General features: G+C 43.8%; 47 protein-coding genes and 2 tRNA genes (2 of these 49 running past the window's edge). 9 read left to right on the forward strand and 40 right to left on the reverse strand.

The window, feature by feature from the left end; translation table 11 throughout:
- The 5 genes from K9E37_RS01855 to K9E37_RS01880 all read right to left on the reverse strand — a co-directional run.
- Positions 1 to 149: the 5' end (the start) of a DUF2815 family protein gene (locus tag K9E37_RS01855; RefSeq protein WP_169770302.1), read on the reverse strand. 424 nt of this gene lie to the left of the window's left edge; only the first 149 of its 573 coding nucleotides appear in the window; the start codon lies at positions 147 to 149; its stop codon lies off the left edge, out of view.
- Positions 121 to 1,314 carry a DUF2800 domain-containing protein gene (locus K9E37_RS01865; protein ID WP_476729703.1) on the reverse strand — a complete coding sequence of 398 codons (1,194 nt, stop codon included), beginning with the start codon at positions 1,312 to 1,314 and terminating at the stop codon, positions 121 to 123. Before K9E37_RS01865 ends, K9E37_RS01855 begins: the two co-directional genes overlap by 29 nt.
- Entirely contained in the window at positions 1,311 to 1,700 is a 390-nt protein-coding gene (locus K9E37_RS01870) for a hypothetical protein (protein WP_169770301.1), read from the reverse strand. Before K9E37_RS01870 ends, K9E37_RS01865 begins: the two co-directional genes overlap by 4 nt.
- Entirely contained in the window at positions 1,700 to 1,981 is a 282-nt protein-coding gene (locus K9E37_RS01875; protein WP_169770300.1) for a hypothetical protein, read from the reverse strand. The genes K9E37_RS01870 and K9E37_RS01875 overlap by 1 nt, the downstream gene beginning before the upstream one ends.
- A 96-nt stretch (positions 1,982 to 2,077) precedes the next feature.
- Positions 2,078 to 2,614, reverse strand: a complete 537-nt coding sequence (locus tag K9E37_RS01880; protein ID WP_057002011.1) for a sigma factor-like helix-turn-helix DNA-binding protein — start codon at positions 2,612 to 2,614, stop codon at positions 2,078 to 2,080.
- Between the two features lie 792 nt (positions 2,615 to 3,406).
- Here K9E37_RS01880 and K9E37_RS01885 point away from each other — a divergent pair.
- From K9E37_RS01885 to K9E37_RS01905, 5 genes are all read left to right on the forward strand, one after another.
- Positions 3,407 to 4,219 (forward strand): ABC-three component system protein, encoded by an 813-nt coding sequence (locus K9E37_RS01885; RefSeq protein WP_248893475.1) that lies wholly within the window; start codon positions 3,407 to 3,409, stop codon positions 4,217 to 4,219.
- The gene (locus K9E37_RS01890) at positions 4,206 to 4,430 is read left to right on the forward strand and encodes an ABC-three component system middle component 7 (RefSeq protein ID WP_169770298.1); all 225 of its coding nucleotides are present in this window, start codon (positions 4,206 to 4,208) and stop codon (positions 4,428 to 4,430) included. The genes K9E37_RS01885 and K9E37_RS01890 overlap by 14 nt, the downstream gene beginning before the upstream one ends.
- Positions 4,420 to 6,135, forward strand: coding sequence for a DUF2326 domain-containing protein (locus K9E37_RS01895; RefSeq protein WP_169770297.1), 1,716 nt, complete (start codon positions 4,420 to 4,422; stop codon positions 6,133 to 6,135). Before K9E37_RS01890 ends, K9E37_RS01895 begins: the two co-directional genes overlap by 11 nt.
- A complete protein-coding gene (locus K9E37_RS01900; RefSeq protein WP_057002007.1) occupies positions 6,135 to 6,341 on the forward strand; it encodes a helix-turn-helix domain-containing protein in 207 nt (68 codons plus the stop codon). Before K9E37_RS01895 ends, K9E37_RS01900 begins: the two co-directional genes overlap by 1 nt.
- Positions 6,342 to 6,774: 433 nt before the next feature.
- Positions 6,775 to 6,924 carry a hypothetical protein gene (locus K9E37_RS01905; protein ID WP_169770296.1) on the forward strand — a complete coding sequence of 50 codons (150 nt, stop codon included), beginning with the start codon at positions 6,775 to 6,777 and terminating at the stop codon, positions 6,922 to 6,924.
- Positions 6,925 to 7,243: 319 nt separating this feature from the next.
- On the opposite strand, the gene miaA is transcribed toward K9E37_RS01905, so the two are convergent.
- Complete coding sequence (miaA, locus tag K9E37_RS01910; protein ID WP_076003019.1) at positions 7,244 to 8,257, reverse strand: tRNA (adenosine(37)-N6)-dimethylallyltransferase MiaA; 1,014 nt, start codon at positions 8,255 to 8,257, stop codon at positions 7,244 to 7,246.
- A gap of 142 nt (positions 8,258 to 8,399) precedes the next feature.
- Here miaA and K9E37_RS01915 point away from each other — a divergent pair, with 142 nt between their 5' ends.
- Both K9E37_RS01915 and K9E37_RS01920 read left to right on the forward strand, forming a co-directional pair.
- On the forward strand, positions 8,400 to 9,209 hold the full coding sequence (locus K9E37_RS01915; RefSeq protein WP_004108491.1) for a GTP pyrophosphokinase: 810 nt from the start codon (positions 8,400 to 8,402) through the stop codon (positions 9,207 to 9,209).
- Positions 9,210 to 9,393: 184 nt separating this feature from the next.
- Positions 9,394 to 10,140 carry a Bax inhibitor-1/YccA family protein gene (locus K9E37_RS01920; RefSeq protein WP_004108493.1) on the forward strand — a complete coding sequence of 249 codons (747 nt, stop codon included), beginning with the start codon at positions 9,394 to 9,396 and terminating at the stop codon, positions 10,138 to 10,140.
- Between the two features lie 671 nt (positions 10,141 to 10,811).
- Here the strand turns inward: K9E37_RS01920 and tuf are convergent.
- The 23 genes from tuf to K9E37_RS02035 all read right to left on the reverse strand — a co-directional run bounded on the left by tuf (position 10,812) and on the right by K9E37_RS02035 (position 40,939).
- Positions 10,812 to 12,011, reverse strand: a complete 1,200-nt coding sequence (tuf, locus tag K9E37_RS01925; protein ID WP_004118785.1) for an elongation factor Tu — start codon at positions 12,009 to 12,011, stop codon at positions 10,812 to 10,814.
- A 168-nt stretch (positions 12,012 to 12,179) separates the two neighbouring features.
- On the reverse strand, positions 12,180 to 14,309 hold the full coding sequence (fusA, locus tag K9E37_RS01930; protein WP_004107409.1) for an elongation factor G: 2,130 nt from the start codon (positions 14,307 to 14,309) through the stop codon (positions 12,180 to 12,182).
- A 42-nt stretch (positions 14,310 to 14,351) separates the two neighbouring features.
- On the reverse strand, positions 14,352 to 14,822 hold the full coding sequence (rpsG, locus tag K9E37_RS01935) for a 30S ribosomal protein S7 (RefSeq protein ID WP_012914396.1): 471 nt from the start codon (positions 14,820 to 14,822) through the stop codon (positions 14,352 to 14,354).
- Between the two features lie 3 nt (positions 14,823 to 14,825).
- Positions 14,826 to 15,197 (reverse strand): 30S ribosomal protein S12, encoded by a 372-nt coding sequence (gene rpsL / locus K9E37_RS01940; protein WP_003813881.1) that lies wholly within the window; start codon positions 15,195 to 15,197, stop codon positions 14,826 to 14,828.
- Positions 15,198 to 15,464: 267 nt separating this feature from the next.
- Complete coding sequence (locus tag K9E37_RS01945) at positions 15,465 to 16,703, reverse strand: cell division protein FtsQ/DivIB (RefSeq protein ID WP_064621565.1); 1,239 nt, start codon at positions 16,701 to 16,703, stop codon at positions 15,465 to 15,467.
- Positions 16,704 to 16,755: 52 nt separating this feature from the next.
- A complete protein-coding gene (gene murC / locus K9E37_RS01950; protein ID WP_102155663.1) occupies positions 16,756 to 18,318 on the reverse strand; it encodes a UDP-N-acetylmuramate--L-alanine ligase in 1,563 nt (520 codons plus the stop codon).
- Complete coding sequence (locus K9E37_RS01955) at positions 18,318 to 19,517, reverse strand: UDP-N-acetylglucosamine--N-acetylmuramyl-(pentapeptide) pyrophosphoryl-undecaprenol N-acetylglucosamine transferase (protein WP_076003024.1); 1,200 nt, start codon at positions 19,515 to 19,517, stop codon at positions 18,318 to 18,320. Before K9E37_RS01955 ends, murC begins: the two co-directional genes overlap by 1 nt.
- 50 nt (positions 19,518 to 19,567) lie before the next feature.
- The gene (locus K9E37_RS01960) at positions 19,568 to 20,779 is read right to left on the reverse strand and encodes a peptidoglycan glycosyltransferase FtsW (protein WP_233186349.1); all 1,212 of its coding nucleotides are present in this window, start codon (positions 20,777 to 20,779) and stop codon (positions 19,568 to 19,570) included.
- A 433-nt stretch (positions 20,780 to 21,212) separates the two neighbouring features.
- Positions 21,213 to 22,814, reverse strand: coding sequence for a UDP-N-acetylmuramoyl-L-alanine--D-glutamate ligase (gene murD, locus K9E37_RS01965; protein WP_076003025.1), 1,602 nt, complete (start codon positions 22,812 to 22,814; stop codon positions 21,213 to 21,215).
- A 24-nt stretch (positions 22,815 to 22,838) separates the two neighbouring features.
- Positions 22,839 to 23,942 carry a phospho-N-acetylmuramoyl-pentapeptide-transferase gene (gene mraY / locus K9E37_RS01970; RefSeq protein WP_004108513.1) on the reverse strand — a complete coding sequence of 368 codons (1,104 nt, stop codon included), beginning with the start codon at positions 23,940 to 23,942 and terminating at the stop codon, positions 22,839 to 22,841.
- 78 nt (positions 23,943 to 24,020) lie between these two features.
- Entirely contained in the window at positions 24,021 to 25,610 is a 1,590-nt protein-coding gene (locus K9E37_RS01975) for a UDP-N-acetylmuramoyl-tripeptide--D-alanyl-D-alanine ligase (protein ID WP_033888465.1), read from the reverse strand.
- 91 nt (positions 25,611 to 25,701) lie between these two features.
- Entirely contained in the window at positions 25,702 to 26,727 is a 1,026-nt protein-coding gene (locus K9E37_RS01980) for a hypothetical protein (protein ID WP_004108517.1), read from the reverse strand.
- A 42-nt stretch (positions 26,728 to 26,769) separates the two neighbouring features.
- Positions 26,770 to 28,611 carry a peptidoglycan D,D-transpeptidase FtsI family protein gene (locus K9E37_RS01985; RefSeq protein WP_248893477.1) on the reverse strand — a complete coding sequence of 614 codons (1,842 nt, stop codon included), beginning with the start codon at positions 28,609 to 28,611 and terminating at the stop codon, positions 26,770 to 26,772.
- Positions 28,611 to 29,306: a cell division protein FtsL gene (gene ftsL / locus K9E37_RS01990; RefSeq protein ID WP_248893479.1), complete on the reverse strand. Its 696-nt coding sequence runs from the start codon at positions 29,304 to 29,306 to the stop codon at positions 28,611 to 28,613. The genes K9E37_RS01985 and ftsL overlap by 1 nt, the downstream gene beginning before the upstream one ends.
- 1 nt (position 29,307) lies before the next feature.
- Positions 29,308 to 30,333 (reverse strand): 16S rRNA (cytosine(1402)-N(4))-methyltransferase RsmH, encoded by a 1,026-nt coding sequence (gene rsmH / locus K9E37_RS01995; protein WP_033888517.1) that lies wholly within the window; start codon positions 30,331 to 30,333, stop codon positions 29,308 to 29,310.
- Positions 30,334 to 30,344: 11 nt separating this feature from the next.
- Positions 30,345 to 31,157, reverse strand: coding sequence for a division/cell wall cluster transcriptional repressor MraZ (mraZ, locus tag K9E37_RS02000; protein WP_004108525.1), 813 nt, complete (start codon positions 31,155 to 31,157; stop codon positions 30,345 to 30,347).
- Between the two features lie 547 nt (positions 31,158 to 31,704).
- On the reverse strand, positions 31,705 to 33,042 hold the full coding sequence (gene glnA / locus K9E37_RS02005; RefSeq protein WP_004107357.1) for a type I glutamate--ammonia ligase: 1,338 nt from the start codon (positions 33,040 to 33,042) through the stop codon (positions 31,705 to 31,707).
- A 198-nt stretch (positions 33,043 to 33,240) separates the two neighbouring features.
- Positions 33,241 to 33,963: a hypothetical protein gene (locus K9E37_RS02010; protein ID WP_004108527.1), complete on the reverse strand. Its 723-nt coding sequence runs from the start codon at positions 33,961 to 33,963 to the stop codon at positions 33,241 to 33,243.
- 81 nt (positions 33,964 to 34,044) lie between these two features.
- Positions 34,045 to 37,611 carry a DNA polymerase III subunit alpha gene (gene dnaE / locus K9E37_RS02015; RefSeq protein WP_064621728.1) on the reverse strand — a complete coding sequence of 1,189 codons (3,567 nt, stop codon included), beginning with the start codon at positions 37,609 to 37,611 and terminating at the stop codon, positions 34,045 to 34,047.
- A 46-nt stretch (positions 37,612 to 37,657) separates the two neighbouring features.
- Positions 37,658 to 38,596, reverse strand: a complete 939-nt coding sequence (locus K9E37_RS02020; RefSeq protein ID WP_033888466.1) for an RluA family pseudouridine synthase — start codon at positions 38,594 to 38,596, stop codon at positions 37,658 to 37,660.
- Positions 38,589 to 39,083, reverse strand: coding sequence for a signal peptidase II (locus K9E37_RS02025; protein ID WP_033888518.1), 495 nt, complete (start codon positions 39,081 to 39,083; stop codon positions 38,589 to 38,591). Before K9E37_RS02025 ends, K9E37_RS02020 begins: the two co-directional genes overlap by 8 nt.
- A gap of 96 nt (positions 39,084 to 39,179) precedes the next feature.
- Positions 39,180 to 40,508: a DivIVA domain-containing protein gene (locus K9E37_RS02030; RefSeq protein WP_012914407.1), complete on the reverse strand. Its 1,329-nt coding sequence runs from the start codon at positions 40,506 to 40,508 to the stop codon at positions 39,180 to 39,182.
- 152 nt (positions 40,509 to 40,660) lie between these two features.
- The gene (locus K9E37_RS02035) at positions 40,661 to 40,939 is read right to left on the reverse strand and encodes a YggT family protein (RefSeq protein WP_012914408.1); all 279 of its coding nucleotides are present in this window, start codon (positions 40,937 to 40,939) and stop codon (positions 40,661 to 40,663) included.
- Between the two features lie 173 nt (positions 40,940 to 41,112).
- On the opposite strand from K9E37_RS02035, the gene galE reads away from it, so the two are divergent.
- On the forward strand, positions 41,113 to 42,123 hold the full coding sequence (gene galE, locus K9E37_RS02040) for a UDP-glucose 4-epimerase GalE (RefSeq protein WP_004108540.1): 1,011 nt from the start codon (positions 41,113 to 41,115) through the stop codon (positions 42,121 to 42,123).
- A 48-nt stretch (positions 42,124 to 42,171) separates the two neighbouring features.
- Here the strand turns inward: galE and K9E37_RS02045 are convergent.
- From K9E37_RS02045 to nrdD, 6 genes are all read right to left on the reverse strand, one after another.
- Positions 42,172 to 42,244, reverse strand: a tRNA-Phe gene (locus K9E37_RS02045).
- Positions 42,245 to 42,287: 43 nt separating this feature from the next.
- Positions 42,288 to 42,361: transfer RNA gene (locus K9E37_RS02050), tRNA-Asp, on the reverse strand.
- 102 nt (positions 42,362 to 42,463) lie between these two features.
- Positions 42,464 to 44,515, reverse strand: a complete 2,052-nt coding sequence (locus tag K9E37_RS02055) for an ABC transporter ATP-binding protein (protein ID WP_004108541.1) — start codon at positions 44,513 to 44,515, stop codon at positions 42,464 to 42,466.
- Positions 44,516 to 44,517: 2 nt separating this feature from the next.
- On the reverse strand, positions 44,518 to 46,368 hold the full coding sequence (locus K9E37_RS02060) for an ABC transporter ATP-binding protein (protein ID WP_004108543.1): 1,851 nt from the start codon (positions 46,366 to 46,368) through the stop codon (positions 44,518 to 44,520).
- A gap of 857 nt (positions 46,369 to 47,225) precedes the next feature.
- Positions 47,226 to 47,933: an anaerobic ribonucleoside-triphosphate reductase activating protein gene (gene nrdG, locus K9E37_RS02065; RefSeq protein ID WP_004108545.1), complete on the reverse strand. Its 708-nt coding sequence runs from the start codon at positions 47,931 to 47,933 to the stop codon at positions 47,226 to 47,228.
- 220 nt (positions 47,934 to 48,153) lie between these two features.
- The gene (nrdD, locus tag K9E37_RS02070; protein WP_102703217.1) at positions 48,154 to 50,571 is read right to left on the reverse strand and encodes an anaerobic ribonucleoside-triphosphate reductase; all 2,418 of its coding nucleotides are present in this window, start codon (positions 50,569 to 50,571) and stop codon (positions 48,154 to 48,156) included.
- Between the two features lie 269 nt (positions 50,572 to 50,840).
- Here nrdD and K9E37_RS02075 point away from each other — a divergent pair, with 269 nt between their 5' ends.
- Positions 50,841 to 51,263, forward strand: a complete 423-nt coding sequence (locus K9E37_RS02075; protein WP_004108549.1) for a DUF3052 domain-containing protein — start codon at positions 50,841 to 50,843, stop codon at positions 51,261 to 51,263.
- 380 nt (positions 51,264 to 51,643) lie between these two features.
- On the opposite strand, the gene K9E37_RS02080 is transcribed toward K9E37_RS02075, so the two are convergent.
- From K9E37_RS02080 to ftsH, 5 genes are all read right to left on the reverse strand, one after another.
- Entirely contained in the window at positions 51,644 to 53,494 is a 1,851-nt protein-coding gene (locus K9E37_RS02080) for a DEAD/DEAH box helicase (RefSeq protein WP_076003031.1), read from the reverse strand.
- A 295-nt stretch (positions 53,495 to 53,789) separates the two neighbouring features.
- Positions 53,790 to 55,466, reverse strand: coding sequence for an energy-dependent translational throttle protein EttA (ettA, locus tag K9E37_RS02085; protein WP_012914413.1), 1,677 nt, complete (start codon positions 55,464 to 55,466; stop codon positions 53,790 to 53,792).
- A gap of 138 nt (positions 55,467 to 55,604) precedes the next feature.
- Positions 55,605 to 56,105 carry a DUF3180 domain-containing protein gene (locus K9E37_RS02090; RefSeq protein WP_102703219.1) on the reverse strand — a complete coding sequence of 167 codons (501 nt, stop codon included), beginning with the start codon at positions 56,103 to 56,105 and terminating at the stop codon, positions 55,605 to 55,607.
- Positions 56,105 to 57,340: a dihydroneopterin aldolase gene (locus tag K9E37_RS02095; protein WP_102703220.1), complete on the reverse strand. Its 1,236-nt coding sequence runs from the start codon at positions 57,338 to 57,340 to the stop codon at positions 56,105 to 56,107. The genes K9E37_RS02090 and K9E37_RS02095 overlap by 1 nt, the downstream gene beginning before the upstream one ends.
- 271 nt (positions 57,341 to 57,611) lie before the next feature.
- Positions 57,612 to 57,671: the 3' portion of an ATP-dependent zinc metalloprotease FtsH gene (ftsH, locus tag K9E37_RS02100; RefSeq protein ID WP_004108568.1), read on the reverse strand. The gene runs 2,250 nt beyond the window's last position; 60 of the gene's 2,310 nt are visible here — the last part of the coding sequence; its start codon lies off the right edge, out of view — the gene reads right to left on this strand; its stop codon occupies positions 57,612 to 57,614.

Consider the following 57,671-nt stretch of genomic DNA (forward strand, 5'->3'; position numbering starts at 1 on the left):
TTAGGAATAAGAAGCGATACCGAGTACTTCGGTTTGCCGCCGTTAATAGATTTTGCTTCCCACACGTTCGCGTAGCTCAAACGTGTTTCGCCGGTTATGACCTTGGTCGGATTATTCTTCTTATTCTTGGTGTTCACGCGGTTCGACATTTTCGTTACCTTCTTTCTTTTCGTTATTTGTCGATGTTTGTGAAATCGTCAGCCGCAGTACTGACCTGCAGCTCGGGGCGTTTGTCAGTGACGGGAACCAGGGTGGGTTTACCCTCGGGCTTGACCACCAGATCCCCGAGAATCTCAGAGAACTGTTTCTTTCCCATGAGTTTTTTTCCATCGCGGTAATAGTGAGCAGTGATCGTTTATAGATATCGCGGTAGCCTGCAGCTTTCGCAGCCTCAGCCACCGCAGTCTCATCGGTGTATTTGCGGATCGAGCGGCCAGCAACCAACTTGAAACCCTCGTACCGCTCACCGCTTAGGGCTTGACTGAGGGCATAGTCCTGCACATCTGACGCCCACCGCGTGAGTCCTGGTATTTGCGCCAACACATCAGCCACCTCATCAGCCGATAGTTCGGCTGGCGGGGCGAACTCGAATTTAGCCAGCTCAAGGTTCGCTTCAGCCCTTGCCCGGCAGGTGGAGGCGATGCGGCAGAACTGACACCAGGCACCTGCATAAAATTCGCCTTCGCCTTTCGCTGCTAGTTCGGCTGCAGGCTTGAGCGTCTGCTCGGCCCACTTGTTCAGCTCAGTGACGCTAATCGTCCAGGTGGATACGTTTTCGCGCCGTGGCTGAAAAACCGTTAATGCCACCTGCTCAATGTCATAAAGAGCGTCGAACAAGGCAAGTGCACCGATCGCGTAGAGCATCATTTGCGGGTTCCACTCAGCTTCTACCAGCACGCCCAAGCCATATTTCAAATCGATCACGTGCAGCGTGCCATCAGCCACGATGAGGCAGTCGCCAGTGCCGAAGCCACCAGGCACAACGTTGGAGAAATCCAAGTGTTGTTCGATGTAGATCACCGCGCCAGGCGTCGTCTGTTTTGCTTGCTCGTATTGTTCGAGCACGTAAGCCACGTAATCGTCGGTGTGGGTATTCATCTCGTCATCTTCGTATTTGGAGACGGGGCGTTTAGATTGCTGCTTGAGTGCTCGGCGCAGCTTATGTTCTGCCAACGCGTGAGCCGCAGTACCTTGAAGTGCAGCTTCACTTGGAGCCTCTGTCACTCCAGCGGTGAGTTTCGCGGATGGGGGACAGTGCAACCAACGATGCGCCGACGAGGCGCTCAAGAGTGCGTGTTTTTGCGGTGGCATCATGCACCACCAGCCTCAGCTTTGGCGGCAGCGAGCACCGCGTTGGCTTGCTCCACCGTCAGCTGTGAAAGCTTCGTATGCTCAAACGAGCGAATCTTGGCTTTGATGAAGTCATTCAAGCCCGAGCGTGCATAATCCGCCAACACGCCTCGCACTTCCTCCAGTGGCAGTAGCTTGACCTGCGGATGAGATTCGCTGACAGGTTCTGGTTGCGGAGGTTCCGTTGAATCGGGCTCGTCCGTGAGCATATAGTCCGCTTCGATACCCGATTCCATCCAATGCAGCAGGTCGTTCTCGGTTGCTTCTATTTCGGCTTGCAGGCTTTTCAAATCTTGGCGAAGATTGACGAAAATTTGACGAATATTGGCTACATGGTTCACTGGAGTCATCACGCCACCTCATCTGCATGATCAGGGCCAAATATGGCCTTCATGAACGACTCGAAATCCTCATCCGCAAACGATCCACGCCGCTTACCTGATATCTTCGACTGGTCGTTGTCAATGATTTCGATGGATTGCACATCCCGCCCCGGCAGTAACACTGCACACCGCCTACTCTGACCCGTGAGCTTGCGCAAAACCCTTCCTGACAGGCGGCGCATACCCACCGATGCCACAGCATCCGGGTCAGAATGCTTACTGACCTTCACACGTAGTTTCCGGCTCATCACCGGCTCCTTCCTGAAAGAACCCTCCCAGTGAGACCCACTGCCTTCACGCTGTGTTCCTTCACTAGGAGGGCTTCCAGGGGGCCGAAATATAAATCAAAGTTTGAGACCAATTTCGGCGGCAATCTTCGCCCGCGCAGATTTCAACAACTGCGAGGCACGAGGCTGAGTAATCCCAAGCTCAGCCGCCACCGCAGTCAAAGGCACCTGATTCAAACGATTCTGGATAACGATGAAGCGCTCACGCTCATCCAAGCCAGCCAAAGCACTCTCAACCGTCAACCGCGTGTCCACGTCATCAAACGGATCATCGAACGCTTTCATGTGACCATACTGGTCGACCAACTCATCAAAAATATTGCCGCCACCAGCCAAAGGAGCACGCCAACACGAATCCGTATTGCGCACCCACTGCTTCGCCTGGTTATACTCCGGCTTATTAATCTCCTCCCGGACAATCTCCTCAATAGAACGCCGCTGCACCAATTCAAGGCTTTGTACCATATCGCGGCGTTGACGATAATCAGCCTCAATCATCGAGACCACCTCGCCATCACTCACCTCAACTTCCACATACTCTGCAGGTTTCTTCACATCGAACTTTTGCTTTTCGTAACGGATTTGTACTTTCATTTGTGGATTTCCCTTCCGGGAGATCCACGGAGCGATATTCAGTTATGAGGTCGACCTGCAAGAACAAACCAAGCAACAAGCCATCGCCTATGAAGGTAATGGCCAGTGCTGGCTGCTCCGCAGATCTCCCGACTCATTGCTTGTCGCTATTTGTCGGTCGTGAGGTTGCCACGCACCGATTGCGCGCTGGTTCGTGGTGACCTCACTAATAGATGTGTGCGGGATGCTTGAGAACGTCGCCTTCTAACCGCCGATTCATGCGTTTGTGAAGTTTCTCTTCACACATCGCAGGTTGATTCGATATAATGAAAGGTGACTATCTCGTCATTCCGCCACAACGAATCCCATCGCTGGGCTTCACGAAAAGGTTAAATAATGGGCTTTCGCAAGCTTTGAGAAACGTTGAGGCAAAACTTTGAGAGTTTTTGAGAAAACTTCGTTAGGAGGTGAACAGTGCAGTTCCACCAGTGGGCTAAATCAGTACGCCCTGTTGTTCCTGGCAACCTCCATGGGCCTAGTTATGCGCGTGAACTGATCTCCATGTTTACTACTGTCAATGAGGGGGAATGGAATACGCGAAACGACCCCACAAGCACGGCCTCAATATCCGATGATGTACTTACCTCGCTTATGTAACGCGACGCGGGATTTAGCAAAGGGCTAGCAAACGCAATTTATTCTCGCTTGAATATAGATAATCTCATTTGTCTGATTGAGGATTTAGATGAGCCAGCGCAGAATCTCATCCGTCTCAATTTTGAGAGTTTTGGAGTAAGGATTCGCTTAACGCACGTGGCTGAAGATGCCTGTCTAATTCTGCTGGACATTCTCGAGCGGCTCGCAAAAATAAAAAATCCTGATTTGCAAGCACGGATTCGTATTCGCCAACTAGCTGCGAAGGCTAGGTATCGCGAAGAACTTCTCGTCTTATCGGATGGTTGTCTGCAGTGCGGAAAAACCCTCAATATCGAATCGCACGATAAATCCAAGGCCTCCTACGTGATTGTGCTTCTCGACGAGGACATTGAAGAACCTTTACGTGATGATTTCGCAGTGTTATGTACCGAGCATGGCGAAAAATACCAGCTGGCTCACACGAAAAAAGAAGAACAACAGCTACGAGCTAACCTTGCACGTCTTCTTGCTAAACATCGCCTTGCCGACAATGTCGTGCCTTTGGGGCTTGAAAAAGAAATCAGCCTGCTGTTGGACGCGGTTTCCAACATTCCTTACGAGCAACGCATACCAGATCCCAAATTCAAGGCAGTCGACCTTGAGCAGAAGATTCACGATGCTGATCTGCTTTTCCAAGCAACTGATGCTGTATCCGTCTACAAGCCTTTTATCGTCACTCAGCTGAAATCTAAAGAAGCGAGAGAACAGCTCAAGTTCACTCGACTGTGCAATCAAGTTCAAGGGGCGTGGCTGACCTTCGAAAGCTCGGGGTTGGATCAGCCCGGGCAGTTCAGGCAACTATGCGATTGGATGAACAATCACACGGGAAGTGGCATTTACGTGTGTGGCATTCTCATCAGCTACTTCATCCATATTTGTGAGGTATTCCGTCCAGATGTAGACGTGGAGGCAGACTATGCGATTGCCTAACAAGCTCTACACTTTCGACGAATCAACCCTCGCCAACTTTCCGCGAATCCTGAATCACTTAGATAATCCGATGCGCCTCATTGATTTACATTTTGATTTAGTGAAACAGGTAGGCGGGACGGCTGAACTTATAGAAGCACTCACTCTACTGCTCGTATTGAGAAAAATAACGGTTGATGTTGAAAACGGGGTGATTGCGCTTGCTGATTAACGTATGGTCTGACAGATTCAACGACGCGGGCGAGCCTCGCCCGCCCATAGTTTTTCACCCTGGTCTGAACGTTGTCGAGGGAGGAGCTGAAGCCGAGAACTCTATCGGCAAATCTACCTTGCTCTCCATAGTGGATTACGCTTTCGGTGGTGCAGATTTCGCAAAATCTGACGTCATTACCGATCCTGATGCTGTCGGCCACCACACTATTTGCTTCACCTTCCGTTTTGGAGAACAAGACCGGTATTTTTCCCGCGATACCTCACGCCCAGGTTTCGTACAAGAATACTTTGATCCTGAATGGAAAGAACGAAAAGAAGAATGGCAGATAGACGATTATCGAGTATTTCTCGCTGAACAATACGGTCTAGACATTCCCGATTCGACTCTTCGAGAATTAATAGGCCGCTTCGTTCGAATCGATACTGAGCAACTTGCCATGTTGAAAAAGCCGCTTAAAGCCGCTCCTGCACAACCCGATGAACAGGGTGTGTTTGCGCTGGAGAAACTCTTCGGCGTGTACGGAAAGCTCAAACAACTCGAGGAAGACCTCAAAGCAGCCAACCTCAGCTACTCTTCGCTTGAAGGGATGGCTAAAACAGGGCTTAGTCAATACGTGAAAATACGAAATAAGAAAGAACGCGATCAAGCCGAGCGAGAACTAACGCAAGCACGGATCGCGTTTCAACAACTGCGAGTGACAGCAGACCTCGATCTTTTCCAGGCAGCAGAGCAAGCGAAAAACGAAGAGCAACACATGAAGACTCAGTTGCGCTCGCTGCAGAGCAAACGTTCTGTTCTTAAAGGAAAATTATCGATAGTTGAAGCAACGCTATCGGGAGAATCAAGGCTCGCAACCGATGACCTTGAAGAGTTCTATAACTTCTTCCCGAACGTAAACAAAGAGAAACTCGAAACTATCGAGTACTATCACCGAGCTCTCGTCGGCGTCTATGAAGACCAGCTTAACGAGCAGGCAGAAAAATATCGTCGCGTAATTGCTGTGTTGGACAACGAGATTAACCAACGGCTACGAGAAATTCACCAGCTCAAACAATCAGTTGAGCTCGATGATAAAACCTACGAAGAAAACGGTGAGCTAGCAGCCACCATTAAACGTCTTGAAGCTCAAATCGACGCCTATGACAAAATGCGCGAATTCGACAAGCTGCGCAAAGAAACAAACAAAGCTCTCAAAGAACAACGACCGCGCATTCTCGGCGATATCGAGCACAACATCAACCGGCTCACCAAAGAATTCGTTCAAGCCCTCTATCCGAATAAAAAGCGTAAACCGCCACTATTTAGCTTCAAAGAATCACGCGGTAAAGCGGGGTATACCTTTTCATCTCAAGGAGACAACGGGGCCGGTTCGCAATCCAAGAACCTGATTTCATTTGATTTAGCTATCCTAGAATTAACCAAGTTGCCCATCCTGATCCACGACTCCGTGCTCATCAAACAACTCGCATATTTCCCTGTTGGTAACCTGCTCACACTCTATGAACGAGTAGCGGAACTTACCTCCGAGGATGGCCAGCCCAAACAAATATTCTTCTCATTCGATGCCACCCCGAAATATCGGGCGGAAGCAGAAGAAATCGTTAACAGGACAAGAGTCATCAAATTAGGTGAAAACGAGCACGCACTCTATGGATTTACCTGGAACGAAGAGAAAGACGAAACCGATGAGGAGAACAAATAATGCGACTGTCCTATAACAAACTATGGAAACTCCTCATCGACAAAGGATGGACGAAAGAACAACTGCGCACAGCAGCAGGCTTCAGCCCAGCCACCCTTGCCAAACTAGGTAGAGGAGACAACATCCAAACCAACATTATCGTGCGCATCTGTGAAACTCTTGCCTGCCAGCCGGCAGACATTATGGAAATCAAAGGAGACAACTAATGAGCGACAACTTCTCCTTCCTAGAAAAAGATTTTCCTTCCCTAGCAAACTTTGGGCATTTGGCTGAGGCATACCGCGAGAGCGACCCGAGCACGGCTATCGTGAAGCTCGGCAAATAGGTGAAGCTATCATTTCAATGATATTCAAATTTGATCGAGTACCTGAGCCTGCTGAGAATAAAGCTATCGTCCGGATCGACACTCTGTAAAGAGAGGGACTCCTGCCACAAGATGTGGTGAATGTGCTCCATATTCTGCGAAAAGCACGAAACAAAGCTGTTCATGAAGGGTGGGGCGATATTGACACTGCTACTAGATTCTTGCCTGTCGTCCATTCGCTCACTGCATGCTTCGCCCGCACCTACGGTCCATTAGACCTCACTATTCAGCCCTATAGACTTACCTCGCAAGAGTCCGCCCCTCCTGTTGCTCAAATGGAACAAGCCGAGTCGGCGCTGCAACAGCAAGACGAAACAAAAGCACAAACAGCCACTACTGTGGCAAAAGCAGAGCGTAAGAACCGTAGCGAGTTAAAAGAGCAGCTCGTATCCGCCGCACTCGCAGGACGCATTTTCCAATCCTAAATAGCAGCTCAAACCAACTATTTCGCAAAAGCCTAGCCATTTCGCAAAAGCGAGGTTTGAGCGCATTAGCACGCGCAAAGTTTTCGGCTTTTTCGGGTAAGTGTTTTCAGGCGTTAAATTCGGCGCTGACACAAGGTGTAGCCGGTCAAGCTCTAAGTCCCCACTTTGGCTTGATAACAAGGGAAAACAGGCGCATTTCCTAAGATCTCTGAGTGCTCACATTTGTATCAATACCAGCAATCCCGTAACAGACGCAATAACGCCACTGCCCACACAGTGGCGTTTTTTGTAGCAAAACCCAATGTTTCCAAGATTTAAGTTAAGCTTCGAAAGCATCTCCGAGATGGTGCTGAGTAGCGTGCTCAGTAGCATCAGAACTATTGCAATCAAACTCCCCCGCATCCGCAGCATCAACAATCGCGAGCGCAGCTTCCGCAAGATCCAGTCGCAACGCGTCCAACCAGTGGATGCGAGCATCCCTACCAAACCAACCCATTTGTTTGCGTGCAAGTCGTCGAGTTTTTTGTGCAATATCCGCAAAAGCCTCATCCTCTCTCCACACGCCATCCAAATAATCCATAATCTGCTGGTAGCCAAGAGCACGAGATGCAGTCACACCCAATCGCCCTCGAATCGCGCGCACCTCATCCACAAAACCCTGCTCACGCATAATTTGCGTACGTAAATCCACGCGCTTATCTAAATCTTCACGACGCAAATCTAAGCCAATTTGCACGCAATCAATCACATACTTATACTTCGGAAGCGTTGCGGAATAAGGCTTTCCCGTAAGCTCAATCACTTCAAGCGCGCGAATTGTACGTCGCGGATTGCGCGCATCCATATGAGCCGCAGCAACCGGATCCTTTTGTTGCAACTCATCAAACAGCGCACTCGCTCCCTCTTTGTGCTCGCGCTCCTCCAAAGCTGCACGAATAGACTCATCCGTGCCTGGAAATGTAATATCATCCACAGCAGCACGAGCATACAATCCCGATCCTCCAACTAAAATCGGCCTCACACCACGCGATTGCAACTCACTAATACACTGTCTGGCCAAAACTTGAAATCGCGCAACCGTCATCGTTTCTTCAGGATCAATTATGTCAAGCAAATAGTGTGGTACTTCCGCCTGCTCCTGCGCACTCGCCTTAGCCGTGCCAATATCCATGTAACGATACATTTGATACGCGTCTGCGTTGATGATTTCCGCACGAATCCCGCGCTCAGCTAATTTTTTCGCAAGCGCAATACCAAGACTAGTTTTGCCTGAAGCCGTAGGACCAACTATTGAAATTACTTTAGGAATATTATCCTGCTTATTTTCAGACAAAATACACTCCTCGTCAAAATACTTTGCTAGATTTTGCTTGCGCTCAATTACCTAAGATATTTATATCACGCTTTGCAAAGAATATTACATTTGCATATGCACTCCCAGACGTTTAGCAGTTTTTATAGTATTATTAAAAGACGTGATACTTGATCGTCATAACCGCGTAAACGCAGCAGAACTCTATGCGCGTCTTCATAGCAACGAAGCAGCTAATGAAAGCAGCAACGTTAGCAGCAATGTTGACAATACAAAAAACCAACAAAATTGCTCCCAATGCGGCAAAACTAATTCGCTTATGCTTCCTGAAGACCAAATCGACGAATTTGTAAACATGATGCAAATTTACGAAGGAGCAATGTACGAAATAAGTACGAAGCTCGAGATTCTAGATAGCGAATTTCAGGTGCGGTTCTCTCACGACCCAATTCATCACATGGAGCGTCGTCTTAAATCAGTACACTCAATTTTTGAGAAACTGCAAAGGCGTCATCTAGATATTTCCACACGCTCTATACGCGATAATCTTTTCGACGTAGCTGGAATTCGCGTAATTTGCAACTACTGCGACGATGTGTATTCTGTAGCGCAATATCTTTCTAAACAAACAGACATTCAAGTATTGCAAGTTAAGGATTATATTAAGAATCCAAAACCTAATGGATACCGCAGTTTGCACGTAATTTATGCAGTTCCTGTGTTCTTGTCTTCTGGAGCACACTACACGCCAGTTGAAGTGCAATTCCGAACTATTGCTATGGATTATTGGGCTAGCTTGGAGCACGCTTTAAGATACAAAGCCGGTTTGCCGGATGCAAAGTTGGCTGAGCACTCTCAAACTTTGCTCGATTGCGCGCATAGCTTGCAAAATATTGAAACACAAATGCAAGGTATTCACCGCGATATTAATGGTGCTCCTCAAGTTGAAGAAGCACCTAATAGTAAGGCATAATATAAATACGAAGCGCAAGCTTATGCCATATTAGGCGTAATCTTATGCAAGATTAAAACCAGCTTATTGTACGAACGTATAAATTATGCTGTATTTTTTTAGCATTTTCCCAGATGCTTTAATTATAATTATGTGAGAACGTTGTCTTGACAGCGTTTTATTTCATAGCTGTTAAGGAGAAATAATGACAAACTTTACTCAAGATTATTACAGAAGCGGTGCTCCTGAAGTTATTGACACTCAGGCAACATATGCTTTTGAAGAAGCAAAAAGAGTTTCAGTAGGACGCACTTATGGCGAAATGACGCTTGGATTGATTGTTACAACTCTTGTGGCACTGTTCACTCAGAGCGGTAATTTCTGGCTTAGATTTATGTTTGCAACCCGCGGATGGGGTTGGATAATGTTGGCAATTGCTCAGGTTGTGATAGCAGTTGTTCTTGGAACACGCTTAATGAAAATGAGTGAGACAACAGTACGAGTTTTGTTCTATGCTTATGCTGCTTTAACAGGATTTACTTTAAGCTCAGTCTTTCAAGTATTTAGCCTTGGATCTGTGGCATTAGTATTTGCTTTAACTGCAGGATTCTTCCTGTGCTTGACAATGCTTGCACTTACTACAAAAAAGGATTTGCTTAAAGCTGGTCCAATTTTAATGGTTGCATTACTTGTATTCGTTGTTGCGCAAATTATTATTTCGTTTATTGGGCAAGATACTGGAACAATGCGTCTTATGGCTGGAATTGGCATCGTTATTTTTGCAGGTTTAACAGCTTACGATGCTCAGCAAACTCGCGCATTACTTGCACAATATGAAAATCAGCCTGAAATGGTTAAGAAAGTATCTATTTTCTGCGCATTCCAGCTGTTCTTGGACTTCATTAACATGTTCATCTACTTGCTAGAGTTGCTTGGAGATAATAGAGATTAGCAATACTAAAACTATAACATACGTGTGTTAGTTGCTTAGCTATTTAACCCTGCCAGATTAGTATTTGGCAGGGTTTTATTATGCTCTCTGTACTCCAAACGCGAATGCGTTAACAGTGCCGAGCGTTACTAACACCCATCTCTCACACACTTCTCAAATCACCTACCAGAGACACTAACGCAGAACACAAACTGCACCAGTGTCCCAAAACAAGCAAAATGAGACACTAACGCAGAACACAAACTGCACCAGTAACGAAAAAACAGTGGCGCTCACGTGGGTAACGCGCTCGCTTACGAAACTCGCGTCGGAAGTCCCCCGGACTTCCAACCTAAGCGAGTTTCCGCTCCGAGTTGCTTTCGCGCGCTAAATCGCAGCGCTCAAGCAGGTCGTCAGCGCATACCAGTCACAGCAGAATTCCTAATGAACTACCACACAAACCTGCCCTGCCTTCGTCTTTATTGACGAAGGCAGACCTCGCTTGCGTTGAAAGCACACCGTGCTTTCAACTCTAAGCAAGCTCGGCGCTCCGAATTGCTTTCGCGCGCTAAATCGCGCGCTCAAGCAGGTCGTCGCGCTGATAAAACAAGCGCATACAACAAAAGACCCCACGAGTTTCCTCGCGGGGTCTTTATTAAGCCTTAGCTAATATTTTTCAGTTAGAAAAAATACTAGGCAAGAATCTTGGTCACACGACCGGAACCAACGGTACGGCCACCTTCACGAACTGCGAAGGTCAAGCCCTCTTCCATTGCGATTGCCTGAATCAACTCAACAGTGAAGGTTGCGTGATCGCCTGGCTGAACCATCTCAACGCCGTCTGGCAAGGTGATAACGCCGGTGACGTCGGTGGTGCGGAAGTAGAACTGTGGACGGTAGTTGGAGAAGAACGGCGAGTGACGGCCACCTTCGTCCTTGGTCAAGACGTAAACTTCGCCTTCGAACTTGGTGTGTGGGGTCACAGAACCTGGAGCAGCCACAACCTGACCACGCTCAACATCGGTACGGTTGATACCACGGAGAAGAAGACCAGTGTTATCGCCAGCCTCGGCCTCATCCATCTGCTTGTGGAAGGTCTCGATGGAGGTAACGGTGGTGGTCTGAGTTGGACGCAAACCAACGATCTCAACTGGGGTGTTGATTGGGAGCTTACCACGCTCAACACGACCGGTGACAACGGTACCACGACCGGAGATGGTGAACACATCTTCGATTGGCATCAAGAATGGCTTGTCAAGATCGTGAGTTGGGGTTGGGATGTACTCGTCAACAGCCTTCATGAGCTCCTTGACGGTCTCTACCCACTTCTCGTGATCTGGAGCGTCATCATGCAAAGCACCGTAAGCAGAGGTGCGGATGACTGGGCAGTCGCGATCGAAGCCGTTTTCTTCGAGGAGGTCACGAACCTCTTCTTCGACGAGGTCGATAAGTTCTGGATCATCAACCATATCGCACTTGTTCAAAGCAACGAGGATCTTCGGGACACCGACCTGCTTAGCGAGCAAAACGTGCTCACGGGTCTGAGCCATAGGACCATCGGTAGCAGCAACCACGAGGATTGCGCCATCCATCTGAGCAGCACCGGTGATCATGTTCTTCACGTAATCAGCGTGGCCTGGAGCGTCCACGTGAGCGTAGTGACGCTCAGCGGTCTGATACTCGATGTGTGCGATGTTAATGGTAATGCCGCGTTCCTTCTCTTCTGGAGCGGCATCAATCTGATCGAAGTCATACTGAGGGTTCAGATCTGGATACTCGCCATGCAGCACCTTAGAAATAGCCGCGGTCAAGGTAGTCTTACCGTGATCAACGTGACCAATGGTACCAATGTTAACATGCGGCTTAGTACGCTCGTACTTTTCCTTTGCCATGTGTTTGTCCTCCTGGACGTCTCGTAGTTTGCCTCACACATTTGTGAGAGGTCTTTCGCTACATATTACTGGGTTTCTGGGTTAGGTGCCACTTCGGTGCCAGAACCCAGTCAACGTAGGAAATTCTAGCGTTGACCGGGGACAGAAAACACCGAAGTAGCGTGCGCTTTATTCGCCGCGCTGAGCCTTAATAATCTCGTCCGAAACGGCCTTCGGGACCTCCGCGTAAGAGTCCATCTGCATGGTGAACATTGCGCGGCCCTGAGTCTTGGAACGAAGATCGCCAATGTAGCCGAACATTTCGCTCAGCGGCACCTTGGCGTCGATAACTTTCACGCCAGTGGCATCAGTCATAGACTGGATGTTACCGCGACGAGAGTTCAAATCGCCCATGACGTCGCCCATGTACTCTTCTGGAGTACGGACTTCGACAGCCATAATTGGTTCGAGAATTACCGGATTAGCCTTAGGAGCAGCTTCCTTGAAGCACATGGAACCTGCGATCTTGAAGGCCATTTCCGAAGAATCGACATCGTGAGTCTGACCGTCGGTGACGGTTGCCTTTACACCCACAACTGGGAAGCCAGCCAAAACGCCGGATTCCATAGCTTCCTGCACGCCTGCATCGATTGAAGGAATGAATTCCTTGGTGATGTGACCGCCGGTAACTTCGTTGACAAACTGGTAGGTTTCGCCAGATTCTGTGTCGAGAGGTTCGAAGTTCATCAAAACCTTTGCAAACTGACCAGAACCACCGGTCTGCTTCTTGTGAGTGTATTCCTGGTTCATAACAGCCTTACGAATCGTCTCACGGTAAGCAACCTGTGGCTTACCAACATTCGCTTCGACCTTGAACTCACGACGCATACGATCAACGATAATGTCAAGCTGAAGCTCGCCCATACCGGAAATCAAAGTCTGACCAGATTCCTCATCGGTCTTAACCTGGAATGTAGGATCCTCGTCAGAAAGCTTAGCCAAAGCCAAGCTCATCTTTTCCTGATCAGCCTTCGTCTTTGGCTCCACAGCAACCTCAATAACAGGATCTGGGAATGTCATGGATTCCAAAGAAATTGGGTTCTTTTCGTCGCACAAAGTATCACCAGTGCTGACGTTCTTCAAACCAACGAAGGTGTAGATGTTACCAGCTTCAGCTGAATCTACAGGATTTTCCTTATCAGCATGCATCTGGAAAATCTTACCAACGCGTTCCTTCTTGGACTTCGTGGAATCGTACACGGAATCGCCTGGCTTTACTTCGCCAGAGTAAACGCGCACGAACACGAGCTTGCCATAGAATGGATGGGTTGAAATCTTGAATACCAATGCTGCGAATGGATCTGTATTAACTGGCTTACGGTCAATTTCAACAGATTCGTCGCCTGGCTTGAAGCCCTTAATAGATGGAACATCTTCTGGGCTTGGGAGGAAGTCGACAACAGCATCCAGCATTGGCTGAACACCCTTATCCTTGAATGCAGAACCGCAAGTTACTGGGAATGCCTTACGCTCAATGGTAAGCTTACGGATACCAGCGCGCATTTCTTCTTCAGTAAGTTCGCCAGTTTCGAGGTACTTCTCAACCAGCTCATCGTCAGCTTCAGCAACCTGATCCATAAGTTCAGCACGATACTGTTCTGCACGTTCCTGCAAATCTTCAGGAATGTCAACGGTGTCATAGTGAGCACCCATATCGTCCTTAACGTCATTCCAGACGTAAGCCTTCATACGAATCAAGTCAACAACGCCAACGAAGTCGTTTTCAGCACCGATTGGAAGCTGAATAACGAGTGGAGTTGCACCGAGCTTCTCCTTGATGGTCTTGACGGAATAGTAGAAATCAGCGCCAAGCTTATCCATCTTATTGATGAAGCAGATACGTGGGACGCTATACTTATCAGCCTGACGCCACACGGTTTCAGACTGAGGTTCCACACCTTCCTTACCATCGAAAACTGCTACAGCACCATCGAGCACGCGAAGGGAACGTTCCACCTCAGCGGTGAAGTCCACGTGACCTGGGGTATCGATGATGTTGATCTGATAGCGGTCATCAACGTCATGAGTTTGACGCTTCCAGAAGCAGGTAGTTGCAGCAGACTGAATAGTAATACCGCGCTCCTGCTCCTGAGCCATGAAGTCCATGGTAGAAGCACCATCATGAGTTTCACCGATTTTGTAGTTCTTACCAGTGTAGTAAAGAATACGTTCGGTGGTAGTAGTCTTACCAGCATCAATGTGCGCCATGATGCCGATATTACGAACCATATTCAGGTCGTTAAGCACATCTTGTGCCATATTCTTATCCTTAGCTCTTTAAGATACCGATTATCTTGTGGATTACCAGCGATAGTGAGCAAAAGCCTTGTTTGCTTCTGCCATCTTGTGGGTATCCTCGCGGCGCTTCACGGAAGCACCCAAGCCATTGGAGGCATCGAGAATTTCGTTGGCCAAGCGCTCAGCCATAGTCTTTTCACGACGAGCGCGTGAGAAGTCAGTAAGCCAGCGGAGGGAAAGAGTGTTTGCGCGAGCAGGCTTAACTTCGACTGGAACCTGATAAGTTGCACCACCAACGCGGCGAGAACGAACCTCAAGATTTGGACGAATGTTATCAAGAGCGCGCTTCAATACAGAAACTGGCTCCTGCTCGGTCTTTGCCTTCACCTGCTCAAGAGCGGTGTAGACGATGTTTTCTGCGATGGACTTCTTACCATCGAGAAGGATTTTGTTAATCAACTGAGCCACGACGGTCGAGCCGTAGATTGGATCAGGAAGCAGTTGATGCTTTTTTGCAGGTCCTTTACGTGACATGTTTTACTTCGCCTTCTTTGCTCCATACAGGGAACGACCCTGCTTGCGGTCCTTGACACCCTGGGTATCTAATGCGCCACGCACGATGTGGTAACGCACACCTGGGAGATCCTTCACACGGCCACCACGCACGAGCACGATGGAGTGCTCCTGCAAGTTGTGACCTTCGCCTGGAATATAGGCGGTTACTTCAATACCAGAGCTGAGGCGCACACGAGCAACCTTACGAAGCGCGGAATTTGGCTTCTTAGGAGTGGTGGTGTATACACGGGTGCATACGCCACGACGCAGCGGGCTACCCTTCAAGGCCAAAGTCTTTGACTTTTTCGGCTTGGCCTGACGTCCTTTACGGACAAGTTGTTCAATCGTAGGCAACTTAAGTTCTCCGATTCATTGTTATCTTCTATTTGGTGAAAACCGCCACACTGCAGCACACCATAACCAAAGAATCGGTTAAAGAGTAAAAGCCACAGTCCACCGGCCCGATGGCCCTCGCGCCTCCAGCCACACATTACTGCGCGCTATCTTTGGCACTTGGGATATCCCAACCAACACGCCTATAACATAAGGCACGTTGTTGGCACACACAAATTGCTATTATACACCTAATCTTGACAATGCAATTAATAAAGTTTTAAAACCCTATTTAAGAATTGGACGCACAGGAGCAGACACATCTAAGCTGCGTTTATTGCCAATTTTACTAGGATCATCAATAATCTTGGCAACAATAGCTTTCTTTAACTCAATCTGAGACGAATTGCCCCATATGATAGTTTTTTTAACATCCCCTAATTCTGTTTCGACAGAATCTTGAGTTTTTGCACTAACTTTCGTAACTCTAGCTCGCAAAGATTCCGAAAGTGAACTAACAATTTTTACAGCTTCAAGTACCGCTCTATTATTCAAACTTCTTTGCACATTTGAAACTTCGATAACAGGTATTCCTTGCGTTGGAACTTGAGCTACGGCATTTAACACGCGACCTTTAGCGTCAACAGCAGTTAATTTATTGCTATCTCGAGTTTTGAGCATTGCTGCAGGACGTTGCGCATGTACAGAAACATGCAAACCATTAGGGAAATTCTTAGAAACTTTTGCTTCAGTTACACCAGGAATATCGTTAAGTTGGTTAATTACTTCTTGAGAAGAAACTAAAAATAGCGATTTACCAACCTGAGTTGACGCAATTGAAGCAATTTTTTGCTCACTCACCCACTCGTTAGAACCAGAAATACTTATATCGTTAGACTTAAGAAGAAAAACTGGCGAGAAGAATAAAAACCAAACAATCGCTGAAACAGAAGCAATCACTGCAAGAATTGCAAGAATTCGTTTAACAGTAAATTGCAAATAAGCAGATTTACGTTCTTTCAAACGCTCTCGAAAATTAATTATTCTAGGACGAGTAATCATTCCAAGAGAACCAGAAGTTTGACTTAAAGTTTTTCTTACAAAATCAAGCTTCGGCAAAAGTCTAGCGTCAACAAACTTACCTTGATGATTTTTTTCATTGATATCAGCTACTCGTATTTGCGATGTGTTTTGGCTGATTATATGCCTTTGAAAACGCTGGTCTTTGCGCAACGACGAAGCAGATCTAGGTTTAGAAATATGAATTTTTTCATCACGCGTTTTTTTGATACTAGATTTTTTTATATTAGATTTTCCGATATTAGATTTCGCACCACGAGCTACACCACTACGCAATTCATTATTAAGCAATTCAGCACTACGAGACGCACTGCTACGAGACGTAATGCTGCTGGATTTATTACTACGAGACTCTTCAGTACGCGCAATATTAAGACTTGAAACGGTACGACGATGCGAATTATTTGCATCAGCATCGTACGATTTGCTTGACCTCACGCGACCCATAATTACCTCTCGTAATAATCTATTTATATTTTAATCGCTTAATTTCAAAGCACTACAATGCTTCTAGCATAACAGACGTCATAGCAGTAATACTTCCTGCACCAACTGTAAGCAGCACATCACCAGATTTTGCACGCGAAGCCAGTTTCAACGCAGCTTCGCGCATATCGTCAACCGCTTCAATTTTTACATCAAGATTCTGCAATTTTGCAGCTTTAACAATAGTTTCAGCATTAATATTTGGAAAATCTTCCTGCTTTTCGCGAGCTGGGAAAATTCCTGTAACAATTACGTCGTCTGCAAGAGCCAAAGATTTTGCAAACTCACTAGCAAAAGCCTGCGTTCTGGAGAACAAATGAGGCTGAAACAGCACGCGAAGAGTAGAAGAAGTGTACTTTCTTCGCGCAGCGCGCAATAGTGCAGCTATTTCAGTTGGATGGTGAGCATAATCGTCCACAACTGTCACACCATCAACACATCCACGAATATCAAAACGACGAGACGCACCTCGGAAGCTTTCTGCACCACGAGCCGCATCTTCTGGATTCATACCGAGCAATACTGCAGCAACAATCGCTGCAGAAGCATTAAGCGCATTATGCAAACCTGGTATTAACAAGCTAACTTGCACCTTATTCGAACATTTAGCATGTTCATCCAAAATTTTTTCTGGCAATACAAGCGTAAACATTTCTCGACCACTTACAGCTTGCTCATTTTCATGCTCAATACTTGCGAACATAGCTAATTTTTGTACGCGCGAGCTGACTTTCATGCTCCAAGTATCCAAATTACCGTAAGCAATTGTTTTGTTTAAAATATTATCCGGCATAGCTTCAAGTACTTTTCTAGCACCTTCGTCTTCTGCACAAATTATTACGTTATTAATAGCATGACTTACGTGCTCAACAAATGCTTCTCTGTATCGTTCACTAGAGCCATAATGATCCAAGTGATCTGCTTCAGCATTTGTTACGATTGCAATACTTGGGCTGTATTTTTCAAAACTTCCGTCAGATTCGTCAGCTTCAGCAACCATAACAATTCCATTGCCAGCATGACCACCGTCTAAAACTGTTCCGTCTGCGGCTTGAATAGATCCGCCGATTGCGTAGCTTGGATCAGCCAAATCGCCTGCTGCAGCCACAGTTAATATATGAGAAAGAAGTGAGCTAGTAGTTGTTTTACCATGCGCTCCAGCAACAGTCACGCCAGTTTTTGCAGATAATAATAACGCAAGAATATCGCTGCGATGAACAAGCTTTATGCCGCGCTCATGTGCTGCCATAATCTCCGGATTGCTCGGTTTAATAGCGCTTGAATACACGAGTACATCTGCATGCTCAACGTGTGAAGCACTTTGTCCAATTTCTACTTCAATACCTAATTCTTCCAAGCGTTGAGTGTGATCATTTGCTTCGCGATCACATCCACTTACGCTTACCCCCTCTTCATGCAACATTTCTGCCAGAACACTCATTCCAGCTCCACCAATACCAATAAAATGCACTCGACCTAATTTTGAAATTGTTTGCGAATCATCAAATGCTGATTTTACTGGGTTTAAATCAATATTATTATGAAATGAAGTTGTATTGCTATTAAGATTAGTCATTACTTTCTGCCTTCTTTTGCGATTTCAAGAATATGCTTCGCCATAACGTCTGCAGCATCACGAATACCATAATTCCAAGATTTAGTACGCATAGCTTGTAATTGCTTTTTGTTTTGCAATAAAGCTAATCCTTCATCTATAAACCACTTTGCATTGAAATCAGCATCATTTACCATTACTGCTCCCCCTGCATTTACTACAGGCTCAGCATTGAAACGCTGCTCGCCGTTGCCAATAGGCAATGGCACGTATACAGCAGGTAAGCCAAGTGCAGAAATTTCTGCAACCGTTCCAGCTCCTGCACGACATATAACTAAATCTGCACAAGCAAAAGCCCAATCAATACGCTCTAGATATTCTGCAATATGATAATCGCCACAGCCAGCATGCTCTGGTTTAATATCGTTTATTTGCGATTCGCCTACTTGCTTTGCAACTATATTTCGCACTTCTTCCGCTTTTGCGCGACCAGTTAAGTGAATTACTTGCGCATGTTTTAAAATATCTCCTGCTGCTGCAGCAACAGCTTGATTTATGCTTTTTGCACCCAAAGATCCGCCAGTAACAAGAATAATTGGACGTTTAGGGTCAACGCCAAGTTTTTGCGCACCTTCAACGCGAGCGGAATCATAATCTTTTTCTAATCTTTCACACAATTGAGAAATAGCAGGTCTAAGAGGTAAACCAACTCTTTCAACTTTGACACCTTTTCGTGTGCGCAAATCAGTATTCCCATAAACTGTTCCAACAGCATCAGCCCAACTTGCGCCCAAGCGATTTGCCATTCCAGATTTAGCATTCTGCTCGTGAATCACAATAGGAATATGCTGCGCATGAGCTTGAGAATATACTGGAGCAGAAGCATAGCCACCGAAGCCCACTACTATATCTGCTTTTCTAGCGGCTAGTATATTTCGCACTTTGCGTTTTTCGCGCATCCATCGAATTGGAAACTTAATTGCATCTAGATTTGGCTTACGCGGGAACGGCACTTTTTCTATAGTGTCAAGTTCGTACCCTGCATTCGGAACAAGACTTTTTTCCAAACCAACTTCTGTGCCAATTACACTAATTAACGCTTCAGGATTGAGCTTTTTAATAGCGTTTGCGACAGAAAGCAAAGGATTGACATGACCTGCAGTGCCCCCGCCTGCAAGAACAATATGCACTTCATGCTCAATAGCATTATCAAATTTCATTTCACTACCCTTGTTATAACTTTCATATTATAAAAAGTTGTAAATACTTACTACTTCGATATAGTAAGTTGCGGATTGGAACGCATAAGACCATCAGCTACGCCAATTGCGACCAAACACATAACAAGCGAAGAACCACCTGCGGACACAAACGGCATAGGCACTCCCATAACCGGAAGTATTTGCACAACAACAAGAATATTAACTAATCCTTGGCCTACAATCCACGTTGCAATACACATTAATGTGATTGAAATAAATTGCGATTTCGCTTTTAATGCTGAAGATAGTATGCACCAACCAATAATTACGTATAGCAAAATCACTGCTGCTGCAACCAAAAAGCCCATCTCTTCGCCAATAATAGCGAAAATAAAGTCATTGTGAGCGTAAGGCAAATAATTCCATTTTTCACGAGAGTTTCCGATGCCAACGCCTAATAGTCCACCAGAAGCCATTGCATATTGAGCGTGAATTGCTTGGAAACAAACGCCTTTAGCTGATTTTGCATCACATCCGTGCAAAGTAGCAAGAATACGTCGCATACGATTTTGGCTTGTTAAAACCAAAAGAGCAACCATTATGCAAGCAATAAATATGCTTCCAACAAGCCATTTTGTTGGGAATCCACCTAAGTAGAAAGCTATAAGTGCAATAAGAATAATAATTAAAGCAGTACCAAGATCCTTACCTGCAATAACAAGCAACAACGATACGCCAAGTCCTGCTGCTACAGGAATATACGCGCGCATTTGCACACGCTCATATGCTTGTTTTGCAGCAATCAAAGCTACTGGAAGCCAAATACATAATGCAAGTTTTGTAATTTCTGCAGGCTGCAAAGTCATAGGGCCGAAAGCAATCCAACCAGCATTACCATTAACTTCACGTCGTAAACCTGGAACAAATGTTAAGAACTGTGCAATAACAGAAATAATGTAAATAACAGCAACGTATCGTCTATAAACTGTAACTGGAAGTCGAGAAGCGAAAATATAGCCAATTAAGCCTAAAACGCAATACATTGTTTGGTTTACGCCTTGACCCCAAGGTGCAATTCCGTAGGTGATCATAGTTACTGAAGAACTAGAAAACACCATAAATAAGCCGAAAATCGACAGTATAACCACTGATACTCTCATGCCGTATAAGCACCACAGTGGGTTAGTTAAACTGCGCAAGCCAACGTATTTCTTTAATTCTGAATCTTGAGTTTTGCGCTCTAACGAGTTTTTTGAGTAGTCTTTTTTCGAGGAAAATATTCCAGATACAGTATGCGCTAATTTTGCGTATTTGATTGACTTTGCCGGCTTTGCTGTATTTGCTGGTTTCGCTAGCTTTGCTGGTTTCGCTGGTTTCGCAGCTTTCGACTTCTTTACATCTTTTACAAATTTTACAGATTCATTTAAAGAAGAACCTACAGATTTGCCAACTTTAGTAACAGAACTACTTACGGACTTACTTACAGACTTTCCTACAGATTTGCCTAATTCCTTACCCGCTTTGCTTGCATACGCTCCTGCTTTGCTTACGGACTCGCCTACTTTACTTGCTGAAGTTCTAATAGATTTTTTAAAAGATTCAAATTTTTGCTTTTGGGAAGAATGAGAAGAATCTGAATCTGTTTCAATATGATCTTCCATAATAACTTCTGAGACTTTGCACGCTAATGAACGCAAAAACTTTTTAGGCTTATTACTGTTGAATACCATGATTATGCACCCATCGTTGAGATTCTTTAGCAAAACGATTGCCGCGATCGGCGTACGAAACAAATTGATCCATAGAGGCACAAGCAGGAGCAAGCAGAACAACATCACCAGGCTTAGCATAACGCCCAGCAGCTTCTACAGTTTGACGCATAACAGCCTCACCGAATGAAGAATCAGGATTTACAAGCGAAGTATTCTCAATATACTCACAAACTAAGTCATCAACGCAATCATATGATTTAGCGCAAGAACCATCTTGTGAAACAATAGTTACTGGAATGTGAGGAGCTGAACTGTGAAGAGCTTCAACAATTGGACGTTGATCTATTCCAATAACAACAACTGCTTTAATCACATGAAGTTGGTTTGCAATTAAATCTTCAAAATGACCACCTTTAGCTAAACCGCCAGCAATCCAAACAACCGAATTATTAGCAAAACTAGCTAAAGATGCACAAGCAGCATGAGCATTAGTTGCTTTAGAATCATCTACAAATCTAATACAATGCGAAGGATTTTCATCTTCAGACATCAAAGTCGCAACTGTTTGAATGCGATGACCTCCAGGAGCAAACTCGCGTAAAGCACGAACTGAAGAATCTACGTCACCAGTTAAACCTAAAGCTAACGCTAACGCAGTAAGAGCATCAGCTAATAAATGCGGATACACACTGCCATCAGGCTCGCACAGATGTTTTAGCTCACGCAATTCGACAATAGGTTTTAGAGTGCCTTTAGTTCCTCCAGCAACACCGCTGTTATCTACAATCCAACCATCTTTTACGCCAATTTCACCATCTTTAGGCTCTTCTAACGTAAAACCAATCTTTTTACAGCCATCAGCAACTTGTGCACAATCTGCCAATTTGCTTACACGCTCATCTTGAGCATTGTAAACCAAAGCTTTTTGCACATTATTAAATACTTTTGACTTGTCACGAGCGTACGCTTCCATGCCACCATGCCAATCTAAATGATCAGCAGCAATATTAGTAATAGCAGCACAATCAAGAGCTAAAGAATCAGTGAAATGCAATTGGAAAGAGCTTAATTCAACACATAAGGCATCATGCTCACATTCCAAAGCAGCATGTGACACAGACTTTCCAATATTTCCCACAGCTGGAGCATTTAATCCGCAAGCGGTTAGCATTGCAGAAGTCATTTCTGTAGTAGAAGTCTTACCATTTGTGCCAGTAACGCCAATCCAATAAGCAGGTTTATTCGTGCGCTTAGAAGGTACGCGCAAGCGCCATGCTAATTCAACTTCGCTCATTATTGGAATATTGCGCGATGCAGCTTCTTGCAAAAATGGCGTGCGAGGGTTAAATACTGGAGATGTAACAACAGCATCGATTTTAGACCAGTCTATTGCTGAAAAATCATGTATATCGGCATCAGGCTTATTTTCGTCTGCAGTCACAGGCTCAGATCCAACAGCGCACAAAACCTCAGCTGCGCCACGACCAGAAACTCCAAGACCTGCAACTAATACACGCTTAAAAGCAAATGCTTTATCGCTTGTGCACGACTTACAAGTAGATTCAGACGAAACAGATACTTCATTGCCATCGACAATATTCATATTGAAGCCTTCCAATTTTTGAAATTAAATAAGCAAGCCAGAATGCCCTGCCCAATCGGCGTAGAACATCATAAGTGCAGAAAGCACAAACATAAGCTCAATCATCCAGAATCGCACAACAACCTTAGTTTCCGTCCAGCCGAGCAATTCAAAATGATGATGAATAGGAGCCATTTTGAACACACGCTTATGCGTAGCTTTAAAGAATCCAACTTGAATAACGTCACTTGCAGCTTCCATTACAAATAATCCACCCAAAATCACAGCCAAAAACTCTGTGTGAGTTGCAATAGAAAGAGCTGCAAATAATCCGCCTAAAGCCAACGAACCAGTATCTCCCATAAATACTTGAGCAGGATTCGAATTAAACCACAAGAATCCAAAGCAAGCAACAGCAGCACAAACAGCAATAATAGTTAAATCGAGAGGATCAGAAACAGCGTAAGAGAATCCGAAATGACCGCCTCCGCGCACATGGTAGCTTTCCCAGAAAGCAATCAAAGCGTAACCAGCAAAAGCAATCATAGAAGATCCAGAAGCTAAACCATCAAGTCCATCAGTCAAGTTTACAGCGTTAGACCAAGCAGCAATAAGGAAATTAACCCAAACAATAAATACTACAATTCCTACACCGTTGCCGAGTATAGAAAAATCAAAAAATGGTTTTTCAATAAAACTCATTCCAGGTTGAGCGCTAGCAATACCAGATTGAGTTGGCAATAGCAATGACAAAAGCGCGTAAATACTTGCAAAAATAATTTGACCAGTAAACTTCGCATGTACAGAAAGACCAAGATTCTGCTTTTTACGAACCTTAGCAAAATCATCAATAAAGCCAAGCAAACCCATTGAAAGCATTGCAAACAGCACCAAAACAGCAGACCATGAAGGCGAGCGACCAACAGAAACATATCTATAAAGAGCAGAAGCAGCCCAACCTGCTACTACAGCAAAGTTAATAACAACACCGCCCATAGTTGGCGTGCCGCGCTTTACTAAATGAGATTGTGGTCCATCTTGGCGAATGTACTGACCGTAGTGCAAACGATGCACTAAACGAATAAGCAAAGGCGTGCCAACAATCGTAACTACGAGCGACACCACAATTCCTACAATAAGCGCAATCACCGCTTAACCTCCGTTTACTGTTCCGTTTGCTATAATACTTAATTTATTAATTTCACACTTATATTGAGCATCGAGCAGTTAAATATTTGCCCAATGTTCAGCAAGCACACTCAAGCCTGAAGCATGAGAGCCTTTCAATAACACAACACTACTCGGATGCTCGGCCACAATTTTCCAAACAATATCATCAGCCTCATCCGCACTGTGCACAAAGTAGACTGCATCGTGAGAAGAAAGTAGTTTATTATTCCAAGAAGAACGTGCACCTTGAGCAATACAGTGAGCTAATTTATCTAAGTCAGAGTCCGTTTTTGAACCAACAGCAACAACTGCATCGACACTCGAATTTGCCACATATTCTCCAATATTTGTGTGCAATTCATCTTCGTTGCTGCCAAGCTCCAACATAGAACCAAGAACCGCTATACGGAAAGGTTTCGAAGATGCACTACAAGAATCATTTTCATAGGCGCACAAACCATCGATTCCTGCTTTCATAGAATCAGGATTTGCATTAAAGGAATCATCAATAAGTGTAAATTTCTCGTCATTCTTAGAAACTGTACTCAATTGCATGCGATGCGGGCTAATATGCGAAACTTTAGACAGCACAGAAGCAATATCATCTAAAGTCATTCCCAAATATCTAGCAACATTTGCTGCTGCAAGCGCATTCATAACATTATGCTCGCCTTGTATAGCAAGATGCACTTCAATATGATTCATTAGATCAGAAGAATTACTACGTTCAGTGGTAGTAAAAACTGCTTTACCAAAAGAATCTAACTTTATATTACTAGCTGAAAGTTGGTAGTCATCTTTACTAGCTGATTCCAGCAATCCGTTTTTAACATTTCTACCGAACCAGCGCACATGCTTATTTTCTACAAGACAAGACATTGCAGAAACTCGCTTATCGTCGGAATTTAATACTGCTATGCCATGTGGCAAAAGCCCACGCACAATCTCACTTTTTGCTTGCGCAATGCGCTCAACTGAGCCAAATTCACCTAAATGAGCCACACCAACTTTAAGCACTATTGCGAGATCCGGAGGAGCAATATGAGTTAAATTGGCAATTTCGCCAACATGATTAGCTCCCATTTCTGCTATTAAAAATCGAGTATTACTGCCAACTTGCAAAGCAGTAAGAGGCAAACCAATATTATTATTAAAAGATCCAACAGGAGCAACTGTTTCGCCTAGCGTGCTCAACAAAGCCTTCAACATATCTTTCGTTGTTGTTTTGCCAACGGAACCAGTAATACCAATAATAGTGAAAGGTTTGTTAAGATTGCGGCGAAGTTCCAAATTATGTTTAGCTAGCAAGCCCAGCGCTTCTATAGAATTATTCACAACTATTTGATTGAGATTAGTGCCTTCGACAACATGTTCAACAATAGCTACAACAGCTCCAGATTTTTCAGCATTCTTTACATAATCATGACCGTCAACATGTTCACCAACTATAGCTACGAACACAGAACCGTTACGGATTTGACGAGAATCACTAAAAACGGAATTTGCAACTAAATCTGTGTCACAACTATTAAACTCGTGTATTTCCCCATGAACAGCTTTAGCAATTTCGCTTATGCTCATAGGCATCATATCGGCATGATCTAAACTCTCAGCATTGCTGGCACACGAAGTTTCAACACAACTCATAACATCCTCCAAATTAGCCACATAATTAAAAGCTCTTAAACAAAACTCACGCAATTAATTTATTTGAAAACTCGAATGAAATCAGCATAATTCAGTGCAGTTCATGCGAAACTCGCAGCGCACTTTTAATAGTCCCACGACGAACACCAGCAGCTAACACCATTGCAATAGATAATGAAAGATGCCGCTGCACATCATTGCCACCAATTTGATCCGCTAATTCAGCTAATTCGTCAGACTCAGCCGATCTAGTAACACAATAAGCGTGCTCTCTTCCAGAAAAACCATAACGTTGACGCAACGCATAAAAACTCATGCCGGTTGCATATGCCGGGTAAAGCGGTGAAGAAGATGCCTTTGCACTAACTTTCACATTTGAGGCTGCATCTTTAGATTCAGAATTAGTATCAGAACTATCTTTAGACTTAGCATCAGATTGAGAATCAGACCCTGCGCCAGAATTGCTTTCATTCTGAGTTTGCTCAACGCCAAGAACATCAATACTGACGGATTGTAACGCGTTCTTAGCTAAAGTTGCAGAATTAAGTGCAATAACAACAGCTGCAGCACCATCTTCTGCACACACAGATAAAGCATGCTGTACATCTGCAATATTTAAAGGATATTGCAAAGACAATTCGCGCTGCAATGAAGTAGATCCAGCATCACTAATAACACCAACAGGATTACCTAACATATGCAAAAAATCAGCTAATCGCAAAACATTAGCATGGATCTCATCATCATCGTCACCAGCAATCGCAAATATTGCAACGCATGAAGAAGGATCTGCATTAATATCACAAGCAAGCTTGCCCAAAGCAACTGGATTAGCAGAAGAAACAAGCAAAGGCAGACCTAAATCTGCAGCCTCACCACGAAATTCTGGTGAAACTAATGCAGCATATGCCCCAGCATCACGTGCAGCTTCAAGCTGACGACGATCGATATGACCAATTGGCACAAATAATCCACCAGGACGCACATGACGCACATCATGAGCAATAGAAGTAATAGTTACCTCTGAAGCAAACGCAGGAACAACTTCAAAACCATAATTTTTTGCAGCAAAACCTAGCGTCACTCTAATTCTAGAGTATTCATCAACCGCACTCATTGCACACCCTACTTTATAGATAACAACATTGTAATGCGTACACTACCAATTCACAGGAACAGGATTTGTGCGTGGAGAAGAAGCTGGAATATCATACTTTTGCATTAAGAATTCTCCAATAGTTTTGAACAGTGGACCTGCAGTCATACCACCATAAATACCTTGTGGATCACGCAAAACAACTGTTATGACGAAGCGAGGATTATCCGCTGGTATAGCACCCGACCAGTCGCTGATTGTAGAGCTAAGTTTACCATCAGCGCCAGCAACTTCAGCTGTACCACTCTTTGCAGCAACACGATAACCATCGACACCAGCAAATCTGTGATAATGCTCACCAGAATTTTCCAAAGCATTCATCATTTGTGCAGCAACATTTTCATCCAAAACGCGCGTTCCTGCAGGACGAGGAGACTTCGTAACTCTACCATTAGAATCTATAACGGATTTAACTATTGACTGACGCAACCTAACGCCTTTATTTGCAATAGTTGCAATCGCATTAGTAAGCTGCAAAGCATTCACAGCATAACCCTGACCAAACAGAACGGTATCTTTCTTACGACCATCCCAAGCTTGAACGCTAGGAAGCAAGCCACAAGATTCTCCTTGCAAATTCAATCCCGAGTACTGACCAAGACCAAATTTATAAAGATACTCATAGCGTTTATCTATCGGATATTTTTCACCAGCCATAACCATACCGACGTTAGAAGATTCCGAAAGAATACCAGCTAATGTCCAACGCTCAACACCATGGCTAACAGCATCATGGAATGCTTGACCGTTCTTATTAAGAGTATTAGGAACAGCAAATTTATCAGTAAGCTTATGCGCACCAGTTTGTAACATTCCAGACATTGAGAAAGCTTTACCAATAGAACCAGGCTCAAAGGTTTGGCTTACAGCTCTAGAAACATTCACCTTAGCTTGCGTTGTTCCAGCTTTAATCTCATCAGTATCTTCCAAAGCAAGTATTTCGCCAGTACGAACATCTTGCACTATTGCAATACCCCAAGTTGCATGATATTTTTTCTTGCCATCAAGCAAAACTTTTTTAACATACCAATCGACATCGCTATCGATTGTGAGCTTAACATCACTTCCGTTGATTGCAGGCTTAGATTCAGTTACAGTACCAGGAATTTTCTCATTTCCTGCATTATTACCTTGATAACGCTGATATCCGTCCACGCCATTCAAAGTTGCATCTTTAGTAAATTCAAGACCAGTAACACCAACCTCACCTTTACGATCTTTAATATCTTTACGATTAACTTCATCGGCATTAGCAACAGCACCAATAACAGATCCAAGAATAGGTCCGCTTGAATATACTCGTTCACTACTGTTCTCTGCATAAATACACCCAGAAAGATTCAAATCGTCAATGGCACGTTTCATTGCAGGAGTCACGTTACGTTTCAATAAAACGTAACGACCAACGCCAGCCAGTTTTCCACCAAGTTCTACAGAACTCATGTGCAAAATCGGAGCAAGCAAACGGGCGACCGCCACAGCGCCCGTGCCTTCTACAGGCTTGCCATTAAGCATATGACAGTTATGCTCGGTTTGTTTTGTGCAAGGAGTCGGAACAAAAGCCTGAGCATTAAGTGGATCTCCAATAATATTAAATCGCTCAACACTTTGAGCCAACACAGCACCATTAGCATCAAGTATGCGCCCACGACGTGCAAGAATTGGTCGCACACGACTACGCTCAGCCTGAGCTGCTTGTGCAGTTGAGCGAGCATTAATAATCTGTATAAAACTTAGCTTTACTATTGCACCAACACCAATTAACGCAAAAACAATTGCAATTACGGTGCACTTACGCGCAAATATCTGCAGAGGAGCGAAACGTTGTTTGATTAAGTGGCGCATCAATGTTTCTCCTGTTTTGCTTTCTGTTGATATTGACGATTTTGTTGGTCTTGTTTTTGAGTTTTATTTGAGTTATTTGTTTGTTTTGAGTTATTTGTTTGTTTTGAGTTATTTGTTTGTTTTGAGTTATTTGTTTGTTTTGAGTTATTTGTTTGTTTTGAGTTATTTGTTTGTTTTGAGTTATCGGCTTGTTTTTCGTGCTTAGTTTTCTCAGAATGACTATGTTTTCGTTTTGCTGCATAATCACTCAAGTCAATAGAAATAGAACCTTGTTGCGGAACCATTCCCATTCGTTGCGCTCTTGCAGGAAGTTCAGATTCCAAAGTATCTAATTTCGCTTGACGAGCTTCCACATCCTGATGCAAACGAGAAATACGCATCTGTACTGCAGTTTGGTCGAAGGAAATCTCTGCCATTTGCGTACGCAAAAGAAGCGAAGTCAACAACGTAACAACCATAAAAATCACAATAATCATGCAATTCACAAGAGGTACTTTGCGCGTATTGCTCCATGTCATAACCTTGCTGAATCGTTCAAGCACAGCAGAAGATTTACGTTGAGATGGGTTAAACACCGAAGGAGCAGAATTATGTACGTATTCTTTACGAGTCGAATTATCTTTAGTACGACCAGCTGGAGCTGAAGCAGAAGACGCAGAAGAGCGCAAAACACGATTTTGCATGTTCAATACCATGTCAGCGACCTCCTTTTATAGCTTTACGACCAGCCGCCTCATCTTCAAGCCTTGGAATCCAACGCTCCGGGATAGGGCGGCATAATTCGACAGCGCGCAAACGAACTGAAGAAGATCTAGTGTTATGAACAATTTCTTCTTTAGAAGCTTTCATAGCTCCGCGAGTAAGAGCTTTAAAGAACGGCTGAGCATCATCAGGAATAACAGGCATGTTTGCAGGAACATCAACTGTTAATCCTTGATTCATAAAACGTTTTACAGCTGTATCTTCCAACGAATGATAAGATTCAACAACTAAGCGACCATGCTCACGAAGATGTAAAGCAATTTTAGGAAGAGTACGGCTCAATTTATCTAATTCACCGTTCACTTCAATACGCAAAGCTTGGAACACTCGTTTTGCTGGATTTCCAGTAGCGCGATGAGCTTTCGGAATTACAGAGTCAACTAAGCTAACCAACTGACCCGAAGTAGCAATAGGCTCCGTAGCACGAACTTCAACAATACGACGAGCAATAGGAGAAGCAAAACGTTCTTCACCATACTCTCGGAAAATTCTAGTTAATTCTCGAGAATCATAAGTAGCTAAAATCGTTGCGGCAGTAGTTGCTTGCGTCGTATCCATACGCATGTCAAGTGCTGTATCGTGAGAATAAGAAAAACCGCGATCAGTTTCGTCAATTTGCAAACTTGAAAGACCCAAATCCATAAAAGCAGCATCAATACGGTCAATGCTGTTTTCTTGTAGCACTTCATCAATCTCATCGAATGCTGCATGTGCAGGAATAAAACGATTCTCGAGACCTTCGCTGCGCATTCTTTGCGTTGCTAACGAAAGTGCTTCAGAATCACGATCAATACCAATAAGTGTTGCAAAAGGCGCAGCTTTAAGAAAAGCAGTCGCATGACCAGCAAGGCCTAAAGTGCAATCTACTACTATTGCGCCTTTGTGTTGCAAAGAAGGAGTAACTAAATCAACACAATCCTGCAATAATACCGGTGCGTGAATAGCTGTAATATCTTTCATAGCATCAGTCATCACATCACCGCCGGAAGTACATCGTCAGCAATATCTGCATAACCTTGCTCACGATCGGCAAGATATTCTTCCCAAGCAGACTTATTCCAAATCTCTGCACGCGTACCAACACCAATAACAACAATTTGATCGCCCAAATTGGCGTAATCTCTTAACATTGGCGGCACAACAATGCGTCCCTGCTTATCTGGCTCTTCATCAACAGCACCAGAAAGGAACACACGAAGATAATCGCGAGCTGACTTATTGCTCATAGATGTGCGCTGAATTTGCGTTGCCATGCGCTGGAACTCAACCATAGGTAGCACGTAAACACAATGCTCCTGACCGCGAGCCATAACAAAACCAGTTCCGAGCTGAGAACGGAATTTTGCAGGAAGTGCAACACGACCTTTATCGTCAATTTTTGGAGTATAAGTGCCTAACAAAATAGGTGTTGCTGGATGAGTTGACACAGCTTCTTGATATTGAGAAGCATAAAAAGGTGCAACTGGCATAGCTGCAGCTTGTGCAGACGAATCAGCAGCGCCGGACGGAGTGGAGGTGAAAACCGGTGCTGGCATATATTGCTGCATTGCTGGCATAACAGTTGAAGGCATACCATAATAACCCTGAATTGACTGCTTAGACTGTACAGGTTGAACAGGCTGAACGTATTGCTGCTGAGACACTTGTGAATCTTGCATTTGCAGTGGCATCTGCGATTGCTGAGAAACATTTGAATCAGCAGCTTGTTGAGCCTGATTTATGGAATGCGAAGAGGAAGAATTGGCGTTATTGCGCGGTTGCTTATCAGCAGCACGACGTGCCATACTCCACCTCCTTAACTCAACATGTACTATGCCATTTACACGTTGTTCACCATTTTACCCCATTCCTCCCCAAAAATCCCCACTTTTTTACAAAATTTTTGATTTTTTTGAAGCAAACCACCAATAGAAAACAAAAGACCCTCACGCAGCGCGACGACCTGCCTGAGCGCTGCGATTTAGCGCGCGAAGGCAACTCGGAGCGCCGAGCTTGCTCAGAGTTGAAAGCACAGTGTGCTTTCACCGCAAGCGAGGTCTGCCTTCGTCTCGATTGACGAAGGCAGGGCAGAGTTGCGTGGTTGCGCTTTAAAAACTAGGTTGTGGTTAGTGTGCGCGACGACCTGCCTGAGCGCTGACATTTAGCGCGAAGGCAACTCGGAGCGGAAACTCGCTAAAGTTGGAAGTCCAGTGGACTTCCAACGCGAGTTTCGTAAGCGAGCGCGTAATCCGCGCGAGCGCAATCTGCAGCAGTGTCCCAAAACATCAAACAAAAGGCCCTAACGCAGTACAGTTTCTGCGTTAAGGCCTCTAAAGTACAAAGTCACTCGCGTTACAAACGCGGCAAATACTTCTCAAGCTCAAAAGGCGTAACCTGACGACGGTACTCTTCCCACTCTTGATGCTTATTGCGCAAGAAGTACTCAAAAGCGTGTTCACCTAATACGCTTGCAACGAAGTCCGAGCGCTCCATAATCTTTAGTGCTTCATCCAAGGATTCCGGCAATGGCTGAATACCCATTGCTTGACGCTCAGCATCAGTAAGCTCCCAAACATCGTCGCTAGTTGGATCGCACAAAGTCATTTGCTTTTCAATACCATCCAAACCGGCAGCAAGAAGCACAGAGTAAGCAAGATACGGATTCGCCACAGGATCTAGCGCACGGAATTCCATTCGGCAAGAATTGCCTTTACCAGGCTTGTATTGCGGCACACGCAGAAGTGCAGAACGGTTGCTATGACCCCAGCAAACGTAGCTAGGAGCTTCCGCACCACCCCACAAACGCTTGTAAGAGTTCACATATTGATCAGTTACAGCGCAAATTTCTGAAGCATGATGCAAAATACCAGCCGCAAATTGACGCGCAATAAGAGACATATTAAATTCTTGACCTGCCTCATAAAAAGCGTTCGTGTCACCTTCGAACAAACTCAAATGCGTATGCATACCCGATCCAGGTTGATCAGTTAGCGGCTTTGGCATAAAGCTTGCATACATTCCGCGCTCAAGAGAAATTTCCTTAACTACAGTGCGGAAAGTCATAATATTGTCCGCGGTAGTAAGAGCATCTGCATAACGCAAGTCAATTTCGTTTTGACCAGGACCGCCCTCGTGATGCGAGTATTCTACAGAAATACCCATTTGCTCAAGCATACTAACTGCACTACGACGGAAATCCATAGCCGAACTTCTAGGAACGTGGTCAAAATAGCCACCCTCATCAATCGGCACAGGAGCTTTGGACCAATCATCTTGAGCTTCAAACAAATAAAACTCAATTTCCGGATGAACGTAGAAAGTAAATCCTTTTTCTTTCGCTTTTGCGAGCGCAGTCTTCAAAACGTGACGAGGGTCTCCCAGTGAAGGCTCTCCGTCTGGAGTTAGCACATCGCAGAACATGCGCGCTGTGCCTTCCGGACCTCCATGCCATGGAAGAATTTGGAACGTCGACGGATCCGGCTTCACAATCATATCGTCTTCTAGGACGCGAGTCATGCCTTCTATTGCTGAGCCGTCGAACCCTATTCCCTCTTCAAAAGCTGCTTCTAATTCAGCAGGGGCAATAGCAACGGATTTAAGCGTGCCTAAGACGTCCGTAAACCAGAGTCGAATAAAACGCACGTCTCGCTCTTCAACAGTACGTAGAGCAAACTCTTGTTGTCGATCCATAATAAACCCCTTGGGTATCATCCGGTTGTATGCATAGCCACGCACATATGCATATTCACGTGCAATTGTAGTGTATTATTTCGTATTGCGCTTCATATGTTGAGCTTATCTGCAATGAATTTACGTAATTGTAATGAAATTTCTACTTTCTAACGCAACTTCTTCAATTTAATATGCCAATTAATTGCTTAATTATTTTTACTTTCTTTTGCCATATTTTTGGAATAGCTCGTACGCGTTCGCATCGCTCAAATCGTCACTATTGAACATTTCTATATTTTGTTTCGAAATAGTTTCAACTGTTTCCATGCCAATAGCTAAATCTTCTACTGTACGCGACCACACAGCTAATGCCATAGGCGCAACTATTTCTTGCGGTTCGCAATTATATTCGTAAACTTTTGCAGTTAATTTATCAGCTCTATTTGTAATGAGCATAACATCCATTCCACGGAAGAAATCAACAAATTTTTGCACTGCTTCTTCCGGCTCATTGCCGTCCAAATTTTTTAATACTGCAACAGCACCTTGCTCTTCATCGAAGCATCGTGCTGAAACACTAGCCATTTTGCAAAAAGCAGCTAGTAACTGAGCAGGCTGCACATACGTAATCATTAACGCAACTTTTGCTTTATTTCCAAGCAAACCTTGCAAATCTTCTTCAAAATTAGCTTCTTCAATATTGCGCATAGCTTGATCAAGAAAATCATTTTCTTGATTATCGTCGCTTTTTTGGTTATTTTCTAAATTTTCGCTATTTAAATTTTCTTGCGACTCTTCTTTAAATTCACGTTCAAATCCAGCGAGCGCATTATCTAATTCCGCATCAGTAAAAGAAGTGCGCACAGAATCGTCATTGTTACGCTCACCATCATTTTTACGCTTATCGTCACTGTTACGCTCGTCACCGTTGTTTAACATATTCGTTATTTCCTCCTCTTTCAATGTAATTCTTAAAGCATACCTAGTTTTATATTTTATCAAACCAGTAGTGCATATTTTCTACGCGCTAGGCAAACAACTAGATCCAAAAACAATTTTCATTTCAGCAAACAAAGAAGTATCTCGTTTTACGCGGAAACGATCTCCAAAAGTAAGAACTTGCGCCTTGCCTGTATCGTCGACAAGAGCCAAGCGCACTTCACAGCAGCCTGGATGTCGGCTCAAAATATTACTTAATTGCGCAACACGACCTTTATCTAGAACTTTACGAGGAATAACAACTGTTAAAGGTCTCTCATCCACTGATTCAAGAGTTGGTATTTCAAACTCTGTAGCACGCATGGAAACAGTTTCATCACGCACTTCAACTTGTCCACGAATACGCACAACTTGATCAATTGCAAGTTCTTGCGCTGAAGCTTCGTACACTTTGCCAAAGAACATGCATTGTATTGAACTTTCCATGTCTTCAACTGTGACAATCGCCCAAGCATTACCTTTTCGAGACACTCGCCTATCTACGCTCGTAACTAGGCCTGCAATAGTTACTTGCTGACCATCGCTCATAGTTCTTGCTCTGTCGATCAGTTGAGCGATTGACATCTCACGTAAATCTGCCAAAACTGCAGACAATCCGCTTAGTGGATGATCAGAAACGTACAATCCAAGCATTTCTCGCTCAAAATTAAGCTTTGTCTTTTTATCCCACTCTTCAACATCAGGTACAGTAATTTGCATATCTCCCATACCGTTGTCGTCATCCGAGTCAGAAGACGAATCAAGATCAGCAAATAAATCAAACTGACCCTCTGCCTGCTTGCGCTTAAGCGCAATCACAGAATCAATTGCAGGATCACAAATTTGAAACAGCGCACGACGATTTGAATCAATAGAATCAAAAGCTCCAGCTTTAATAAGCGACTCTACTAAACGTCGATTAAGTGCACTAATAGGAACACGTTGTACGAAATCCATAAAGTTTACGAAACGTCCGCGCTCACCTTCACGCTCAGTAATAATATCGTTTACTGCTTTGTCTCCAACGTTACGAATAGCACCCAAACCAAAGCGCACAACATCTCCAACTGCAGAATACTCAAGAACAGACTCGTTTACATCAGGTTGCAAAACTTGAATACCCATGCGCCTTGCCTCGCCCAAGTACAGTGCAGTTTTGTCTTTATTCGTACGTTCGTTTTGAAGCAAAGCTGCCATAAATTCCACAGGATAATGCGTTTTTAGGTATGCAGTCCAGTAAGAAATCAAGCCATAAGCTGCAGAGTGAGCTTTATTAAACGCGTAACCAGAGAACGGAACCAAAACATCCCACACAGCTTGTGCAGCTTCTTCAGAATATCCGTGAGCTTTCATACCTTCAAAGAATGGCACCTGTTCTTTTGCCAGCACTTCCGGCTTTTTCTTGCCCATTGCTCGACGTAACACATCTGCTTTACCAAGACTGTATCCTGCTAAAATACGCGCTGCAGACTGCACCTGCTCCTGGTAAACAATTAAACCGTAAGTTTCGTCCAAAACTTCCTTTAACGGCTCAGCAACTTCTGGATGAATAGGGATAATATCTTGCAAACCATTCTTGCGCTTAGCATAATTCGTATGCGAATCCATATCCATAGGACCAGGCCTGTAAAGTGCAATCAAAGCCGAAATATCGTTGAAATTATCCGGTTTCAAAGTACGTAGAAGCGCACGCATACCGTCGGAATCAAGCTGGAAAACGCCTAAAGTATCACCCCTAGAAAGCAGTTGATAAGTAGCTTTATCGTCTAACGGAATCTTAGTATAATCAATCGGATCCTTCCCATTATTTTCGATATTTCGCAAAGTATCGCGAATAACTGTCAAGTTGGAAAGACCCAAAAAGTCCATTTTTACAAGACCGAGCGTTTCACAAGTGTGATACTCAAAAGTTGTAGTAATAGTACCGTCAGTGCGCTCTAAAAGTGGCGAAGTGTTTGTGATTGGCTCCGAGCCCATGATTGTTGCACAAGCATGCACACCTGTTTGACGAATCAAACCTTCAATGCCCTTAGCTTCTTCCGTAATGCGATGAGTATCTGGATCCGTGTCGTACATTTCGCGAAACTCGCGCGCTTCAGCGTAACGCTTTGATTTTTCGTCGAAAATATCGTGCAAGCTCATATCTTTGCCGTTTTTAGCAGGAGGAAGAACTTTCGTAATTTTTTCGCCTACTGAAAACTCGTAGCCCATAATACGCGCAGAATCTTTAAGAGCTTGCTTCGTTTTAATAGTTCCGTAAATAACGCACTGAGCAACTTTATCTCTACCGTATTTTTCGCTCACGTATTCAAGAACTTTGGCCCTGCCATCCGGGTCAAAATCAACATCAATATCAGGCAAGGATACGCGCTCCGGGTTTAAGAAGCGTTCAAAAATCAGACCATGCTTCATAGGATCAAGCTCTGTGATGCCCATTGCGTACGCAACCATAGCGCCTGCAGCAGAACCACGACCAGGACCTACCATTACACCATGCGCTTTAGCCCAATTAATATAATCTGCAACAACTAAAAAGTATCCGCAGAATTGCATTTGGCAAATCACACCGCACTCGTAATCAGCCTGCTTTAAAACTTCCATTGGAATGTTGTTATTGTAACGACGCTCCAAACCTTCCTCGACTTTTTTAAGGAATAGCGAAGTCTCATCCCAACCTTCCGGGCAGTCAAATTGCGGCATAAAAGCGCCATCTTCGCCGTCGTCGAACATAACATTGCATCGACGAGCAATCTCAAGCGTGTTATCGCAAGCTTCTGGAAATTCTTTAAAAAGCTCACGCATTTGCTCAGCGGACTTCAAATAGTATCCTGAACCGTCAAACTTAAAACGGTCAGGATCGTCCAAGCGCGAGCCGGAATTAATGCAAAGCATAGCATCTTGCGCTTCACGATCTTCTTCATGAACGTAATGCAAATCGTTTGTTGCAAGAAGAGGTGCGTTAAGTTTTTTTGCAATTTCAAGCAAGTCTTTAGTTACGCGCGTTTCAATAGAAAGCCCGTGATTCATAAGCTCGATAAAGAAATTGTCACGCCCGAAAATATCTTGAAACTCACCAGCTGCTCGTAAAGCCTCTTTGAACTGACCTAAGCGAAGACGCGTCTGGATAATTCCAGAAGGGCATCCTGAAGACGCAATTACACCTTTTGAGTAGGTTGAAAGCACGTCTTTATCCATACGTGGGTAGCGCATAACTCTACCCTCAAGATTCGCCACAGACGAAGCTTTAAGAAGATTTGTTAAGCCAGTATCGTTTTCCGCCCACAAAGTCATATGCGTAATTAAACCGCCGCCAGAAACGTCATCTGCACGCTGATCTTCCGTGCCCCAATGCACGCGACTTTTGTCTTGTCTTGCTGTTTCAGGAGTAACATACGCTTCTATGCCAATAATTGGCTTAATCCCAGCTTTTACAGCCGTACTCCACATTTCGTACGCGCCGTGCATGTTGCCATGATCCGTAATAGCTACAGCCGGCATACCTAATTCTTTAGCGCGCGCTACTAAATCAGGTATTTTTGACGCACCATCTAGAAGTGAATAATGCGTGTGATTGTGCAAATGTACGAAGTTGGTTTCCGGCTGAGTCATAAAAGATATTCTATAAGCGAAAGTTGACTGAAAAAATGCAAAAACGTTACTTTAATAATGCTCGCATAGCTTCTAACGCGTGTTGCAAATCAAGAGGATAATGCGACTTAACCGTCACTGATTTACCCGTGCGAGGATGTGTAAAAGTAAGTTCCATAGAATGCAACCATTGACGTTGCAACCCAAGTTTTTGAGCCAAAACTGGGTTCGCTCCATACATTGAATCCCCAACCAAAGGGTGACCTATAGACGAAAAATGGACGCGTATTTGATGTGTACGACCAGTTTCCAAATTAACGCTTACTAACGTTGCTTGACTAAAACGCTCAAGCACATCCCAGTGCGTAACAGCAGGCTTGCCGTCAGAAGTAATAGTAAAACGAAAATCAGATACTTTTGCGCGACCTATAGGAGCATCAATAGTAGCTTTATCTTGCGCTAAATCTCCTTGAACAAGCGCATGATACGTTTTTTTAACGATATGCTTTGCAAACTGATTTTTCATTACTTCATAAGCAAAATCTGTTTTACAAACTAGCATTAATCCGCTTGTTCCAACGTCTAATCTGCTTACGATTCCTTTGCGCGATTCGTCGCACAGCGTTGTTTTTATATCTATTCCAACAGCTTCTAGGCATTCTGGAACTGTCGGCCCACTCCATCCCTTTGCTGCGTGAGAGGCAACTCCAACAGGCTTATCTATTACAACAACATCGTCGTCGTTGTAAATAATTGGAATATTACATACAGAAGATTCATTATTTTGCTCTTCTTTTTGTTCTGCACTTTCTTTTTGATCGACAACAATCGTATCGCCATCTTGCAAAATGGAGGATTTTTGCGATTTTCTACCTAAGATTTTCGCTTGGTTACGCTCAATAAGAGATATCGCACTTGCACGCGAAACTCCCATTAGTTTTGATAAGCAAACATCAAATCTGCAGCCGGAAAATTGGCTTGTAACTTTAAAGCAAATATCACTCATCGGCATGCCCGAAAAGAGGAATCCCAATCAAAATAAGGCATACAACTGCGATTCCTGCAAACATAAGCTCAATATCTGCAACGTTCCCAACAGACCAACCGTAGTTTATAAAATCTACGACTTTGCCATTCAAAAAACCTTGAGCATATTGCGCTCTATCAATGAGGTTTCCGAAAGCTCCAGCAAACGCTAGAGCAAACGCAATAGTCCAATACAAAGATTTTGTGTGCTTAATAGCCGCTATCATGGCACCACAAGCAGCACAAGCTAATACGCTAATAACCCACGTAAAAGAAGAACCTAAGCCAAATGATGCTCCAGGATTTCGTACAAGAGTTAAAGAAAGCAAGTGCGGCACAAGCTCAATGTTTTTCCCGTCACTAAGCGTCGCCAAAGCCCAAAGTTTTGTTATGCGATCTAGCACAACACCAATAAAAACAATTAGTGCAAAAACGGCTACGCGAGTACGTAGCCGTTTCACACGCACATCTCTATGCGTCAATATTTATCCGATCTTTAGTAATTCAAATAGTATCGGTGCAGTGCGCAACATTTTAAAATATCAGTCACGCACTGCTAAAAACTACTCTTGCTTACCAGATTCTTCACCCTGCTTGTTGCCTAATGCAGCATAGGTATTTTCATCAGAAACTTGAGCAACCAACTGACCAAGGAAATCAGTCAAGCGAGTACGATATTCAGTCTCAAATTGCTTGAGGCTCTGAATATTTCCTTCAATAACTTGAGTTTGCTTCTCAAGATTCTCACGTACCTGACGAGCATATGCATCAGCAGCTGTACGAGTTGTAGAATCATAGTCTGCAGCACGATGCTGTACTTCAGCTTCATACTGGTCAGCTTGATCATGCGTCTGCTTAGAGTAATCATCAGCAGCTTGACGAACCTTACCAGAGTAAGCATCAGCCTCATTGTGAGCACGAGCAGCATAAGAATCAGCATCGCCGCGAGTACGAGTAGAGTAATCGTCAGCATCAGCATGAGTCTGCTTGCTGTATTCTTCAGCTTCAGAACGAGTGCGTGCAGAATATTCATCTGCCTTAGCAACAGTTTCGTTATAACGAGCTTGGCTTTCTTCAACAATTTGTTGAGCCTTAGCCTTGCCTTTATCTACATATTGATCATGCAATTGCATAGCAAGAGTCAACATTGCAGTTGCACGCTCTGGCTCAGAACCTTGTGCTTCTGCACCAGCACCAGCAATCTTTTGCAAGCTACCAGTTTCAGTATTTGGTTCCATCTTAGCAACCTGCTTTCGAAGCTGCTCTTCACGCTGACGAGACTCTTCCAACTGCTTGGAAAGTTCCTCAATCTTAGTGTTTTCTTGCTGAGTGACAACAAGCTGCTGGCGAACAGTTTCAAGCTCGCGACCCAAGTTTTCGCTGCTTGCACGGAAGTCGTCACGCTCGCGAGTAACAGTTTCAAGCTCTTTTTGAACCTGCTTAGCATTGTCTGCTTGAGCAGTTTGAGCAGTTAACTGATCTACCTGCGCACCCAAACCATCTAACTGTTCCTTCAACTGCTGGTTTTGAGCAGTCAAAGCACGATTACTTTCTTCAGCTTCACGCAACTTAGTTGCAGTAGCTTCAAGTTGAGAAGCAGCTTCATTTGATTCACCCTGCTTCTTAGAAGCATCACGCAATGCCTCATTTTCTTTAGTTAAGGATTCTACCTTAGAAGTTAACTCAGCAATCTTCGTATTCAAACCCGCAACATCACGGCCAAGAGATTGCGTGGAAGCCCCTAGGCCCTGCACTGCCTGCTGACCGAGTGCTTCTATTGTTTCTGTAACCTGATCGAGAAACTCGTCGACCTCGTCAACGTCATAACCTCCCTTAAAACGTACAATTTGGAAGGTATGCTCTCGAATGTCCTTAGGCGTCAACAGAGTCATATGCTTTACACCTCGCTTTTTGGGCATAGCCCTTTGATATATATCTATTCGATGCTATCACGTCCGCAGAAAATTAGTGCGGTTAATACAAAAATTTATGCAACAAAACGCCGCTTTTATAAAAATTACGCGTTAAAAAACCATAAACTCATCTATAACCAAATTTGAAGAACGTATAGAGCAAAATATAAAAGCATATAACTTACGTCAATACTAATATTTCCACAACGAGTTGGCGGAATAAACTTGCGCAATACGCGTAATGGCGGTTCTGTTATGAAATAAATAATCCGTATTAGAAAATTAAAAGCACCTCTAGGACGCATACGAGGAACAAGCACAAATAACCAATCTGCAACCATTCGAATAATCATTATTATCAAATAAGCGCGTATAATCACACGTAATATAGATAACGCAACAAATATCATTCGAACATCACCTTACAAAATAATACAACTAACACATTCAAGTTAAGCATACGCTGCAGAATCAAAATGCGAGAATAACAGATGTTATGCAACAGATGCATATCATTAAACTTCAGTTTTACGAGATATAATCTCACTGATTGTATTGATATTATTCAAAAGGAAGGTCGACAATGACTGTTCTTGTTACAGGTGGATGCGGATACATTGGAGCACATGTAGTTCACGCTTTACATGAAACAAAGCAAAATGTCGTCGTCGTTGACGATTTAAGCTACGGAAAGCCTACAAGAATTGAAGGCGCACGTCTTTATGGTATGGATATCTCTTCTCCTGATGCAGGAAAGCGACTTGCGCAAATTATGAAAGATGAGCACGTCGATGCTGTAATTCACTTTGCTGCTAGAAAGCAAGTTGGAGAGTCCGTAGAAAAGCCACTTTGGTATTATCAACAGAATATTAACGGCATGCTTAATGTGCTTGAAGGCATGAAAGATAGCGGAGTTAAGAAGCTCGTATTTTCTTCTTCTGCAGCAACTTATGGAGTACCTCCTGTTGAAGTTGTACCAGAAGATGTTGTGCCAATGTTGCCAATTAACCCTTATGGTCAAACCAAGCTTTTTGGCGAGTGGATGGCACGTGCTTGCGAGCACACATACGGAATTCGCTTCTGCGCACTGCGTTACTTCAACGTAGCTGGATGCGGTCCGGTGGAATTGGAAGATCCTGCGATTTTGAACTTAATTCCTATGCTTCTTGACAGACTACAGCGAGGAAAAGCACCTGCTATTTTTGGCGACGACTATCCTACTGCTGATGGCACTTGCATTCGCGACTATATTCACGTTTCTGATTTAGCAGACGCGCATATTGCGGCACTCACGTATTTGGATCGCGACGAGCGCAAGTACGATGCTTTTAACGTAGGAACTGGTAAGGGCACGTCTGTGCGCGAAATTGTTGACGAAGTGCGCAGAGTTACCGGTTTACCATTTAAAGAAACTGTTCTTGATCGCAGAGCTGGAGATCCTCCACAGCTTATTGGCAGCACGAAGCGAATTAACGAAGAAATGGGATGGCATGCTCGCTACGACGTTAAGGATATCGTAGAATCTGCTTGGGCAGCTTGGCAGGCAAATCCTGAGCATCATATTGATGTTGATTCGTGGAAGCAGCTTGACTAGCGAATAAAACAAAACGCGCGGCACAAATCGTGTCGCGCGTTTTTGTTGTGGCTCCGAGCGGGATCGATCCGCTGACCTAACGATTTTCAGTCGTTCGCTCTACCAACTGAGCTACAGAGCCATGACGAATAAAAAACCCGGCGAACCGGGTATTCTATTAATCGCGACCCCGGCCGGACTTGAACCGGTGACCTCCGCCGTGACAGGGCGGCGCTCTAACCAACTGAGCTACGGGGCCGTGGCTTTGTTCTCTCGAACAGCCGAGTCACTATCTTACAGAATCCTTAGCAAAATGCAAGTGCCGCGCGTGTTCGGCGTGTTGCCGCACAAAATCAAGCTATTATTCAAGCTCAACAGCTCCAGTGCAAAGCTGATAATACTCCCCACGTTTTGCCAATAATTCCTCATGTGAACCGCGCTCAATAATGCGACCGTGATCCAGCACCATAATCACATCAGCATTGCGCACTGTAGACAGTCTGTGAGCGATTACAAACACAGTACGCCTTTCCATCAAAGAATCCATTCCATGCTGAACTAACTCTTCAGTATGCGTGTCAATCGATGAAGTTGCTTCATCGAGAATCAACACAGGCGGATTTTCTACTGCAGCACGAGCAATAGAAATAAGCTGCTTCTGACCTTGAGAAAGCCCTTCACCACCATTGTTAAGCTGCGTATTGTATCCGTCAGGAAGATGAGAAATAAACGCGTCAGCATGAGCTAATTTTGCAGCTTGAATACAATCTTCGTCGCTAGCATCAAGATTTCCATAACGAATATTGTCCATTATTGTGCCTGTAAATAAATTCACATCTTGCAAAACAGTGCCAATAGCGTGGCGCAAATCCGTTTTGCAAATATCGCGCACGTCAATGCCATCATACAAAATTTGCCCATCATCGATGTCGTAAAAACGCGTAAGAAGGTTAGCAATAGTAGTTTTTCCAGCACCTGTAGCTCCAACAAGAGCAACTTTTTGACCAGGTTTTGCAAACCACGTAATATCGTGTAAAACAGGATGATTTTCTTTGTAACCAAACACAACATCCGTAAAACGCACGTCGCCTCGAAGCAAAGTATAGCGGCCATCCTTAGAAGTGCGAGCATCTCGCTTTGCATGGCACACAATCTCTTGAGCCATTTCACTTAAGTTTTGAGCGCGCTTTTTAGCTTTAGTACCATTATCTTGCTTTGATCTTTTCCAAGCCCAATAAATATTGCTTCCTTCAGATTGTTCATCTACTTCTTCAAGCACATCAAATGCTGATTTTTCTCCAAGATCTTCATCAGACTGAAGTACACGCACTTTAACTAATTGCACACTGCCAGAATCAAGTTCTGGCTTTTCATCAAGTAACTCAAAAATACGAGAAGCTCCTGCAAGAGCCATCATAAGTGCGTTAGCTTGCATTGTAATTTCGCCAATAGGGTTAATAAATGCGCGCGAAAGTGCCAGCAAAGATATAAGTGTACCCAATGTAAGAGTACTAGATCCAGCTAATCCCAGCGTTGGCAGACCTGCTGAAGCAGCCCACGCACCGAGTAAAGCAATTAATACATAAAGCAAATAGCTTGCATTACTAATAACAGGCATTACATTATTTGCATAAGAATTTGCACTTGCAGAAATTTTTTGCACTTTTTCTATGCAATTATCTAATTTTTCAATAGAATCTGCCTCATGATTAAAAATTTTAATCACTTTGCTGCCTGTTGCAGATTCTTCAACAAACTCATTTAGCTCACCTAATGCATGCTGGAATTGCTCAAATAGACTGCCAGATTTCTTTAGCATAAAACGCACTAAATAAAGCAATATTGCAGTAAATATAACTACAAAAACTGCAACCGGAAGCGATAGACACATAATAGATATAAACGCTGCCAAAATCGACATTAGCGCAGAAAAAGAGTCCGGAAATGCCCACGAAATTGCCTCACGAAGAACCTCAGTATCGTTTGTGTAACGGCTCATAATATCGCCGTAACCTTGAGAATCTAAGTAACGCAATGAAAGCTTCTGCTGATGCTTAAACATAGAATCTCGCAAATCACGCATAACACTTTCAGATATATTCGCAACAAGTCTGCTCCAAAGCCAAGAACAAAACACACCAACAGCGTAAACACTTGCCATCAGAATAATCATGCGAACAAGAGGCGTCCAATCCTGATTATGCTTACCGACAAGCGGAAGAATATACGAGTCCACAAGAGATTGCAAAAACACTGCACTTGCAGCTTGCACAATTGCGCTAACTATTATTGATGCAATAATTACGTAAATTTTAACTCGATACACCAGCACATAAGAGGCAAGTCTGCTAAGAGTTTCCCAACTAATAGCTGAATCATTTTTAGAAGAGTGAGCCGTTTTATTCTTAGCCATTGTTATTTAGCTCCTTCTTCTTTAGTTGCGCCAGTTATGCTACTTTTTTCTTGAGAAATCGCCATATTTCTGTAAAATTCACAAGACTTAAATAATTCATCATGCGAACCGTTAGCAACAACACGACCATCTTTAAGAACAACAATAATATCTGCATGTTCGATTGAAGATATGCGCTGAGCAACGATAATTTGCGTAGAATCAGGCATAAACTTTTTCAAGCCATCGCGAATTTTACTATCAGTTTTCATATCAACTGCACTCATCGAGTCGTCAAGGATTAAAATTTTCGGCTTCCTCAAAAGTGCGCGCGCAATGCACAAACGCTGTCGCTGACCACCGGAAACATTCTTACCGCCCTGATCAATATGCGTATTGTAGCCATCTGGTAAATCTTTAATAAACTCATCAGCACAAGCAATTTCGCAAGCTTGACGCAAATCATCATCGCTTGCTTCCGCTCTACCCCAGCGAAGATTTTCTGCAATTGTGCCACTAAACAAAATATTTTTTTGTAGAACAACGCCAACTTCTCCACGCAAACTAGAAGAATCATAATCGCGAATATCTTTTCCACCTACAAAAAGAGTGCCAGAAGTTACGTCATAAAGTCTTGCAATTAATTGCACTAAACTTGATTTTCCAGATCCCGTTGCACCAACAACACCAACAGTTGCTCCAGAAGGAATAGATATATTTATATCATGTAAAATTTCCTGTTCTGCTGGGGCAGATTCATCTGTATTATCTGATTGAGGATAGCGTAACGAAACATTTTCAAAACGCACAGAAGCGTCAGAAAGCTTTGTCAGCGGATGCTTGGAAACAACTTCAGTATTTCGAGATTGCAAAACATGTGAAATACGATGCATCGAAGCTCGAGCTGTTAACGACATTACAAAAACTGCAACTAAATTCGCTAAAGCAAACAAAATTTGCAAAGCATACACTACTAATGCAGCAAGATTTCCTGTTGTTAAACCAAAAGCAGGATTATTTCCCGAAGCCACAATTTCGTGCGAAGCCAACCACGCAATAAGTAGCATGCCAGAATAAAAACATAAGTTAAACAAAGGAATACTACAATTTAACACATACTCAGCTTTAATAAAATAATCATAGATTTTATGTGAAATACGCGTAAAACGACTTATTTCATAATCAGAACGCACATAAGACTTTACGACGCGAATATTATGCAAATTCTCGCCAACTCTATTATTCATCTCGTCAATCATTCGATAAATTCGAGAAAATGCTGGAGCAACTATACTAGCTCCAACAGCGCCAATTGCACCAATAATAGGCACGAATGAAAGAAAAACCCACGAGATAGCAGGGCTAATTGAAAAAGTAAACCACCAAGCAGTGATGATAATCATAACGCTGCGAACACCAGAGCGAATAATCATTTGGTAAGCAAATTGCACATTTGACACATCGCTAGTCATACGCGTAACAACAGTGCCGCTAGAAAACTTATCTAAATCAGAAAAACTTAAACTTTGTAAGCGTGAAAACATGTTGTGACGTAAATTTTTACCGAAACCAGCACTAGAATGCGCACAACAAATACCAGAAATAACGCCTGCAATCATTGCAATTGCAGCAAAAATAAGCAATTGCAAACCATAATATTGCACAGCTTCTTGAGAACGTGACATAATGCCAAAATCAATAAGATTTGACATTACTGTAGGAATCTCAATTTGCATAGCAGCTTCAACGAGAATAGTAACAACTGTTAAAACGCCAAGAAAACGGTACTTTTTTAAAGATAACAGAATCGTACGCAATGCGCGAGGAGAATTATTGCTAATTTTTCGTGAATTGTTCTTCGGCTTTTCTGCCATTGCATCCCTTCCCCTACATAACGTCATGCGTAGGTTTAATAATATCACTTCTTCAATACATATTTGAATTATTGCGCATGGCGCATTTCCGTATTGAGTTACTTCATTACCAAATGCATAAATAGATGAATCTTTGACATAGTAGTATACAGACAAATCACATACGAAAAAGTGCTTCTACACATTCAAATTATAAACAACGATTGATTTCATCTTATAAAAAATTATATAATGAAAAGTGTATATTCGCATGTATAAAGAGGTACTGTCATGAATATAAAAAAGCTATTAATAGAATACTTACTTGCTCAGTAGCATTATCCATGTCTTTTTTACTATCATTGCAAGTTCAAGCCAACACCCAAGAAGAAACTTATGAGTAACACAAAGATAGTTGGCGCTGTAGCACAGCAGAAAGGCATTCGTGTCGACTTGCAGTGAGAATTTCCACATTAATATCAACAATTATGTGAGGAACAATATGAACAGCAAACACATAGTTCTACTGCCAATAACGCTGCTTTGTTATATTTCGTCAGCTATTTATTTCTTTAAACAATTGAAGGACTTAAAAGACGATAACACTTGTATTAATACTGTTAGTCTCACCATTCAAGCATTCGTCCTATTAATATTACTAATCTATCTTTTATATTTATGCAAAGAAAAAACATACCCAACTGTATATCGTTTAGTTACAGTATTTATGAGCATAGTTAGCATAATTCTTTTGACAGTTTGCAATACAGATGTTACTAGGTTAATTATATTTAGCTTAACATGTGTATATGTATGCATTCTTATAATCGTCCGCAAACATTGTTAAATATATCGTATGAGTGGCGCATTCAATAGGATTACGAAGCGTCGCCTTCGCCTTGCGCGCGGTCTTTTCCGTAAATCGACGGAATAAAACGCTCCTGATCGTGAAGCTTTTCCCAGATTACAGGAGGATTTTGCGGATTTTCCAGAGACTTTGGCACATCGATAATTCGTTGATTACTAGAACCGCGGAATTGCAAAAGCGAATCATGCAAATCTTTCATATAACGGCCGTCAACAAGAATATCAATGTAACGCAAAAGCTCAAGCTTATCAGGCGTCTCCCCTGGGCGCATAAGCTCTTCCCAAGTGTATCCAGTCCAACTCCAAATGTCTTTTGTATTGCCAAACTCTTTCCTAATACGCTTGCAAAGAGGCAGCAAAATGCCCGTATTAAGCAACGGCTCGCCGCCAAGAAGCGTTAAACCTTGCACATAAGGCTGCGCTAAATCTTCCATGATTTGATCTTCAAGCTTTTGAGTATAAGGATGCCCAGCGCGAAAATCCCAAATCGACTCGTTATAGCACTCAACGCAATGGAACGGGCAGCCGGAAACGTAAAGCGAGCAACGAATTCCTTCGCCGTCTGTCATCAAAAAACGCTTATAATCGGCGATCATCCCCTGGCTCATGCGCTCACTAGACCACTGTCCTGCGCGAGGATTATTGGAAAGAGAGGTAGGAATCCACGGTCCACGATTCACATCTGCAGGCGCAAAATCGTGCAAACTCATGCGAGCCATATCCAACCCCCTTCCAAACCGAATAAACAACTAAAAAATAAACAACCAAATTTGCGAAAATAAAATAAATCCAGCCGTTAGAAAGTGCAATCACAAAATGCAATACATTTCTAACGGCCAGATTATCACCAAACAACAAACACAAGAAAAGCTATTGATTTAGCTAAATTATCTAGTCATACTTATTTTACTAAGTTTCAACATAGTAAATTAGCTAAGTTTATTTTGTTTCCTCATACCATTCACGAGACTCACCGTTGTTAAGAGTCACATGGCCAGTTTCGCCAGACATGTGCTTTACGCGGTGAGCGATTTCTTCGTGACGACCGTGAACCATTGGACGCTGAACAGGATTGCCCAAGTAACCGCAAGTACGCTTAGTCACATTGCACTTATCTGGGTCGCTGTTGCCGCACTCCGGGCAACGGAAGCCTTCTTTAGTCGGCTCAAAATCACCCTGGAATCCACAAACGAAGCAGTGATCGATTGGCGTATTCGTACCCAAGTAGCCGATGCCAATCTTGTAAGCGTAATCCCAAACAGCTTCCAAAGCCTTAGGATTTGCCTGCAAGCATGGGAACTCGCAGTAGTTAATAAAACCGCCGGAAGCAAGATACGGGAAGTCAACCTCGTAGCGAAGCTTCTCCATAGGAGTTGGCTGCAACCAAACCGGGTAATGGAAGGAATTAGTGTAGAAGTCGTGATCAGTTACGCCTTCAATGCGACCGAACTTCTGGCGATCCATGCGGTTAAAGCGGTCAGTCAAAGACTCAGCAGGAGTTGAGTAAACGGAGTAATGATAGCCTTCAGCCTTTGACCACTGCTGGCAAAGCTTATTCATGCGGCGAACCAAAGAAAGCGCAAATTCCTTGCCTTCCTCATTCCAGCTGTGATCTTGCATCCAATCCTTGCCGAAGAACACGGCCGTAGTTTCGTACAAACCAATGTAGCCAAGAGAAACAGTTGCGCGCTCATTACGGAACAACTGATCCACACTCTCGTTAGCTTCCAAACGACCAAAAGCACCGTAACGGAACAGCGTTGGAGCATTTACAGGAGTTGCCTGCTTGCAACGCATAATACGGAATCGCAAAGCTTGGTGAGCTACTTCCATACGCTCGTCGAAAAGCTTCCAGAAGCGAGTCACATCGCCGTGAGATTCAAGAGCAATACGTGGCATGTTAACAGTTACAACGCCAAGATTCATACGGCCATCTTCAACGTCCTTGCCGGTCTTTGGATCAATCCAACCCTGAAGGAACGAACGGCAACCCATAGGAGCCTTGAAGGAGCCAGTAATCTTCACAATATTCTCGTAGAACACAACGTCTGGGTACATGCGCTTTGTAGAGCACTCAAGCGCAAGCTGCTTCAAATCGTAGTTCGGGTCGCCAGCGTCCGCGTTAACACCGTGCTTAATAGTAAACACAAGCTTAGGGAAGATTGCAGTATGACGATCTTTGCCGAGACCACGAATACGGTTAAGCAAAATAGCGCGCTGAATTTCACGAGCAAACCAAGAAGTACCCAAGCCAAAGCCAACAGTTACGAACGGAGTCTGACCGTTAGAAACGCGGTTGGAATTGATTTGATATTCCATTGTTTGCATAGCGTCGTAAATAGCCTTACGCGTCATAATCTTTGCGTAAACTTCACGAAGCTGATCAAGCTCGCTCAAATTTTCATCAAAAGGAGTATCAGCAGGCAGTGGATCCCTGTCCAAGCAGTGGAGATTCTTAGGCTCCTGAGCCTTCAAGCCGTCAATCATATCTTTTGCGACTTGAATTGGCGTGGAATCAGGGATCATTGCGTGTGCCATAGCAAGATTCTTGTCGTAATCGCACTTAGCGTAAGGCTCAAGCATTTCGTCAGCGCGATTAACAGTCTGACCACCGTATTGCGCGCCAGCAATATCCTTAATAATTTGCGTAACCTGAGTTGCAGCAGTACCAATAGACTTTGGACTATCCATCATTGCATTACCAAGAGCAAATCCCTTAGCAAGCATATCGCCAAAATCAGGAAGCGAGCAGTTGCTCATGCAAGTAAATGGCGAATAATCAGCGTCATGGAAGTGAATATCACCCTTCATATGAGCGTTAGAAACTGCGTGAGGAAGCATAGAGAACGCAGAAGCTTTAGAAACAGCACCTGCAAGAAGATCACGCTGAGTTGCATAAACATTAGAATCCTTATTTGCGTTTTCACGAACAAGAGACTCATCACGATTTACAAGACGGTTAACAGCCTCGTTGATATCAGTAGCTTTAGCGCGGTCTATATCTCGGTTCAGTCGGTAGCTCGTGTAGCAACGAGCAACCTCATAAAGGTGATTTTCAATAAGACTATGCTCAACCAAGGTCTGAATATCTTCAATCTTCGCCGGGCCATTGTAACGATCTTGAATTTCAGCCTCAATATGATCAGAAATATTACGAATCAACTGCTCTTCTTGCGGACCGACTTCCTTGCCCAAATCCTTAAAAGCAGCCTTGATTGCCATAATGATATTCAGCGGATCAAAATCAACTACGCGACCATCGCGCTTTTCGACCTGCACGCGAGAAACTGGAACTTCAACTACATCATCCGTACAATTTTCTGCGCTTGTGACAGCAGTTTCTTCCAAAACCTGCATCGGTACAGACCTTTCTCAAACACTGTTCCTTCTAGCAAAATCTCTCGTTGCAAACATGGGAACTATTTCTAACAACTCGCTCTACTATAACCCAACTCATGCACAATATCTAGGGCAAGACGCAAAGATAACCACCTATATATAGTGATTTATGTCACAATCGCGATTTTTGCGGCGTGTCCTGGTGTGTCGTAATTGATAAACGATAAATTACTGAATACACGCCGTTAAATGTGCGCACTTCGTGACGCTTTGATATATTAAATCACGTGGAACAGATAGCTTTTCAGCATGCACAGGAATTCGGATTCCAACCAGGAGACGTTGTCCAACAATGGCTCTGGGATGACGATGTTGACGAAACAATTTGCGAAAGCATCGAGAAACTTACCGGCGAAGAGTTGGTAGATGAGGATTACGACGCTGCTGTTGATGGTGTGATTATTTGGTGGCGCGACGGCGACGACGAAGATGAGCTCGCAGACACTATTATGGATGCCACAAATATGCTTGACAATGACGCTCCTATGTGGGTTCTTACTCCAAAACCAGGTCGCGAAGGTTCCCCAAGTTCTAGTACCGTTCAATCTGCAGCAAAAACAGCTGGCATGAACGCAGCCACTCCGTTAACCGTAAGCACTGACTGGAACGGCGTTCAACTGCGCGCATTTGGTAAAGGTCAATCTAAATAAGTATTTGCTAATTGGCTTAACTAGTTTAACCGACTGTTGACTTGCTTAACAGGCTGATTAACTGATTACTAAGTTGCTTATTGCTTGCCAACTTGCTACTTACTTTTGTAGTATTGCTGCTGTTTTGTCGAAAACACCAAACCAGTTGATGTTATGTATAAAACATAGGGCAATTCTGTCGAAAACACATAATCATTCGGCGAAATAGACAAAAATACAAGAATAACGTAAATAAAAAGCGCGAGGAGAAAAATATCACAGCCTCGCACCACAACAGACAAGAAAACTAAAGCGAAAACAAAAGCCGGAAAATCACTGGCGAATGTTATCAAAAGTAGTGAAAACGAAAACAAATGCTGTAAAACACACAGCATTTGTTTCTAAAACTCACGACCGAAGCGATGAACACGACTACCACGTTCGCCACGTTTACCGTGCCAACGACGTTCGCTGCGTTCACCACGTTCACCACGTTCACTGCGCTCACCACGTTGCCCACGTACGCGCCCGCGCCCACCGCGTCCACGACCGCGACCTTTACGCTTCTGCTGCTCCGGCTCCGGCATACTCCAGCCTTCTTGAAGCTCGGCAGCTTCACCAACAATCTCATCTAGAACTGATGAAGAAGGACTCACATCCTCAGCTTTCGCATGAATTCCAGCCTTACGAAGCATCATATGAGCAGCGCGCTTCTGATTAGGAAGCACAAGCGTTACGACATCGCCTTCTTCACCAGCTCGAGCAGTGCGACCCGAACGATGCAAGAAAGACTTAGGATCCTCAGGAGGCTCAGTTTGCACAACTAATGCAACGTCGCTAATATCAATACCTCGCGCAGCAACGTCCGTAGCAACCAGCACGCGCACCAAGCCTTCAGCAAACACAGCCAAATGACGATCTCGCTGATTCTGCGACAAATTACCTTGCAAATCAACTGCAGGAATACCTTGCTGCACAAATTTTTTCGCCATATTCTTCGCTTGATATTTTGTGCGCGTAAAGAATATAGAACGTTTCCTTCCGGAAGCAAGCTTTCGCAAAACTTCGTATTTATCCCCTGCAGACACAGCAAAAATATGATGCGTCATAGTGTCAACTTGGCAATCAGCATCATCCACAGCATGGACGACAGCATTTGGAAGGAAACGCTCAACTAATGTAGAAACTTGCTTATCAAGCGTTGCAGAAAACAGCATGCGTTGACCATCTGGCGCAACTTGCTCAAGAAGTCTAGTAACAGCAGGAAGGAATCCCATATCCGCCATTTCATCTGCTTCATCAAGCACGCTAACCATTACTTTTTCAAGCGTAAGTGCTCCTTGACGCAGCAAATCTTCCAAACGTCCAGGGCAAGCAAGCACAATCTGCGCACCCTGCTTAAGTTGCGATACCTGACGCTGGTATCTCACACCTCCATACACTGTCACAGTACGCATGCCATAAGCTGCAGCAAGCGGCGCTATTACGTCATCAATTTGATGCACAAGCTCGCGAGTTGGAGCAAGAATTATTGCTCTAGGAGCAGGAATTTCACTAGACTCGCGTGACTTACGATTTTTATCAGAATGAATTAAATCAACAAAATTCTCAGCTAAACGCGCAACAAGTGGAATAGAAAATGCTAATGTTTTACCACTTCCTGTGCGACCTCGCCCTAGAATATTCGCACCTTGTAATGAATCAGGAAGCGTTGCTTGCTGAATTGGGAATGCAGTAGTTTTCCCATCAGCACGCAACACTTCTACCAAGGGCTCTGGGACTCCAAGTTGCGCAAAAGTGACATCGTCACGGTAATTTTCACAAGATTCAATAGCAGAGTCTGGAATAATTGTTGCGTTATGAGAATCTTGATTTTGCTTTTTTGAAGTAGGACGCAAAGATATTGCAGAATTTTGTTTTGTATTATGAGATTTTGCAATATCATTTTTAACAACATTATTTTTATCAATATTATGCTTAGCAAAATTATTTTTAGCAAAATCTTGTTCAGCATCCGCAATAGCTACTTCTTCATAGCGCAAGGCTTTTTCGCGCGCTTTTTGACGAGCTTTTTCTGCTTTGCGATTTCGCTCCCTGCGCGAATTGAACTCGTGATTAGAACCGTAATTTTTATGACTACCCTGATATTCAAAAGGATTGCGTTTTTCAGCTGATTTCCTAGTATTTTTGACGTTCTTGGTATTCTTCGCGCCTCGCTTTTGGGCGAACGCAGCATGATGAGTATGCGGCACAATAGCCTTTCGTAAAATATGTGTATTCAAAACTTAAATTTCAAAACGTGAACTAATCGAGCCTAGCACACGCCTGGCACAATCACGGCAAATGTTGTCAAAAAGCGCCGAGACGCTCGCACTATAAGCGCTCGCTTCTGAGCTTGCATGGAAAAAGTCCACTGAACTTTCCATGCAAGCTCACGCTCCGAGTTACTTTCGCGCACTACGCTCCAAGCGCGAAAGCAGGTCGTCGCGCAAACGCCGGAAAAATCACCGGCAAATGTTTCCACCAATAAATGAAAACAAAACTCAACTAGCGAGTGAGCTTACGATGCAAGCGATGCGGACGAGCAGCTTCCTCACCCAAGCGCGCAATCTTATTTTCTTCGTAAGCTTGGAAGTTACCTTCAAACCAGTACCACTTTGCAGGATTCTCGTCGTCGCCTTCCCAAGCAAGAATATGCGTTGCAACTCGGTCGAGGAACCAGCGATCATGCGAAACCACAACAGCGCAGCCTGGGAAATCAAGTAAAGCGTTTTCCAAGCTTTCCAAAGTCTCAACATCCAAATCGTTAGTAGGCTCATCGAGAAGAAGCAAGTTTCCACCCTGCTTAAGAGTCAAAGCCAAGTTCAAACGGTTACGCTCACCGCCGGAAAGCACACCAGTAAGCTTCTGCTGATCCGAACCTTTAAATCCAAAGCTTGCAACATATGCGCGAGTAGGAATCTCAACGCCTGCAACCTCAATAAAATCAAGTCCGCCGGAAACAGCTTCCCACAAGTTCTTATTAGGATCCAATCCTGCACGATTCTGATCCACGTAAGAAATCTTCACAGTATCGCCAACAATAAGCTCTCCGCCAGAAAGAGACTCCAAGCCCACAATCGTCTTGAACAGCGTAGACTTACCAACGCCGTTTGGACCAATCACGCCAACAATACCGTTACGAGGCAGCGTAAACGACAAGTCGTCGATAAGTACACGGTCGCCAAAAGCCTTGTGAATATGCTTTGCTTCCAAAACTTGCGAGCCCAAACGTGGACCTGCTGGAATTTGAATTTCAGAGAAGTCAAGCTTCTTGGAATTACGTGCCTCTTGCTCCATTTGGTCGTAGCGTTCCAAACGAGCCTTGTTCTTAGCTTGGCGAGCTTTCGGCGAGCTACGCACCCAATCAAGCTCATTCTTCAAACGCTTAGCAAGCTTGGCATCCTTGGCACCCTGGATTTCCATACGCTTTGCTTTAGTTTCCAAATACGTTGAGTAATTTCCCTTATATGGATAAAGCTGACCACGGTCAACTTCGCAAATCCACTCCGCTACGTTATCCATAAAGTAGCGGTCGTGCGTAACAGCAATAACAGCACCCTCGTACTTGTGCAAGAACTGTTCAAGCCACAAAATAGATTCCGCATCCAAATGGTTAGTAGGCTCATCCAAAAGCAGCAAATCTGGAGCTTCAAGAAGAAGCTTACACAATGCAACTCGACGCCTTTCACCACCAGAGCACACAGAAACAGGCGAATCCGGATCTGGGCATTGCAAAGCATCCATAGCCTGCTCAAGCTGCGAATCCAAATCCCAACCGTTTGCAGCGTCAATTTCAGTCTGAAGCTTACCCATTTCTTCCATTAACGCATCAAAATCAGCGTCTGGATTAGCCATTTCTTCGCCGATTTGGTTAAAACGCGCCACTTTTTGCGCAATCTCACCAAAAGCCATCTTAATGTTTTCGCCAACCGTCTTAGTGTCATCAAGAGGTGGTTCCTGCTGCAAAATACCTACCGTATAGCCAGGAGTCAAAGAAGCTTCACCATTGGTCACATTTTCCAAACCGGCCATAATTTTCAGCAGCGTCGACTTACCCATGCCGTTCGGACCCACAACACCAATTTTTGCGCCCGGAAGGAAGCTTAAAGTAACATCGTCGAGAATTACACGATCTCCGTACGATTTACGCGCCTTAATCATCTGATAGATAAATTCAGCCAAAGTAATATACCATCCTTACAAACGTTGAAATTCCAGCGTTTGTTGCAACTTGCGTAAAAAGCGTTTAGTACTTTTACCTACTTAATTCAAGCAAGATGCAACTTACATAAAACTACGCAAACTAATAGCTAGCAAATACTAGCACGTTGCTGGCGTACGATTTGACTTATTGACAGACTCAGAATCATCTTCAGGCGGAATCTGGCAGAGCCACTCGCCCAAAATCCCAACGACCATATCAATAAAGCACACCAAGCCAGCAATAGAGCATTCACGCACAACAGAGTTATACAGAATTATTTCACTGTGTGGCAGACTCATTAACAACTGCCCAACGTACCAGCCAGACAAAATAGCACCTGCCATTCCCAATGCCTTAGACAGCATAAGAGCTGCAACAGCAAATTGAGAACTTACAGGCTTCTTATTTTTATCTTTGTTAGCAACACTTTGATGAGTTTGCAACGCCATAACAAAAGTTATTAAGCCAGCAATCACCATAATTGCAACAACAACCCACGGAGCTCCTGCTAACGACATAGCACTAGACTCTGTTGACGACACTAGAAATGCGCCCAGCACAAAGCCAAACAGTAACCCTAGTACCAGATACCACCAAGGTGTGCGATACGCTTTCATTAACAACCATCCCCTATAAGCCATTGCTCTGAGTATACCCCAACAGTTTGAGCATCAAAAGCAAACGCTAATGAGTACGAAACTGAGTTGTCATCCAAAGCAGCATCCGACTCTATCTGCAGCCACGGCATAAGTTCAGGCGACTTAGGGTCAACCATCACCATTTCCGCTAGTTGTTGCGGCAATTTTTCTGCATCAACAGTTCTTGTATCAGCAGCAGAAGCACCATATGAACGCGTACCCAACACTCGCACAGTCACCTTATCTTTATACAAAGTAGCAACAGCGCGAAGCAAGCGAAGCAGTTCATACTCGTCACCGCCCGAAGACAGAATAAATACAGCCGCGTAATAATCACCTTCAAGCATATTGGCAACATATAGTGCCGATACGCCATCTACGCGAGATTCTCTATCCTGCTCAAGCATTGCAACTATTCTCAGCATAGCAGAACGCGTGTCTTGTTTCGCGACACCCTTCATAGAAATTACTGCAGTTGTCTGTAACGGAGTCGGACATATACGGAACAAAGGAGACTTAGTTTCTCTTTTAACAAGCTCACTGCCATAATTGACACTTTTAGATTCATCGACACAAGAGCACTCTGAATCTCCATTATTTTCATAATCATCCGCGAAAGAATTTGCGATATCAACGGCAGCTTTAGCAGCTGCAGCAGCGTCCTCGTCTTCTTTGCGCTGCTTTTCTTTTCTATCTTCCTCAATAAGAGAACGATAGTAATCTGCTATTTCGCCTTCCTCAAGATCGTCAACTGATACGCTTCCACTACGAACAGCAACATGCGCAAGAGAATCAGGAATTACACGCCGTTCCGAATAATTTAACTCTTCTCTAGAAACACTATTCAAAGTAACACAAATATCGTCAACAGTGCTTTTCATGCCGTAATATTCGCTTCTTAAAGCAGCATGAACAGTAATATCAGCCTCACTAATTTGCCAAGTGTGCATAGCAGAATTTAAAACAGATTTAGCAATAAGTTCTAAAGCTATAGCAGGATGCTCCTCAATTTCGCTATCTTTTTCGCAACGTTTAAGCATAAAAGCAAGACGCTCAGCAATTTGAGGAATATCTATTGCGTTAGTCTCATCTCCGTCTAATGCATTACTCAAATTAACTTTTAAAACAGCATCTATGTAAATAGAAGAATATAATCCAATGACTATTGAGTCACCGCTTGGGCGAATACCCTTCAAACTTATGGTTGTATTCATAATTTCATCTTCTACTCTCTAATAAAAACAATTTAAAATTCCAATTATTCGTTTATTTATCTTTTACTCTTACCTATAATACGCAAAACTAATATTTCGATACATTGTACTCGATATAAATCAACATGCGTAATTTTTTGCATATAACACTAATTTTTATTATTAAATTCTTAGAAAAATAAAAATAAACGCTGACAGCAATAAATTATATTGTTATCAGCGTTTATTAATGATTGTATTTTATCTGCTTTTTAGCACTGTATTTACACTATTAAGCACCAAATTGAGTGCCGTCATTTTGATTAGTAGACGGATTAACTGGTGGCTTAAC

The sequence above is a fragment of the Gardnerella swidsinskii genome (assembly GCF_023277705.1).
Classification (GTDB): domain Bacteria; phylum Actinomycetota; class Actinomycetes; order Actinomycetales; family Bifidobacteriaceae; genus Bifidobacterium; species Bifidobacterium swidsinskii.

What these genes read in the sequence shown, in the direction of transcription:
- K9E37_RS01865 (WP_476729703.1), bottom strand. Translation starts at nt 1,314, where the DNA reads ATGATGCCACCGCAAAAACACGCACTCTTGAGCGCCTCGTCGGCGCAT.
- K9E37_RS01870 (WP_169770301.1), bottom strand. Translation starts at nt 1,700, where the DNA reads ATGACTCCAGTGAACCATGTAGCCAATATTCGTCAAATTTTCGTCAAT.
- K9E37_RS01875 (WP_169770300.1), bottom strand. Translation starts at nt 1,981, where the DNA reads ATGAGCCGGAAACTACGTGTGAAGGTCAGTAAGCATTCTGACCCGGAT.
- K9E37_RS01880 (WP_057002011.1), bottom strand. Translation starts at nt 2,614, where the DNA reads ATGAAAGTACAAATCCGTTACGAAAAGCAAAAGTTCGATGTGAAGAAA.
- K9E37_RS01890 (WP_169770298.1), top strand. Translation starts at nt 4,206, where the DNA reads ATGCGATTGCCTAACAAGCTCTACACTTTCGACGAATCAACCCTCGCC.
- K9E37_RS01900 (WP_057002007.1), top strand. Translation starts at nt 6,135, where the DNA reads ATGCGACTGTCCTATAACAAACTATGGAAACTCCTCATCGACAAAGGA.
- K9E37_RS01905 (WP_169770296.1), top strand. Translation starts at nt 6,775, where the DNA reads ATGGAACAAGCCGAGTCGGCGCTGCAACAGCAAGACGAAACAAAAGCA.
- K9E37_RS01920 (WP_004108493.1), top strand. Translation starts at nt 9,394, where the DNA reads ATGACAAACTTTACTCAAGATTATTACAGAAGCGGTGCTCCTGAAGTT.
- tuf (WP_004118785.1), bottom strand. Translation starts at nt 12,011, where the DNA reads ATGGCAAAGGAAAAGTACGAGCGTACTAAGCCGCATGTTAACATTGGT.
- fusA (WP_004107409.1), bottom strand. Translation starts at nt 14,309, where the DNA reads ATGGCACAAGATGTGCTTAACGACCTGAATATGGTTCGTAATATCGGC.
- rpsG (WP_012914396.1), bottom strand. Translation starts at nt 14,822, where the DNA reads ATGTCACGTAAAGGACCTGCAAAAAAGCATCAACTGCTTCCTGATCCA.
- K9E37_RS01945 (WP_064621565.1), bottom strand. Translation starts at nt 16,703, where the DNA reads ATGGGTCGCGTGAGGTCAAGCAAATCGTACGATGCTGATGCAAATAAT.
- murC (WP_102155663.1), bottom strand. Translation starts at nt 18,318, where the DNA reads ATGACTAATCTTAATAGCAATACAACTTCATTTCATAATAATATTGAT.
- K9E37_RS01955 (WP_076003024.1), bottom strand. Translation starts at nt 19,517, where the DNA reads ATGAAATTTGATAATGCTATTGAGCATGAAGTGCATATTGTTCTTGCA.
- murD (WP_076003025.1), bottom strand. Translation starts at nt 22,814, where the DNA reads ATGAATATTGTCGATGGCAATGAAGTATCTGTTTCGTCTGAATCTACT.
- K9E37_RS01975 (WP_033888465.1), bottom strand. Translation starts at nt 25,610, where the DNA reads ATGAGTTGTGTTGAAACTTCGTGTGCCAGCAATGCTGAGAGTTTAGAT.
- K9E37_RS01980 (WP_004108517.1), bottom strand. Translation starts at nt 26,727, where the DNA reads ATGAGTGCGGTTGATGAATACTCTAGAATTAGAGTGACGCTAGGTTTT.
- K9E37_RS01985 (WP_248893477.1), bottom strand. Translation starts at nt 28,611, where the DNA reads ATGCGCCACTTAATCAAACAACGTTTCGCTCCTCTGCAGATATTTGCG.
- ftsL (WP_248893479.1), bottom strand. Translation starts at nt 29,306, where the DNA reads ATGGTATTGAACATGCAAAATCGTGTTTTGCGCTCTTCTGCGTCTTCT.
- rsmH (WP_033888517.1), bottom strand. Translation starts at nt 30,333, where the DNA reads ATGAAAGATATTACAGCTATTCACGCACCGGTATTATTGCAGGATTGT.
- mraZ (WP_004108525.1), bottom strand. Translation starts at nt 31,157, where the DNA reads ATGGCACGTCGTGCTGCTGATAAGCAACCGCGCAATAACGCCAATTCT.
- glnA (WP_004107357.1), bottom strand. Translation starts at nt 33,042, where the DNA reads ATGGATCGACAACAAGAGTTTGCTCTACGTACTGTTGAAGAGCGAGAC.
- K9E37_RS02010 (WP_004108527.1), bottom strand. Translation starts at nt 33,963, where the DNA reads ATGTTAAACAACGGTGACGAGCGTAACAGTGACGATAAGCGTAAAAAT.
- dnaE (WP_064621728.1), bottom strand. Translation starts at nt 37,611, where the DNA reads ATGACTCAGCCGGAAACCAACTTCGTACATTTGCACAATCACACGCAT.
- K9E37_RS02020 (WP_033888466.1), bottom strand. Translation starts at nt 38,596, where the DNA reads ATGAGTGATATTTGCTTTAAAGTTACAAGCCAATTTTCCGGCTGCAGA.
- K9E37_RS02030 (WP_012914407.1), bottom strand. Translation starts at nt 40,508, where the DNA reads ATGACTCTGTTGACGCCTAAGGACATTCGAGAGCATACCTTCCAAATT.
- K9E37_RS02035 (WP_012914408.1), bottom strand. Translation starts at nt 40,939, where the DNA reads ATGATATTTGTTGCGTTATCTATATTACGTGTGATTATACGCGCTTAT.
- galE (WP_004108540.1), top strand. Translation starts at nt 41,113, where the DNA reads ATGACTGTTCTTGTTACAGGTGGATGCGGATACATTGGAGCACATGTA.
- K9E37_RS02055 (WP_004108541.1), bottom strand. Translation starts at nt 44,515, where the DNA reads ATGGCTAAGAATAAAACGGCTCACTCTTCTAAAAATGATTCAGCTATT.
- K9E37_RS02060 (WP_004108543.1), bottom strand. Translation starts at nt 46,368, where the DNA reads ATGGCAGAAAAGCCGAAGAACAATTCACGAAAAATTAGCAATAATTCT.
- nrdG (WP_004108545.1), bottom strand. Translation starts at nt 47,933, where the DNA reads ATGGCTCGCATGAGTTTGCACGATTTTGCGCCTGCAGATGTGAATCGT.
- nrdD (WP_102703217.1), bottom strand. Translation starts at nt 50,571, where the DNA reads ATGCAGGTTTTGGAAGAAACTGCTGTCACAAGCGCAGAAAATTGTACG.
- K9E37_RS02090 (WP_102703219.1), bottom strand. Translation starts at nt 56,105, where the DNA reads ATGAAAGCGTATCGCACACCTTGGTGGTATCTGGTACTAGGGTTACTG.
- K9E37_RS02095 (WP_102703220.1), bottom strand. Translation starts at nt 57,340, where the DNA reads ATGAATACAACCATAAGTTTGAAGGGTATTCGCCCAAGCGGTGACTCA.